Genomic DNA, 55,850 nt, shown 5'->3' with positions numbered 1-55,850 from the left:
AACGCAAACCGGGGTTAGTTGCCCTTGGCACTTAGGGAAAGCTTGTCAGGGGTGTTCGCACAGGGCCACGACGGTCGGCCGGTCGGCAACGGGTAGTGCCCACAGGGGCACCGCCAAGACCGCCACGGCGGCAAGGTCAAGGTCGCCTAGCCCTTCCCCGGTCAGAACCTCCCTGACGCTCTGCGAGGGCGACGACAGGGCCAGTGTCAGCACGGCGGGCAGGTCTACGCCTAGCCGGTGCCCGAAAAGGTGCCGCACGCGCTCCCCAAGCGACGGCAAGCGTTTCTTAAACTTCGGCCATACCGGCGGCGGTTTCGTCATCGGCCCATTTTTTCAACGCGGCGCGAGATTTCTTGATTTCCGAGACGGTCGCTTCTTCAAGCTTGCGGCCCGCGGTGTGTTGCTGCGCCTGGGTGCGGGTTTTGTCCCATTCCAGCACGTCCGCACGTTTCACGGCGTCGGCCATGACGGCATGCCGCGCGACCCTGCCCGCGTTACGCAGACGTTACAAATGTCTCAAACCCACGTCACAAAGCGCCTCTATCCGAGCCCGGTAACATTCCTCAATCTGGGTGGACCAACGGATGGCCTATACGCTTCAACTTCTGCATGCCAACGACCTCGAGGGCGGCGTCGCCGCTCTGGACAACGCGCCGAATTTCGCCGCGATCGTCGACACGCTCGAAGATACGTTCGAGAACACGATCCTGCTGTCCGCAGGGGACAACTACATTCCCGGCCCGTTCTTCTCGACCGCGGCGGACCGCTCGTTCCGCGCCACCCTGACCAACGCTTATGAACGGTTCTACACCGAGGTTCTCGGGCAGGACCTGACCGATGTGACCCTGGACCTGCGCGAAGCGCCCGGTCACGTCGACATCACGATCATGAACGTGTTGGGCTTTGATGCCTCTGCGGTGGGCAACCATGAATTCGATCCCGGCACCAGCGCCTTCGCATCGGTGATCGACGGGGCCGGCGGTAATGGCACGGTCAACTGGGTCGGCGCGCTCTTTCCGTATCTGACCTCCAACATCGACTTTTCCGAGGACGCCAATCTCGGCGATCTTTTCACGACCGAGCTTCTCACCTCCGATGCCTTCGCGGAAACCTTGGCCGACCAGGCCGCCGGCAATTTCGGTCCGGCCATCGCACCCGCCACCCTGATTGAAGAGGGCGGCGAGTTGATCGGTGTGGTCGGTGCCACCACCCAGATCATCGAGAGCATTTCGTCCACGGGCGGCACAAACGAGATCACCGGCGGTGCCACCAGCATGGCAGCCCTCGCCGCCGTCATCCAGCCGCAGATCGACGCCCTGATCGCGGCGGGCGCCAACAAGATCATCCTTACCTCGCATCTCCAACAGATTGCGCTGGAAAAGGAACTGGCGGGCCTGCTCGACGGGGTCGACATCATCATCGCCGGCGGCTCCAACACGCTTCAGGCCGATGCCAATGACCGCCTGCGCGACGGTGACGAGGCCGCCGAGGGCTATCCCTTCCTGACCGTGGATGCGAATGGCAATCCCGTGGCCATCGTCTCGACCGATGGCGAATACAGCTACCTCGGTCGCCTCGTCGTGGAATTCGATGACAATGGCGTGCTTGTCGCCTCCTCCATCGACGCGGATGTCTCGGGCACCTTTGCCACCGATGATCAGGGCGTGCTGGACGTGACCGGCGCCGCCACCCTGCAAGAAGCGCTCGACGGCTCGGCCAAGGCCAGCATCGTGCAGGACCTGACCGACGCGGTGCAGACCATCGTGGACCAGGCCGATACCGTCGCCTTTGGCAACCATGATGTGTTCCTCGACGGCCGCCGCGAAACCGTGCGCACCGAGGAAAGCAATCTCGGCAACCTGACCGCCGATGCCAATCTCGCGGCCGCCCGCAACGCCGATACGACCGTCAATGTCTCGTTCAAGAACGGCGGCGGCATCCGTGCCGAAATCGGCTCTTCCACCAACACTGGCACCGATGCGGGCGACGGCGTGCTCTCGCAGCTCGACCTGCAGAATTCGCTGCGCTTCAACAACGGTCTTGCCGTTGCAACCGTGACCAAGGAAGGCTTTCTCATGCTGCTCGAGCATGGCGTGGCCGATACCAACACCGAGGCGGGGAACACCCCCGGCCGGTTCTTCCAGATCGGCGGCTTCCGTGTCAGCTTTGACGAGAACGGCACCGCTCAGGAACTCGTCACCGATGAGAATGGCGATTATGTGGTCGATCCGGCCACCGACCGCCCGCAAGTGGCCGTGGCTGGCGACCGGATCAAGACCGTAGCACTGATCGACCCGGAAACCGGCGATGACATCGTGATCTTCCGCGATGGTGCCTTCACTGCCGAAGCCCCCGAGACGATCCGCATGGTCACGCTCGACTTCCTGATGCTCACCAATGGCGACGGCTATCCGTTCCAGGAACTGATCTCGGATGTGCAGTTCCTTACGCCCGAGGGGTCCATCACCAGCGACGCAGAGGCGAACCGCCTTGGCGAACAGCAAGCCCTGGGCGATTTCATGACCGAGAACTTCCCGGACGCGGACAACGCCTTTGCCAATGCCGAGACGGATGTCACCAACGACCTGCGCATCGTGCAACTGGCGCGCAATGGCGGTGTCGACCGTATCCTGCTCGACGAAAACACGCCGACCCTCGGCACCTCCATCGCGGCAGAGCTTCTGAGCGGCGAAACCGAACTGTTCACCGGCGGGTCCGAGGTGGTCTCGGTGGACGCAGGCCGCGCCTATGTCACCAACGGCGCGCAGAACCGCATCGACGCGTTCGACGCGGCCACCGGCGAGAAACTGGGTGAATTCGACCTTGGTCAGGTGGCAGGGTTCGCCAGCGTGCAATCGGTTGCGGCCAAGAACGGCCTCGTGGCTGCTGCGCTGTCGGTCACACCCGCAGAGGCCAATGGCGTCGTCGCAATCTTCGATCAGGACGGCAACCTGCTCAACACCGTCGAGGTGGGCAATCTGCCCGATATGGTGACCTTTACCCCCGATGGCACGCGCATCCTCGTGGCCAATGAGGGCGAGCCACTGGACGGCACCGATCCTTTGGGCGGCGTTTCCATCATCGACGTGAGCGGTGGCGCGGCCAATGCCACGGCGGTCACGCTCGATTTCTCGGCCTTCGACGGCCAGGAGGACAGCCTGCGCGAGGCCGGTGTCCTGATCCAGCCGGGCAACTCCGCCTCTCAGGACCTTGAGCCGGAATATATCACCGTCCTGCCGGATGGCGTCACTGCATGGGTGTCCCTGCAAGAGGCCAATGCCTACGCGGTCATCGACCTCACCACCAACACCGTGACCGACATTCGCAGCTTCGGCCTCGTGGACCGCTCGCTTCCGGGCAACGAGATCGACGCGTCGAACCGCGACAATGCAATCAACCTGCAAAACTATGACAACCTTTTCGGCATGCGCCAGCCCGACGCGATCACCTCGATCGAGATTGGCGGCGAGACCTATATCTTCACCGCCAACGAGGGCGACGCGCGCGACGCAACCGAAGCCCGGATCGCCAGCCTGACGCTCGATCCGACCGCCTTCCCGAATGCCGATATCCTGCAACTGAACGAGAACCTTGGCCGCCTCAACGTGCGTACCGATCTGGGCGACACCGATGGGGATGGCGATTACGACCAGTTGTTCCACTACGGCTCGCGCTCCTTCACCATCTACAACACCGCCGGCGAGATCGTCTTTGACAGCGGGTCGCAGTTCTCGCAGCTCATCGCGGAAATCCGGCCCGAGCTGTTCAATCAGGACGAGGGTGAGTTCGACAACCGTTCAGACGACAAAGGGGTCGAACCCGAGGCAATCGCCGTCGGCGTGGTCGAAGGCAAACCCTATGTCTTTATCGGGCTTGAACGCGACAACGGGATCATGGTGTTTGACATCACGGACCCCGCAAACCCGGCGTTCGACCACTATATCGACAGCGAGGCCAACGGCAACATCAGCCCCGAAACCATCGCCTTTATCCCGGCAGATCAAAGCGCCACGGGCTTTGCACAGATCGCCGTGGCCTATGAGGGTGACGGCAACACGGTGATCTACAACCTCGACAACCTCAGCGTGGACAACTCCGCCACCGGCCGCAGCAATGGCGATGACACGCTGATCGGCACGGACGGGGATGACCGGCTTGGGGCCGGTGCGGGCGACGACCTCGTGAACGGCGGCGCAGGCGATGACAACCTCGGCGGTGGCTTTGGCAATGACGACCTGCGCGGCGGTCTTGGCAATGACACCATGGGCGGTGGTCGCGGTGACGATGTGGTCAACGGCGGCGCAGGCAATGACGTGGCCAATGGTGGCGCAGGCAATGACCTTGTGCAGGGCGAGGACGGCAACGACCGCCTCGGCGGCGGTCAGGGTGCCGATACGGTCGAAGGTGGCGCCGGCGATGACCTGATCGGCGGCGGCGCTGGCACCGACCTTCTGGACGGTGGCGAGGGCAACGACAGCCTCGGCGGCGGCCTGGGCGATGACACCGTTCTGGGCGGCGCGGGTAACGACTTTGTCGCAGGCGGCGGGCGCGATGACGTGCTGGATGGCGGCACAGGCAACGACACGCTCAACGGCGGTGAGGGCAATGACCTGATGACCGGCGGCGAGGGCGTGGATACCTTCGTCTTCAACATGCTCAACAGCGGCGAGGCCGACATCATCACCGATTTTGATGCAGCCACCGAAACCGTGATCCTGCGCAGCGTGGCCAATTTCGACGCGCTCGACATCACCGACACGGTCGCTGGTGCGGTTGTCGCGGTGGACGGCCACACCATCACCTTCGAGGCAGTTCTGGCGGCAGACCTCACCGCCGACAACTTCCTCTTCGGGTAAGGCGCGCGCTCAAGGATCGTTCCGGCCCCTGCGGGGGCCGGTCTCTCCGCGACCCGCTCGACCAAAATGAAAACGCCCCCGGTATTGAACCGGGGGCGTTTTGTCATGTCATACGGGCCCTGCGCAGATTAATGCGCCACGGCCCCCCGGCCCTCTTCGCCGGATTTCAACGCGGCCTCGGTGGCGGCGGCCTCTTCTGCCTCTTCGTCCCATTCGACTGGCTCGGGCGCGCGCACCAGCGCCAGCCTGAGCACATCGCGCACGTGATCGACGGGGATAATATCCAGCCCCTCTTTCACATTGTCCGGGATCTCGGCCAGATCCTTTTCGTTCTCACGCGGAATGAGCACCGTCTTGATCCCACCGCGCAACGCCGCCAGCAGCTTTTCCTTGAGCCCACCGATGGGCAGCGCATTTCCGCGCAGCGTCACCTCGCCGGTCATGGCAATATCCTTGCGCACGGGAATCCCCGTCAGAACCGACACGATGGACGTCACCATCGCAAGACCGGCAGAGGGGCCATCCTTGGGCGTGGCCCCTTCCGGAACGTGGACGTGAATATCCCACTTCTCGAACTTGGGCGGCTTGATCCCAAGGTCGGGCGCGACCGAGCGGACGTAACTTGACGCCGCATCGATCGATTCCTTCATCACATCGCCCAACTTGCCGGTGGTCTTCATCCGGCCCTTGCCCGGCAGGCGGAGGGCTTCGATGTTGAGCAGTTCACCGCCCACGGATGTATAGGCCAGCCCGGTAACAACGCCGACCTGATCGCTCTCTTCCGCCAGGCCGAACTTGTATTTGCGTACCCCAAGGAAATCGTCGAGGTTCTCCGGCGTGACCGTGATCGCCTTTTCCGCTCCCTTGATGATCCGCGTCACCGCCTTGCGGGCCAGCTTGGCAATCTCGCGCTCAAGGTTCCGCACCCCCGCCTCGCGGGTGTAATACCGGATCACATCGGTCAGCGCCGCATCGGTCAGGGTAAACTCGCCCTTCTTGAGACCATTGTTCTTGACCTGCTTGTCCACCAGATGCTGTTTCGCGATCTCGCGCTTTTCATCCTCGGTGTAGCCCGCCAGCGGAATGATCTCCATCCGGTCCAAGAGCGGCCCCGGCATGTTGTAGCTGTTGGCCGTGGTCAGGAACATCACGTTCGAGAGGTCATATTCCACCTCAAGATAGTGATCGACAAAGGTCGAGTTCTGCTCGGGATCGAGCACCTCGAGCATCGCCGACGCCGGGTCGCCCCGGAAATCCTGACCCATCTTGTCGATCTCATCGAGCAGGATCAGCGGATTGGTCGTCTTGGCCTTTTTCAGCGCCTGAATGATCTTGCCGGGCATCGAGCCGATATAGGTCCGCCGGTGGCCGCGAATTTCGCTCTCGTCACGCACACCGCCCAGCGAAATCCGGATGAACTCCCGCCCGGTGGCGCGTGCCACAGACTTGCCAAGGCTGGTCTTGCCCACGCCCGGAGGGCCGACAAGGCACATGATCGGGCCTTTCAGCTTTTGGCTGCGCTGCTGCACCGCCAGATACTCGACGATCCGCTCCTTGACCTTTTCCAGCCCATAGTGATCGGCATCGAGGATGTCCTGAGCCTTGTGCAGGTCCTTCTTGGTCCGGCTTTTCACACCCCACGGAATGCTCAGCATCCAGTCGAGATAGTTGCGCACGACCGTTGCTTCAGCACTCATCGGGCTCATGTTCTTGAGCTTTTTCAGCTCGGCTTCGGCCTTTTCCGCAGCTTCCTTGCTCAGCTTGGTCTTGGCGATGCGCTCTTCCAGCTCGGCAATCTCGCCTGCACCATCCTCGCCATCGCCCAACTCCTTCTGAATGGCCTTCATCTGCTCATTCAGGTAATATTCGCGCTGCGTGCGCTCCATCTGCGATTTGACGCGCGTCTTGATCTTCTTCTCGACCTGAAGAACGCTCATCTCGCCCTGCATCAGGCCGTAAACCTTCTCCAACCGCTCGCTCACGCTCAGCGTCTCAAGCAGGTCTTGCTTGCGCGCCACGTCAAGGCCGAGATGCCCCGCCACCAGATCAGCCAGCTTGGCCGGTTCCTCGGACTCGGTCACAGCGGCCATAGCCTCGTCGGGGATGTTCTTTTTCACCTTGGCATAACGCGCGAACTCATCGCCGACCGTGCGCAACAGCGCCGCGATGGTGGTGGCATCGCCGGGAATCTCGCTCAGATATTCGGCCTTGGCCTCGAAAAACTCGGAGTTGGGCAAATACTCGGTGATCCGCACCCGCGCCACGCCCTCGACCAGCACCTTGACGGTGCCATCGGGCAGCTTCAGCAGTTGCAGCACATTCGCCAATACGCCCACGCGATAGATACCGGATTCGGCGGGATCGTCATCGGCAGGGTCAATCTGGCTCGACAGCAGGATCTGCTTGTCATCGGCCATGACCTCTTCCAGCGCGCGCACCGATTTCTCGCGCCCCACGAAAAGCGGCACGATCATATGCGGGAACACCACGATGTCCCGCAGCGGCAGGACCGGATAAGAGGCGTTGAGGGTGTCTTGCATGCTCGTTTTCCTGTTCTTGGCAAGAGGGCACCGGCCCCGCGCGGCGGCAACCACGGCCCTCTCCGTTACGTTAGCCCTAACTTGGGGCGCGCCCCGTCAGGTTTCAACAGATTCGGCAAACATTGCCCGCAGATCAGGTCGGGCACAAGGGGACAGTGCGCCCCTATGCGCCTTTCCCGCCGCCCTCAGGCCGCCAAACCGCGATCGCGCAAAAGCAAAGTCACCGCGTCCTGCACACGCTCGAGCGCGGCACTCACCTCGTCATGGAACCGGTCCAACTGCCCAAGGATGGATTGCAGCCCCGACAGACGCTCGCGCAGGATGCCCGCCTCGACACGCAGCACAACCCGCACCATCGCCAGCCCCGTGACCATACGCCGGATCATTTCGGCATCCGCCGAGAGTTGCCGCACGGCGCGATACCCATCTTCCATGGCGCGATCCGCCTCTTGCCGATAGCGATCCCGCAATGCTGCAACCACCTCCATTTCAGCGCTGGCACGCTCGTCGTCGCCGCGCGCCACTTCCTCGCGAAAGAACGCGACCATCTCCTGCATGAGTTCGGCCACCGCGATCATGAACACCGATCTGGCCTCGTCGTTCACGTCCCAGGTTCCCTGATCACTGCGCAGGGTCTGGACCACGCGGGGATGATTGCGGATATCGCGCATCATCAGTTCGTAATTCTTGGCAATCTCGTTGATCGGCCCACGGTCGGATCGCAGCTTGCAGGCCTGGATCTTCATGTTCGTGGTGATCAGCTCCGCCTCTTTGAGATTGTCGCAGAGCACGCGCAATTCCTGCTCGATCTCGGACTTTACATCAAGAAGATGCCCCGACGCGACCAGCGCAGGCGTCACAGCCCGATTGCGCGCCGCATCCCGCGATGCATGTTCCCGGCGCAATGCCTCGATCTGAAACGCGCCGTAATTGGCAAAGCCGGCGGCGACCAGATCGCCCTCGATGGCATGGGCGCTCTGCTCGGGCGTCATCGCCTGCCCCCGCTCACGCTCGAGCGCGCGGGCGTAAACCTCTTTCACCGTGGCAAAAAGCGGGCTCGACGGTTTCAGCCGCACCGACAGATACCCGTCGTCAACCGGCGAAACCACGGCAAAAACCCAGTAAAAGCGCCCGTCCCTGGCCCGATTCTTGACATAGGCCCCGACCGAGTGACCGCGCTTCAACCCGTCCCACATCAACCAGAACACACCTTTGGGCATGTCCGGATGGCGCACCAGCTTGTGCGGCGCACCGGCCATATCCTCGGCCCCGTAACCCGCAACGCGCAGAAAGACCGGGTTGAACGCCCGGATCACCCCGCGCGTGTCGGTCCGCGAAAAGAACAACTCACCAATTCCAAAGGGAACTTCTTGATCTACCAAAGTCGCATCGGCCCGCAGACCGGATTTGGGGACGCTCGCGTGCATATCCACCTCGTGCAGCATCGTTTCATGGTCCGAAAGCTCAGACATCACCGCCTGCGCCTTCGTATCAACGGTCTTGCACCTTACAACTTTAGGGCCATCGCGACGCTGGATCTATCGCGTCTCTCAGGCCCGTGCCGAAAATGCCCTGCCACACATGTGCATTTATCGCGCCATCTCTGGGCGCGGCCCTCAGGACCGCGCCCAGAGATGATGTCAGACGGTCTCGAGCGTCGGATAATCGGTATAGCCCTCGGCCCCGCCGCCGTAATAGGTCGCCTGATCGCCCTCATTCAGCGGGGCGTTCTGCTCCAACCGCTCGACCAGGTCGGGATTGGCGATATAGGGCCGGCCAAAGGCCACCAGATCGACCGCACCTGTCGCCACCCGTGTCAGCGCCAGGTCGCGGTCATAGCCGTTGTTGGCCATGTAAACGCCCGTCCACTTGGCGCGCAGCGCGTCAAATGCCCCCTCGCGCGCGCCACCAGTGCTGCCCTCGATCAGATGCAGATAGGCCAAGCCGCGGGCGTTCAGGCGCTCGACGACCCAACCGAAATGGGTGTCGGGATCGCTGTCGGTCGCATCGTTGAATCCCGACCAGGGCGAGAGGCGAATACCGATCCGGCCCGGGGCCCAGACCGTTTCCAGCCCGTCCAGCACGTCGAACAGCAAGCGCGCGCGATTGCCCACCGAGCCACCATAGGCATCCTCGCGGGAGTTCGGCCCATCCTTGAGGAACTGATCCAGAAGATAGCCATTGGCGGCATGCAGTTCGATCCCGTCAAACCCGGCCTCCTTGGCCGCCTTGGCGGCATGGACATAATCCGCAACCACGCGCGGCATCTCATCCTCGCGCAGGGCGCGCGGGGTGGATGTGTCCTCGAACCCGGCGGGCGTAAAGGTCTGCGCCTTGGCCGCCACTGCCACCGGGGCGACCGGGGCCTGCCCGTCGGGCTGCAACGACGTGTGGCTGATCCGCCCCACGTGCCAGAGCTGGATCACAATCTTGCCACCCTTGGCGTGGACCGCATCCGTCACCTTCTTCCATGCCGCCACCTGCTCGGGGCTGTAAATGCCCGGCGTGCCGACATAGCCTTTGCCCTCGGGGCTGATCTGTGCGGCCTCGGTGATGATCAACCCGGCCCCCGCACGCTGCGCGTAATAGGTGACCTGAAGGTCCCCGACCTCAGCCGTATCGTTGTCTGCGCGGTTGCGCGTGAGCGGCGCCATGACAACGCGATTGGCAAGTTCGAGATCACCGACCTTGATGGGGGTAAAAAGCTTGTGGCTCATGGGATATGCTCCTTGTGCGGACAGATTGCGCTTGGGCATAAGCTATGCGCGCATACCCCACGCGCAAGGCCGCCGCCTGCGCCCTATCCCACAGCCGCCCCCGCACCACCGCACAGTCGCAGGCCATTGACAGATCCGCACTCAGAGCGGTTCGATGTCGCCCTCGGCACGGCCCGCATGAAACGCCGCCTCCCAGGCATCGAACCGCGCCTCGGCAATCGCCGCGCGCATCTCGCCCATGATCTGCTGAAAATGATGCAGGTTGTGCCATGTCAGCAGCATGGAGCTGATGATTTCCTGCGACCGGAACACATGATGCAGATAGGCCCGGCTATAGTTCCGACAGGCCGGACAGGTGCAGGCCTCATCCAGCGGGCGCGGATCATCCTGATGGCGCGCGTTCTTGATATTGACCACGCCATGTCGTGTGAACACCTGCCCCGTGCGCCCCGACCGGCTGGGCAACACGCAATCCATCATGTCGATACCGCGTTTCACGGCCCCCACGATGTCATCCGGCTTGCCCACCCCCATCAGGTATCGCGGACGATCCTCGGGCAGGAATCCGGTGGCATAATCCAGCACGCCGAACATCGCCTCTTGCCCTTCGCCCACCGCGAGACCGCCCACGGCATAGCCATCGAACCCGATGGCCTTGAGCGCCTCGGCGCTCTCTTCGCGCAATTCGGGCGTCACCCCGCCCTGCATGATGCCAAAGAGCGCATGACCCGGCCGGTCGCCAAACGCCGCCTTCGAACGCTCGGCCCACCGCATGCTCAGCCGCATGCTTTCAGCCACGGCCTTGTCACTCGCGGGCAAGGCGGGGCATTCGTCGAAACACATCACGATGTCCGACCCCAGAAGGCGCTGAATTTCCATCGACCGCTCCGGCGTCAGCTCGTGCTTGGAGCCGTCGATATGGCTCTTGAAGGTCACCCCCTGCTCCGTCAGCTTGCGCAAACCCGCAAGGCTCATCACCTGAAACCCGCCCGAATCCGTCAGGATCGGCCGTTCCCAGTTCATGAAGCGGTGCAAACCGCCCAAGCGGTCAATCCGCTCGGCACCGGGCCGCAGCATCAGGTGATAGGTATTCCCAAGCAGGATATCCGCCCCGGTGGCGCGCACGCTCTCGGGCATCATCGCCTTGACCGTCGCCGCCGTGCCCACCGGCATGAAGGCAGGCGTGCGGATGTCGCCGCGCGGCGTGTGGATCACCCCTGCCCGCGCCGCGCCATCCTGTGCCAGTTTCTCGAAGCCGAACCGCATGCCCTGAATTCCCATCGCATTAGCCCTTTTGCCCCCCTTTAAAGCGGTTTACCCTGCCTTGTAAAACGCCGTCTTGGCTGCCCCTTTGTGAGAGTTCCCATGACCGAAGACTTCATCCTGCAACTGATTTCTGCAAATATCGTCTGGCTTCTGATCACGCTCCTCGTGGTCATCGTCATCTTTCGCGGGGTCAAGATCGTGCCCCAGTCAGAGCAATATGTGGTCGAGCGCTTTGGCAAGCTGCACAAGGTGCTTGGCCCCGGCATCAACCTGATCGTGCCTTTTCTCGATGTGGTGCGGCACAAGATTTCGATCCTCGAACGCCAGTTGCCCAACGCAAGCCAGGATGCCATCACCCGCGACAACGTGCTGTTGCAGGTGGAAACCTCGGTTTTCTACCGCATCCTGTATCCGGAAAAGACCGTCTACCGCATCCGCGAGGTCGATGGCGCGATTGCCACCACCGTGGCCGGCATCGTGCGCGCCGAAATCGGCAAGATGGACCTCGACGAGGTGCAATCCAACCGCTCGCAGCTGATCACCACGATCAAATCGCTGGTCGAGGATGCCGTGGATGACTGGGGCATCGAAGTGACCCGCGCCGAGATTCTCGACGTCAATCTCGATCAGGCGACCCGCGCCGCGATGCTGCAACAGCTCAACGCCGAGCGCGCCCGCCGCGCGCAGGTGACAGAGGCCGAGGGGCATAAACGCGCCGTGGAACTTCAGGCCGACGCCGAGCTTTACGCCGCCGAACAGGCCGCCAAGGCCCGCCGCATCGAGGCCGACGCCGAGGCCTATGCCACCGGCGTCGTCGCCGCGGCCATCGCCGCCAACGGGCTCGAGGCCGCGCAATATCAGGTCGCGCTGAAACAGGTCGAGGCGCTCAATGCCCTTGGCAACAGCCCCTCCTCCAACACCATCCTGGTTCCCGCCAACGCGCTCGAGGCCTTTGGCAACGCCTTCAACATGCTCAGGGGGCGCGGCTGATGGAAACGGTCCTCTGGCATCTCTGGTGGGTCTGGCTCGCGGCGGCCCTTGGGCTGGCCATTCTCGAAATTCTCGTGCCCGGCTTCATTTTTCTCGGATTCGCGGTCGGCGCTGCCCTCGTGGCGCTCCTCGTGCTGCTTCCGCTCAACCTTGGCCTGACGGCCCTGCTCGCCCTTTTCGCCCTCCTCTCTCTGGCCGCATGGGTCATCCTGCGGCGGCTCTTTCGCGCCTCCGATGATCAGAGCCGCGTGATCCGCGAGGATATCAACAAGTAACGCAAAGGAACGCACCGCGCTTTCCTTGCATCCTCACGGCCATCCCAAGTAGAGAGGCGCCACGCGCCGCCCTAGCCGCGCAAAACGCAACAGGATATGCCCGATGACCGATACGCCAGACAGCCCCCAGCCCCTGCAATTCGGCTGGGAGGAATGGGTCGGACTGCCCGATCTTGGCGTGCCCGCGATCAAAGCCAAGGTCGACACCGGCGCGCGCACCTCGGCGCTGCATGCCTTCGACATCGAAACCTTCGGTCCCGCCTCGCGCCCCAAGGTCCGCTTCACCGTGCATCCCATTCCGGGGCGCGATGACCTGATCATCCCCTGTTCCGCGCCGATCATCGACCGGCGCGATGTGACCTCGTCGAATGGCGAGCGGGAATTGCGCTATGTCATCGCCTCGAAACTCTCGGTGGGCGGCGATACATGGCCCATCGAGATCACCCTCACCAACCGCTCCAGCATGACAAGCCGGATGCTCCTGGGCCGGCAGGCGCTCAAGGATCACATCTCGATTGTCGCCACGGACCGGTTTCTGCAACCCGAACTCAGCTATGACGTCTATCACACCGCCCGCGTCCGCACCGCCCAGCCAAAGCGCGCCCTGCGCATCGCCGTGCTCAGCCGCGAGGATAACTATTCCACCCGCCGCATCGTCGAGGAAGGCGAAGCGCGCGGCCACACGGTCGAGGTGATCGACACCACCCGCTGTTACATGGCGATCAACGCGCTCGCCCCCGAGGTGCATTACGACGGCAAGCGCCTGCCCCGCTATGACGCGGTGATCCCCCGCATCGGGGCCTCGATCACCGCCTATGGTGCCGCCGTGATCCGCCAGTTCGAAACCATCGGCACCTTCTGCGTCAACCCGTCGGCGGGCATCATCGCCAGCCGCGACAAACTCTATGCCCATCAGCTCATGGCGCGCGCGCAGGTGGGCATGCCCAACACCGCCTTCGCCGCCTCGCCCAAGGACACCGGCAACCTCATGGCCCTTGTCGGCACAGCCCCCCTGATCGTCAAACTGCTCGAATCGACCCAGGGCAAGGGCGTGGTGCTGGCCGAAACCAAGAAGGCCGCCGAGTCGGTCATCGACGCGTTTCGCGGGCTCAAGGCAAATTTCCTTGTGCAGGATTTCGTCAAGGAAGCGGCAGGCGAAGACATCCGCTGTCTCGTTGTCGGCGGCAAGGTGGTGGCCTCGATGAAACGCACCGGGGCCGAGGGCGATTTCCGCTCCAACCTGCATCGCGGCGGCACCGCCAAGACCATCCGCATCACCAAGGCCGAGCGCGAGACCGCCATCCGCGCCGCCCGCGTTTTTGACCTCAACATGGCGGGCGTGGACCTCTTGCGTTCCGACACCGGCCCCAAGGTGCTCGAGGTCAATTCCTCCCCCGGCTTCGAGGGCATCGAAGGGGCCAGCGGCAAGAACATCACCGGCGCGCTCTACGAGATGATCGAAACCCGCGTGCGCCCGGTGCCTGTGCGGCGGCGCAAATCCGGCGATGACCGAAACGCGTGACAACCCCCGTCGTCAACCTCTGGACGCGCGCGCCGATAAACCCTATATGTTTGCTCAGGATAACCGCAGGATACGATCATGATGAACAGTTCAGAGCCGCTCGAAGGGGCCCCGCTGATCGCGCCTTCCAGCACCGATCACCCGCTCTTCGATCAGGTGGTCGAGGCCTGCCGCACCGTGTATGACCCGGAAATTCCGGTCAATATCTATGATCTCGGCCTGATCTATACGATTGATATCGACGCGGAAAACGCGGTTTCAATCACCATGACCCTGACAGCGCCCGGCTGCCCCGTGGCAGGCGAAATGCCGGGCTGGGTGGCCGACGCGATCGAACCTCTGGCCGGTATCAAGCAGGTCGATGTTCACCTCGTGTGGGAACCGCCCTGGGGGATGGACATGATGAGCGACGAAGCACGCCTTGAACTTGGGTTCATGTAAATAAATCAACGGATTGAGAGGCTGATCTTATGTTTGGCATACCCGGCAAACCGCCCGTCACCATGACGCCCGCCGCCGTGAGCCAGATCACCCGGCTGATGCAGCGCGATGGCCATCAAGGTCTCAGGATCGGCGTCAAGAAAGGCGGCTGCGCGGGCATGGAATATACCATGGACTACGTGACCGAGATTGATCCCCATGACGAGGTGATCGAGCAGGACGGCGCGCGCGTGCTGATCGCCCCCATGGCACAGATGTTCCTTTTCGGCACCGAGATCGATTACAAGACCTCGCTCCTTGAATCCGGGTTTGTCTTCAACAATCCCAACGTGACCGAGGCCTGCGGCTGCGGCGAGTCGATCAAATTCGCCAATATGTGAGCTTTGCCTCACAAGTCTTTTCAAGAACTGGACATTATACGCATGAGACGCAAGCTTGCCGCTGGCAATTGGAAAATGAACGGCACCAATGCCAGCCTGACAGAGCTGCAAACCCTCATCGCCACCCACCCCGCGCCTGGCGTCGATGTCCTGATCTGCCCACCGGCCACCCTGATCGTTCAGGCCGCTGGCCTCAGCGCCGACAGCCCCCTGATGATCGGCGCGCAGGATTGCCATGCCGCCGCCTCCGGGGCGCATACCGGCGACATCTCCGCTCCGATGCTCGCCGATGCCGGGGCCGTGGCGGTCATTCTGGGCCATTCCGAGCGGCGGCAGGATCACGGCGAAGAGAGCGCGCTTGTCGCCTCCAAGGCCGCGGCGGCCCATCACGCCCATCTCACCGCTGTGATCTGCCTCGGCGAATCCGAGGCCGAGCGCGAGGCGGCCCAGACCCTCGATGTCATCGCCGATCAGTTGCGCCATTCCCTGCCCGAGACGGCCACCGGCGCGAATACCGTGATCGCCTACGAACCCATCTGGGCCATCGGTACCGGCCTCACCCCCAGCCCCTCGCAGATTTCCGAAGTGCATCGTTTCCTGCGCAGCGAACTCCGCGCACGCTTTGGTCCAGAGGCCGCGATGGGCTTTCGCCTGCTCTACGGCGGCTCTGTCAAACCGGCAAATGCCTCCGAGATTTTCGCGCTGGACGATGTCGATGGCGCGCTCGTCGGCGGCGCAAGCCTGACCGCTGCGGATTTTTCACCGATCATCACCGCGCTTGAACAGGCCTGACCCCGCTTCTTTATGGCAGAAATACTCCGGGGGAGTCCCGGACAGGGTCCGGGACGGGGGCAGCGCCCCCAAACATCTCAGAGCGGCAACATCGTGGTCGATTTGATCTCTTCCATCGACAAGAGCGCCGTGACGTTATGCACCTTCACCTCTGAAATCAGGGCTTGGTAGAACACGTCATAGGCCCGCGCATTGGCCACCCGCACCTTGAGGATATAGTCGATATCCCCCGCCAGACGGTGCGCCTCCTGCACTTCGGGGCGCGCCTTGAGCGCCTTCAGAAACGCCGCCTGCCAGCCTGCGTCATGCTCTGACGTGCGGATCAGCACGAAAAAACACGCCTCGAAGCCCAACGACTCCGGGTCCAGCAGATAGGTCTGCTGCCGGATCACCCCCGCCTCGCGCATCTTGCGAATCCGGTTCCACACCGGCGTCTTGGAACTGCCCACGTTCTTGGCAATATCGTCCAGAGATTGCCCCCCATCCTCCTGCAACTGCACAAGGATTTTCCGATCCAGATCGTCGAGGCGAACAGCCATTCCAATTTCTTCCTTTTGTCGAAACATTCCAACCAGACCCGACGCAGTTTGGAACAAACTTCCTTATTCCCGTCGACGTATGGCGCTTAACCGGGAATATTTCCTATATTAGGGGCAGAGTCAAACCGTTCCCCGAGGCCCGCCCGATGAAACATTTCCCGATCTTTCTCGCCGTCGAGGGACGCCGCATCGTTCTTTCGGGCGGCGGTGAGGCTGCCTTGGCCAAACTGCGTCTGTTGCTCAAGACCGAGGCACATCTGACCGTTTTCGCCGCCGAACCCGCCCCCGAGATCGCGCAGTGGGCTTCCGAGGGTCGGCTGCATCTCATTCGTCGCGCGATGCAGCCCGGCGACGCCCTCTGCGCCGTGCTCTTCTACGCCGCCGACGAGGATGCCGCCGAGGATGCCCGCACATCGGCCATCGCACGGGCGGACGGGGCGCTTGTGAACATCGTGGACAACCTCGAGGACAGCCAATTCATCACCCCCGCCATCGTCGACCGTGATCCGGTGACCGTGGCCATCGGGACCGAAGGCGCGGCCCCGGTTCTGGCCCGCGCCATCAAGGCCGATCTCGAGGCGCGCCTGCCCGCCACGCTTGGCCCCCTCGCACGTCTTGGCAAGGCCTTTCGCAAGGCGGCCGATGTGCTGCCCATGGGCCGCCGCCGTCGTGATTTCTGGGCCGATTACTATTTCAACGCAGGCCCCCGCGCGATGGATCAGGGCGGCGAAGAGCACGTCAAGGCCGCCTTGCAAACCATTCTTGAAAAACACAGGAACGCGGACGCGCGCGAGGGTCACGTGGCCTTTGTCGGTGCCGGTCCGGGCGATCCAGAGCTTTTGACCCTCAAGGCCCGCAAGGCGCTCGATACCGCCGATGTGGTGATCCACGACCGGCTCGTGACACCCGAAATCCTCGAACTCGCCCGCCGCGAGGCGATCCTGATCGACGCCGGCAAAGAAGGCTTTGGAAAATCCATGTCACAAGAGGCGATCAACGCCCTGATCGTCGAACATGCCGCCACTGGCGCGCAGGTCGTGCGCCTCAAGGGGGGCGATCCCACGGTCTTTGGCCGCCTGGACGAGGAAATCGAGGCTGTCACCGCCGCCGGGATTTCGTGGCATGTGGTGCCGGGCATCACCGCAGCCTCGGCCTCGGTCGCCAGCATCGGTCAGAGCCTCACGCAACGCGGCCGCAACGCCTCGGTGCGTTTCTTGACCGGCCATGACATGAAGGGCTTTGCCGATCACGACTGGTCCGCGCTCGCCCGTCCCGGCGAGGTGGCCGCGATCTACATGGGCAAGAAATCCGCGCGCTTCATCCAGGGCCGGTTGATCATGCACGGGGCCGACCGCGCCACCCCCGTCACCGTGATCGAAAACGCCAGCCGCCCCGATCAGCGTGTCCTTGCCACCACGCTCGACCGTTTGCCCGCCGATCTGGCCGAGGCCGCGATCACCGGTCCCGCGCTCACCTTTCTCGGTCTGGCGCCCCGCGCCGCCGAGGCCCAGATGATCCACTCGAAACAGGAGCTTGCCTGACATGGCCCAAGAATTCACCCCCAAGGTCGTCACCGCCAACGCCCTGATCGAGGGCGATGTCGTCTATCTCACCGCCGCCGACGCATGGTCGCGCGATCTGGCCGAGGCCGAGGTGCTGACCGACGAGGCGGATGCCGATTATCGCCTGCTTCAGGCCCAGGCCCGCGTGGGCGAAATCGTCGGGGCCTATCTCGCCGATGTGCGCCCTGGCGTGAACGGCCCCGAGCCCACCCATTTCCGCGAGGATTTCCGCCGCAAGGGCCCCTCGAACCTCTTTCACGGCAAACAGGCCGACAGCCTGAACCACGCCTGACCCACGCGACACGCGCAGGAGACACCAATGTATCAATACAACGATTTCGACACCGCGTTCATCGCGGAACGCAACCGCCAGTTCCGCGCGCAGGTCGAGCGCCGCATCGCCGGCAACCTGACCGAGGATGAGTTTCGCCCCCTGCGCCTGATGAACGGGCTTTACCTGCAACTGCACGCCTACATGCTGCGCGTGGCCATTCCCTATGGCTCGCTCGATCCCGCCAAGCTGCGCCAACTGGCCTATCTGGCCGAGCGGTGGGACAAGGGTTATGGCCATTTCACCACCCGCACCAATATCCAGTACAACTGGCCGCAACTGCGCGATGTGCCGGATATGCTCGACGCGCTGGCAGAGGTGGGGATGCACGCCATCCAGACCTCCGGCAACACCATCCGCAACGTCACCTCCGATCATTTCGCCGGCGCCGCCGCGGATGAAATCGAGGACCCCCGCCCGGTGGCCGAACTGGTGCGGCAATGGTCCACCGACCACCCCGAATTCCAGTTCCTGCCGCGCAAGTTCAAGATCGCCGTGATCGCTTCTGACTCCGACCGCGCGGTGATGAAGAGCCATGACATCGGCCTCAAGATCGTCGAGCGCGACGGCGCGCGCGGCTTCGAGGTCTGGGTCGGCGGCGGCATGGGCCGCACGCCGATGGTGGCCAAACTCTTGCGCGATTTCCTGCCCCGTGCCGATCTTCTGCCCTACCTCGAGGCGGTGCTCGCCACCTACAACCGCATCGGACGGCGCGACAACAAGTACAAGGCGCGCATCAAGATCACCGTGCATGAGAACGGCCTCGATGAAATCCGCGCGCTGGTCGAGGAGGAATTCCCCCGCCGCCGCGCGGCCTTCTCGGGCGTCGATCAGGAGTGGCTCGCGCGCATCAACGCGGCCTTTGTCACACCCACCTTGTCCGAGCGCGACGCAGCCCCCTATTACGCCGCCCGCGACGCCGATCCGGTGTTCCGTGCCTGGGCCGATACCAATGTGACGGCGCATAAACACGCCGATCACGGCATCGTCACGATCAGCCTCAAGGCCCATGGCGAAACCCCCGGCGATGCCTCTGCCGACCAGATGCGCCTCGTGGCCGATCTGGCCGAGCGGTATGGTCATAACGACATCCGCGCCAGCCACGCGCAGAACCTCGTGCTGCCGCATGTCGCCTTGGCCGACATTCCCGCCGTGCATGCGGCCCTGAAAACCGTTGGCCTGGCCACCGGCAACATCGGCCTCGCCTCGGATATCATCGCCTGCCCCGGCATGGATTACTGCGCCCTCGCCACTGCCCGCTCGATTCCCGTGGCCCAAGGCATCGCCACCCGGCTCGAAGAGCTCAAGATCGAGCATGAGGTGGGCCATCTCCAGATCAAGATTTCGGGTTGCATCAACGCCTGCGGTCATCACCACGTGGGTCATATCGGCATCCTTGGCCTCGACCGTGCGGGGGTGGAGAACTATCAGATCACCCTCGGCGGCGATCCCTCCGAGACCACCGTCATCGGCACCCGCACCGGACCGGGCTTTGCCTATGACGAGATCGTGCCCGCCATCGAGCGTGTGATCTTCGCCTATCTCGACCTGCGCGAAGGACCGGAAGAGACCTTCCTCGAAGCCTACAACCGCCTCGGGATGGCCCCCTTCAAATCCGCGCTCTACGATCAAGAGGCTCGCGCTCATGCCGCAGAGTGACCTGATCACACGGGTTCACGCGCTCAACGACCGGTACCGCCATCACTCGGCGGTGTCGGTGCTTGAACACGCGCTGCGCGATCCTCAGGCGGGCAAGCTTGCGCTTGTCTCGAGCTTTGGCGCGGAATCCGTCGTGCTCTTGCACATGGTCTCTGTCACCCGTCGCGACACGCCGGTGATCTTTATCGACACGGCGATGCTCTTTGCCGAAACGCTGGTCTACCAACAGGAACTGGCCGAGCGGCTCAATCTGAGCGATCTGCGCATCATCCGTGCGGATCAGGCCGACTTGAAGGCCCAGGACCCTGACGCAACCCTGCATCAACGCGATACCGATGCCTGCTGCGCCCTGCGCAAGACCGTGCCCCTGCAAGAGGCGCTCGCGGGCTTTGACGGCTGGATCACCGGGCGCAAACGCTATCAGTCCGGCACCCGCGCCACGCTCGATTTCTTCGAGGTCGAGGAAGAGACAGGCCGGATCAAGGTCAATCCGCTGGCGCATTGGACGCCCGAGGATATCCGTACCTATATGGACGAAAACCGCCTGCCCCGGCACCCGCTGGTGGCGCGCGGCTATCCCTCCATTGGCTGCATGCCCTGCACCACGCCCGTCAAGCCGGGCGAAGACCCCCGATCGGGCCGCTGGCGCGATCAGGACAAAACCGAATGTGGCATCCATTTTGTCAACGGCAAGATGGTGCGAAGAGGAGTTTCCGCATGACCGTACTCGTCACCGACCGGGGCTTTGGCCCCGACGACTGGACCGCCCCCATCACCCCCTTGGCCGAGGCGGGCCCCGAGGCGACCGCCCTCGATCTGCCCAATGATACCAACCCCGCCACGCTGGCCGGGCGGCTGGAGGGTGTCACCTTCATTCGCGTGGATTTCCCCTCTGCCGCCGATGGGCGCGGCTATTCCATCGCGCGGCAATTGCGGCTGATGGGCTATACCGGGCGGCTGCGCGCCCGCGGTCACGTCATTGCCGATCAATACGCGATGGCCCGGCGCTCGGGCTTTGACGAGGTGGAGATTTCCGATGCCCTCGCCGCCCGTCAGCCCGAGGCGGACTGGCTCTTTCGGGCCGATTGGCAGGCGCATGACTACCAGGCGCGGCTGCGCGGCTGATTACCGCCTTCACCTGACCTGAATCAAAGATTAAGAAAGGATGTCGGTTTAATCGACCGGCAGAGCACACCATGAACGAGATGACCGCCGTGACCCAAGCGAGCGCCAAAGCGCCAAAAACCCTTGCGATTCCCGATGCGCAGACCGTGACAGAGGTCAAACACTGGACCGACCGGCTGTTTTCCTTCCGCGTGACCCGGCCCGCGTCCCTGCGCTTTCGCTCCGGCGAATTCGTGATGATTGGTCTCATGCAGACCGACGAGAAAACCGGCAAGGAAAAGCCACTCCTGCGCGCCTATTCCATCGCCTCGCCCTCTTGGGATGACGAGTTGGAATTCTACTCGATCAAGGTGCAGGACGGCCCGCTCACCAGCCGCCTGCAACATATCGAAGTGGGGGATGAAATCATCCTGCGCCCGAAGCCAGTGGGCACGCTGGTGCATGACGCGCTCTTGCCCGGCAAGCGGATCTGGTTCTTTGCCACCGGCACAGGCTTTGCCCCCTTCGCCTCGCTTTTGCGCGACCCGCAAACCTATCACGATTACGATGAGGTGATCATCACCCACACCTGCCGCGAAGTCGGCGAATTGCAATATGGGGCCGAGTTGATCGAGAGCATCCGCAACGACGAGATGCTGGCCGAACTGATCGGTGAAGGTTTCGCCGACAAGCTGCGCTACTACCCGACCACCACACGCGAGGCGAGCCCCAAGATGGGCCGCATCACCGATCTCATGCGCTCGGGCGAAGTCTTTGCCGATCTGGGCGTGGCGCCGCTCAGCCCCGAAACCGACCGTGCCATGGTCTGCGGCAACCTCGCCTTCAACCTTGAAATCAAGGACATGCTCGAAGGCTACGGGCTGCGCGAAGGGGCCAATTCCGACCCCAAGGAATATGTCGTGGAAAAAGCATTCCTCGACTGAGGGCACCATGCACCAGAAATGAAAAACCCGCGCAAGGACAACACCTTGCGCGGGATTATTAATGTAACCCTACGGATCAGTATCCAAGCGCCGCCCGTGCCGCTTCCAGCGCTGCCCTCAGCAACTCGGGATTGTCCTGCGCTGCCTTGACACCTTCCAGCAACATCGTCTTTTGCAGGGGGCTCACATCGGACCCCTCAATCAGCGTCTGAACCTGCGTCAGATCAAAACCCTCGACCGTCAGCGCCTCGGGGGCCACTTCCGCCGCTGTGGCGGGCTGATCGACCGCGGCCGACACCGCATCCGCTGCGGCCTCTGCGGCAGCATCCTGCGCGCTCTCAACCGCTTCTGCCGCGCTCTCTTCTGCGGTGGTCGCCGCGTCGCTTGCGGTTTCGCTGACACCCTCGGCAGCCTCCGTCGCAGCCTCGACCGCCGCAGTCCCGGTCTCCGTGGCTTCGCTCGCCGCCTCGTTCACCGCCTCTTGCGCGGCCTCAACCGTCTCCGCCGCGCTCTCTTGCGCGGCATCGGCTGCCTCGGTCGCGGTATCCGCAGCCCCGGTTGCGACCTCGGTCGCCGCCTCAACCGCCTCTGATGCGGTTTCGCTCACGGCCTCGGCTGCATCGCTTGCCGCCTCGGTCGCGGTATCCGCGGCCCCGGTCGCGACCTCGGTCGCCGCCTCAACCGCCTCTGACGCCGTTTCGCTCACGGCCTCGGCTGCATCGCTTGCCGCCTCGGTGGCAGCTTCCACCGCCTCTGCTGCGGTATCCGCCGCCGCCTCTGCCGCGTCGCCCACTGCTGCCGCTGCATCTTCCAGGGCCGCCGGTGCCTCGACCTCTGTCGCACCGGGGCTGATGCTCTCGACCACCTCATCTACCGACTTGCCGGAAAAGAGCAGGTACCCGCCCCCCAGCACAACCGCCGCCACGAGAATCCAAATCAAGTTTTTCATACTCATCTCCTCAAAACTGTCCGGATCGCGCGCTTGCCGCACGGCCCTTTGCCATCTCCCTTCCAGATGTGGGCATAAATGGAAAGGCGCAAGGGGGAAATGACCCGCTTTCGGCTCAGATCGGCCGATTTGCAGCTTGAAAGCGCGCCGCACCGCGTTTACTTTGCAGCTTCAAATTCACCCGAGCCTCCTAACAATCGAAGGATCAAAGCCATAGCCCGCAGACCCCACAACGCGCCCCCTACGCGCGAAACCGGCCCCCGTATCAATGACCGCATTCGCTGTGACGAAATCCGCCTGATTGGCGCAGACGGCGAAAACGTGGGGCTCATCAGCCCGCAACGCGCGCTCGAAATGGCCGAAGAGGCGGGGCTGGATCTGGTCGAAATCTCACCAAGCGCCACGCCGCCGGTCTGCAAGATCATGGATTTCGGCAAGTACAAGTACGAACAGCAGAAACGCGAAGCCGAAGCGCGCAAGAAACAGAAGGTGATCGAGGTCAAGGAAATCAAGTTCCGCCCCGGCACCGACACGCATGACTACGACGTCAAGATGCGCAGCGTGGTGAAATTCCTGCAAGGCGGTGACAAGGTCAAGATCACCCTGCGCTTTCGTGGCCGCGAAATGGCGCATCAGGATCTGGGTCGCCAGCTTCTCGAACGGATTGCCGAAGACATCAAGGATGTGGGCCGGGTCGAGAACATGCCCAAGATGGAAGGCCGCCAGATGATCATGGTGATCGGACCGGGCCCCAAGTAACGGCTCCCGTTCTGCCCCGATACTCAACCCCGGACCATCGGTCCGGGGTTTCGTGTTTCGCTTGCGCCCCCGGACCAGTCGCGTAAGGTATGGCGCCTGCATCAGACCGGAGCCACCATGCCCCTTTACGAATACAAGGTCCTGCCCGCCCCCACCCGTGGCCGCAAGGCTCCCGGCGTCAAGACCCCCGAGGCGCGCTTTGCCCTCGGTGTCGAGGATTTGCTCAACGACATGGCACGCGCCGGTTGGGAATATCTGCGCACCGATATACTGCCCAGCGAAGAGCGGCAGGGTCTGACCTCCACTCATACCGTCTATCGCTCTGTCGCGGTCTTTCGCCGCGAGGTCATGGTCCCCGGCACGGACCAGACCACCGCCGCCGATACAACCCCCGATGCGGCACCCCTACCGCCGCGATCATCCGATATGATCGAGATCGACTAACCCACGACCGCCGCGCGCAGGGCCCCTCTGTCAAGCCCCGAATGCGCGTCTCGACCGGGAATATTTTACCCCCCGCCCCTTCAATTTCCCGCGTTTTGGCATACACTCTCGTCTCCGACTCGCAAAGGTTAGCCCCATGTCCAAATCAGATCCCTTCGGTTTCGATATGTCCGTCTCCTCGGCCAAGAAGAAGAATCCGCGTGGTCGGAGGGGCATGTCGGGCGCCTCCGAAACATCGACCCGCGTCTGCGATCACGAAGGCTGCGAAGAGGCGGGCAAATTCCGCGCGCCCAAGGCCCCCGATGTGCTCGACGATTACTTCTGGTTCTGCCAGCAGCATGTGCGCGACTATAACCTGAAATGGAATTTCTTTGACGGCACCACCGAGGCCGAATTGAACGCGCAAATGTCCAAGGACAAGGTGTGGGAGCGTGAAACCCGCCGCATCACCGACCCCGAGGCACGCGCCTGGGCACGTCTGGGCATCGAGGACCCGCATCAGGTGCTGGGCGTCAACGCCACCCAGAACCCCGGCAAGAAAAAGGGCGGCACCCGCAAACTGCCCCCCACCGAACGCCGCGCCATCGAAATTCTCGAGGCCGAGGACACCTGGACCAAGGCCGAATTGCGCAAGGCGTATAAATCGCTGATCAAGGTGCTGCATCCTGACATCAACGGCGGCGACCGCAGCCAGGAAGAGCAACTGCAACAGGTCGTCTGGGCCTGGGAGCAGATCAAGGAAAGCCGCAACTTCAAATAAGCGTGCCAAAGCGGGGGCAGCCGCCCTCACCCCGCCTGTCGCGTCACGTCATGGCCATAGAGCCAATCAAACTGCCGCAGCATCCGGTCGGGGGCCAACGCCCCCCCAGCCCGCAGCACACCATGCGCCGCCCAGCGAAGCGGCGGAAAACTCAGGTGGTATTTCCACGCATTGCGATTGGCCGCCTCGACCACCCGCCGCACCCGCGCCTCGCGCCGCCCCTGATAGGCCGCCAGCCCCTCGGCAAACCCGGCTGAAGCACTCAGCGCATCGACCAGCACCCAGGCATCCTCCAGCGCCATCGACGCCCCCTGCGCCATGAAGGGCAAGGTTGGGTGCGCCGCATCCCCCAAGAGCGCGAGACCGTCGCGCTGCCAGACGCGCGCCACCGGATGCCGGAAGAGCCCCCAGAGATGCACCTCCTCGACCGCCGACAGCATCGCCTGCACCTCCGGCCCGAAATCGCCAAAGGCCGCGCGCAGCGCCAGCGGATCATCCCTCTGGCTCCAGCTTTCCTCGGTCCAGGCGGCGCGCTCCTGCACCGCCACCAGATTGAGCAGCGCCCCGCCGCGCAACGGGTAGCTGACCACATGGCGCATTGGCCCCATATGGACCTGTGCCTCGGGGCCACGCGCCCAGAGGTTGGGCACCACCGCCCGCCACGCCACCTGCCGGGTAAAGAACGGCGCCAGCGTGCCGTTGAGCGCGCGCCGCACCACCGAATGCAACCCATCCGCCCCGATCACGAGATCCGCATCAAACCGCGAGTCATTGGCCATCCGCACACAAGGGCGCGCGCCGCTCCCGACCGCGCTCACCTTCTGCATCAGGCGCAGCTTGACGCCCGCATTGCGCGCGCCCTCGGCCAGCACCTCGATCAGGTCCGCCCGGTGGATGAAATGATAGTCGCGGTCCTGCAAACCAGAGAGGTCCAGACGCAGCACCTCACCGCGCCGGTAGTCGCGCAGGCTGACGGCTTGGGCCTGCACCGACCGCGCCGCCAGCGCGTCCCCCAGCCCAAGCGCGCGCAACACGGCAAAGCCATTGGGGCTGATCTGCAACCCCGCGCCCACTTCGGAAATCTCGGGTGCCTGCTCCAACAGCGTCACATCCGCACCGCGCAGGCAGAGCGCGCGCGCCACAGCCAGCCCGCCAATTCCGGCCCCGATGACCGCGATGTTCAGCCCATCCAGTGTCATGGCACCCCTCTTGATACGAAACGCGCCGGGAGGAAAGTCCCGGCGCGCGCTGTCGTGTAAATTTCAGTCTTGGGCCGCGACCTCAATCGTCGCGATGCACCTTTTCACGCCGCTCGTGGCGCTCCTGCGCCTCCAGCGTCATGGTGGCGATGGGCCGTGCATCCAGCCGCTTGAGGCTGATCGGCTCGCCGGTCATTTCGCAATAGCCAAATTCGCCATCCTCAATGCGCCGCAGCGCGGCGTCGATCTTTCCCACCAGCTTGCGCTGACGGTCGCGCGTGCGCAGCTCCAGCGCGCGGTCGGTCTCTTCGCTTGCCCGGTCGGCCACGTCGGGAATCGCCCGCGTGCCATCCTGCAATCCTTCAATCGTCTCCCGGCTGCCCTCCAGCAACTCCAGCCGCCAGGCAATCAGCTTGCGCCGGAAATACTCCAGCTGCCGCTCGTTCATGAACGGCTCATCCTCGGCAGGTTGGTAGTCTTCGGGCAGAAATACTTCCGCTTTCATCTCGATCCCCTCATCAAGGCCAGTGTCTGGCATAATGAACTCCTCAGACAGTCGGCGCCCCATGCGCGGTGATCTACACGGCACTTCCGGGATTGTCACTAGCCAATCACGCGGCATTGATGTGAATTGTCGAACGGTCTAGGTTGCCCGCGAACACAGCGCCGCTGACCCCTGACAGGATTGAAAAACCGATGAAATTCCAAGGCACCGAGGCCTATGTCGCCACCGAAGACCTGACCGTCGCCGTCAATGCCGCCGTCACGCTGGAACGCCCCCTTCTGGTCAAGGGCGAACCGGGCACCGGCAAAACCGAACTGGCCCGGCAGGTGGCGGGTGCGCTCGGGCTGCGCCTCATTGAATGGAACATCAAATCCACAACAAAGGCCCAACAGGGCCTCTATGAATACGATGCCGTCAGCCGTCTGCGCGACAGCCAGTTGGGCGAGGCGCGGGTGCATGACGTGGCCAATTACATCAAACGCGGCAAGCTGTGGGAGGCGTTCGCGTCCGAGGAAAAGGTCGTGCTGCTGATAGACGAGATCGACAAGGCCGACATCGAGTTTCCCAACGATTTGCTGCAAGAACTCGACCGCATGGAATTCCATGTCTACGAAACCGGCGAGACCATTCGCGCGCGCCACCGCCCCGTCATCATCATCACCTCGAATAACGAAAAGGAACTGCCCGACGCCTTTCTGCGCCGCTGCTTCTTTCACTACATCCGCTTTCCCGACCCCGAAACCCTGCGGCGTATCGTCGAGGTGCATCATCCGGGCATCAAGGACGCGCTCCTTTCGACCGCTCTCACCCAGTTCTTCGAGATCCGCGAACAACCCGGCCTCAAGAAAAAGCCCTCCACCTCAGAGGTGCTGGACTGGCTCAAATTGATCCTGGCCGAGGATCTGACCCCCGAGGATCTGCGCCGCGACGGGGCCGATGCCCTGCCGAAACTGCATGGTGCCTTGCTCAAGAACGAGCAGGACGTGCACCTCTTTGAGCGTCTCGCCTTCATGGCGCGCCGTCAGAGATAAATTAACCAAGACTTATGCCATTGTTTTAAAACGTATTTCAACCATGGCATGCGCCCTGTTCCGTGCTAAGATGCATTTGCCACAATTTTGCCGCAAATGCTCCTTACGCGGGACAGGATGAAAATGAATTCTACCCCCGACCCGGCAAAGGCCGTGGCAGGGATACGCTGCGCAGGGCCGATGGGTCTTGTGCGCCCCCGGCCCGCCCCCGTCGGCGACTGGACCCGCGCCACAGCGGCGGCGGGCTCCTTGGTTTAGATTTAGGTTACGGGGGTCTTATGCGTCGTGTCATCCTTCCAATCTGCCTGATGCTGGGGGCCTGTGTGCCCGGCAATTATAGCTATCACGAACCGGCCACCCGCGCCGCCATGCCCGAAGAAGCTGGCATGCCCCCGATGAAGGCGTTTTCCGCGCCCCGTCCCCTGCCGCCGCAACGCGCGAACCGCGATATTCAGCGCGACATCCTCGATCTGGCCTTCCAGCTTGAATCGGGACGCATGTTGCAACATTTCTCGCGATTCGAGGGGCCCATCACCCTGCGCGTCACCGGCGAACCGCCGATCACCCTTATCTCGGACCTCAACCGCCTGCTGCACCGGCTGCAAACCGAGGCGGGGATCAACATCACCCGCGTCTCCGACGGCCCCGCCAACATCACCATCGAGGCGGTCAGCCGCGACGCCATCCAGCGCGCCCTGCCCAAGGCCGCCTGTTTCGTCGTGCCCAATATCTCGCGCCTCTCGCAATACCGCGCCGCCCGCAATACCCGCGCAACGGATTGGAGCCAGATGCGCCAACGCGAGAAAATCGCCATCTTCGTGCCCAATGACACCAGCCCGCAAGAGGTGCGCGATTGCCTGCACGAGGAATTGGCACAGGCGCTCGGGCCCCTCAACGATCTCTACCGCCTCTCCGACAGCGTCTTTAACGACGACAACGTCCACGCCGTGCTGACCGGCTTCGACATGCTGGTGCTCAGGGTGTTCTACGCCCCCGAACTGCGCGCCGGCATGACCCGCCGCGAGGTGGAAGAGCGCCTGCCCGCCATCCTGTCGCGCCTCAACCCCGCCGGGGATGGCCTTGCCCCCCGCTTTGCCGGCTCTACCCCTCGGGCCTGGATCGACGCCGTTCAGACCGCGCTCGGGCCGGGTGCCCGCCCGTTAGAGCGGCGCGCCGCCGCCGCAGACGCGGTGCGCATCGCACAGGCCGTGGGCTGGAGCGATCATCGCCGCGCCTTCAGCCATTTCGCGCTTGGCCGGATCACCCAGGCCTCCGATCCCGATTTCGCGCAGGAACAATTCGTCCTCGCCGAACGCTTCTACGAGGCCAACCCCGGCACCGAACTGCACCGCGCCTTTGCCGCCGCACAACTGGCCGCCTATGCCATCGCGCAGGGCCGCGGCGAAGATGCGCTCATGCTCATCGGTCCGCATCTGGCCACGGCTGAGCGCGCCGAGAACGCGGCCCTCCTGGCCACGCTGATGATGCTGCGCGCAGAGGCGCTCGATCTCTCGGGCCGCGTCTCCGAGGCGCAGGCCGTCAGGCTGGACAGTCTGGGCTGGGCGCGTTACGGGTATGGCGCGGATTGGGCCGTGCGTGCCAAACTGCGCGAAGTTGGCGCGCTCAGCCCGCTCAAAGGACCGAACGGGTAAGGCATGATCGTAATCATCGGGGCACTATTGGGCGCGCTCACCGGCGCGCTCCTGGCACGGCGGCGCAAGGGCAAGCTGGCGGATATTCTGCAATATGCCTTTGTCTACGCGCTGATCTTCTCCCTTGTCGGCCTCTTTGCAACGCTGATCATCCACCGCAACGCGCTCTGATCCGCGATGTTTCTGCCGTTCTTCGAGAACCTCAGACGCGCGGGCCTGCCGGTCTCCTTGCGCGAATACCTGACCTTTCTCGAGGCGATGGGCCGTGGCCTTGTCACCTATGATGTCGAGGGATTCTATTACCTCGCCCGCAGCGCCATGGTCAAAGACGAACGCCATATCGACCGCTTCGATCAGGCCTTTTCCGCCAGCTTTTCCGGGCTCGAGGCAATCACCGCCCAGGACGTGCTCGATGCCGTCGACCTGCCCGCCGAATGGCTGCAGAAACTGGCCGAAAAGCACCTGACGCCCGAAGAGCGCGCCGAAATCGAGGCACTCGGCGGGTTCGAGAAACTGATGGATACCCTGCGCGAGCGCCTCAAAGAGCAGCAGGGCCGCCATCAGGGCGGCTCCAAATGGATCGGCACGGCGGGCACCTCACCCTTCGGGGCCTATGGCTACAACCCCGAAGGCGTGCGCATCGGTCAGGACCAAAGCCGCCACCGCCGCGCGGTCAAGGTCTGGGACAAGCGCGAGTTCCGCAATCTCGACGATTCGGTCGAACTGGGCACCCGCAACATCAAGGTGGCGCTCAAACGCCTGCGCAAATGGGCGCGCGACGGGGCAGCCGAAGAGCTTGATCTCGACGGCACCATCCGCGCCACCGCCGAACATGGCTATCTCGACGTGCAGACCCGGCCAGAGCGGCGCAATGCGGTCAAGGTGCTGCTCTTTCTCGATGTCGGCGGCTCGATGGACCCACATATCAAGGTGGTGGAGGAGCTGTTCAGCGCCGCCCGCGCCGAATTCAAACACCTTGAATATTACTATTTCCACAACTGCCTGTATGAGGGTGTCTGGCGCGACAATGCCCGCCGCTGGAACGCGCAAACCCCGACCCAGGACGTGCTGCGTACCTATGGCCCGGATTACAAATGCATCTTCGTGGGCGATGCCAGCATGTCCCCCTATGAAATCGCCTATCCCGGCGGGGCCAATGAACATTGGAACGCCGAAGCGGGGCAGGTCTGGCTCTCCCGCGCGCGCAGCCAATGGCCGGATCATCTCTGGATCAACCCCGTGCCGCGCGCCGAGTGGGACTACACCCAGTCCATCGCCATGATCCGCGAGATTTTCGAGGATCGCATGGTCCCCATGACCCTCGAAGGGCTCGATCAGGGCATGCGCAGCTTGGTCCGCTGATGCTGCCTGGATCAGGCCGCAAGCGCCTTGGCCAGACGCGGTAACTTGGCCTTTTTCAACAGTGCGCGCAGCTGCCAATCGCCTGTCGACAGCGCCCGCGCCTTCTCCAGCACCTCCTCGGCCACCTTTGCCACCAGCGCCGGTTGCGCCTGCCATATGCCGTGCAGAAAGCCATCGGGATCCGCCCGCCACACCCCCTCTTCGGCCAGGGTGTGACGCGGAAAATCGCGGGCGTTCAGGGTAAGGATACCGTCGGCAGACCCCGCAATCGCTGCCGCCAGCACATGCCGGTCCGCCGGATCAGGCAACCACAGCCGCGCCTCCAGAGAAGGCGGATAACTCACACGCGCACGCGGCCAGCGTGCCGCCATGAGCGCCGCCTCACCCGCCGCCTGCGCCTCGGCCCCCGGCCCGAGTTTGACCACGGCGCGCAGCCATTCGCCGATGATCCGCTCCGACCAGAGCGGCTCGAATGCACCACCTGCCGCGACCCCCAGGATCATTTCCCGCATCACCGTGGGATAGATCACGCAGGTATCCAGCAGCACCTTCATAGCCGATAGAACAGCGCCTTGAGATACCCCGATTCCGCCAGATTGGGATGCAACGGATGATCCGGCCCGGCAAATCCGGTGTGGATGAGCGGCCCCGACCGCCCGGCGCGCCCGATCCCGCGCGTGCAGGCAGACCGAAACTTGGACAGATCCGCCGCATGCGAACAGGAACACAGCCCCAGGTATCCACCCGGCGCCACCAATGGCGTCGCCAGCCGCGCCACACGCTCATAGGCGCGCAGCCCCTTTTCCAGCGCCTGCTTGCTGGGCGCAAAGGCGGGTGGATCGCAGATCACAACGTCGAACTGCGCGCCCTCGGTGGCCAGCGCCTCCATCACGTCAAAGGCATCGCCGCGCCGCGTCTGCAACCGCTCGGCCAGCCCCATGCGCGCCGCGCCCTGCGCCGCAAGGCCCAACGCCGGCTCCGATCCATCGACCGCCAGCGCATGTTCCGCCCCCGCCGCCAGGGCCGCCAGGGAAAACCCGCCAACATGGCTAAAGACGTCGAGCACCCGCGCACCGCGCGCCAACCTCGCCGCAAAGGCGTGATTGGGGCGTTGGTCATAGAACAAACCCGTCTTTTGCCCGCCCAGAAGATCGGCCATGTAAATGGCACCGTTCATCGGCACCGGCAACGGCCCCTCGGGCGCCGCCCCCGCCAGAACCGCGCTCTGATCGTCAAGCCCTTCCAGGCCCCGCGCCCGGCCCCCGGCGTTCTTGAGCACGGTTCCGACGCCTGTCACCTCTTGGACCGCCGATACCAGATCCTCCAGCATCGCCTCGGCCCAGGCCGCGTTTGGCTGAATGACGGCAATATCGTCAAAGCGGTCGATGACCACACCGGGCAACCCGTCCGCCTCGGCATGCACCAGCCGGTAATAGGGCGCCTCATGCAACCGCGCGCGCATCTCAAAGGCACGGGTCAGACGCGCCACCAGCCAGGCGCGGTCGATGGCCACGCTCACATCGCGCTCCATCATCCGGGCCATGATCTTCGAGGCCATGTTGACCGCGACCAAACCCAGAGGCGCGCGGTCGGCATCTTCCAGAAGGGCAATTGTGCCCGCCGCCAGCGCCTTGGTGCGCCGATCGGTCACGATTTCATTATCGAATACCCAAGGCGCACCATGACGGATGGCGCGCGGCTCGACATTCGGGCGAAGGCGGATCACAGGATAAGGGGGCGGTGTCATACCGCCCCCTTACGCCGTTTGCAGCTCTTGGAAAAGATCAGATTTACTGGCCGACGCTCAGCGCCGCAACGAGATCGCTCTCGGGGTGCGCCGGCAGCCCCAGTTCGCCCCGGATCACCTTCACCAGATGATCGGTGATCCGCACCTTCTGAGTCTGACCACGCCGCTCCGCGTCAATCGCCACCTGCCCGCCATAGGCCTTGAAACTGGCCTTGACCGGCTTGGCCGGGCCATAGGGCACCCCGGTTTCCGGATTGCGCAGAGTCACGGTAAACTGGATCGTATGCATGCCGCCGATGGTATAGCGCGCCTTCTCGCTCAGCGCATGAAACCGCGTCACCTGAACATCGAGCACCGCGGGAATCCCGCCCGGGACGCCGCCGCCGACACCGCGCGTCAACGCCGCCTCGAAAATCGCCTTGACCTGCGCATGGCGATCCCCCGGCGCGTCCTCGCGCCAGACGATATCACCCATGGGGTAATAGCTGTTGGCCTCCGAGACCTTGAGCGACTTGGGCACGTTGACCCGAATTTGCTGAATATCCAACGGCACCGCCGCCGCCTGTAGCGAGGGCCCCTCCAAGGGAGCATTCCGGGTTGCCGTATCGACGCTGCCGCAGGCCGACAGGCCCAATCCCATGATCGCCACAGCGATAAATCTCAAATAGCTCATGTGTTCCTCCATGGGCTGTGCCTAAATTCGCAACCTATGGATGACGCCGAATTAGGGCGCATTTTAGACAAACTCGGTGTTTTACAGTGTCAGACGCCACCGGGGCGAGAGCATTTCCTTGCAAGAACACGCAAGATCAGCTTTGCCCTTCGCCCTCGCGCGGACGCGAACGCCATCCCCCCCGCCTGCGCGCCGGGGCGGCGCTGACCAACCCCTCCCGCAAGACACGGGTCATCGGGTGGTCCGGATGCTCGCCGCCATAGTGCGCGACCATCTCGGCAATCGCGCCCTGTACCTCCTGCCCCACCGGCAGCGACAGCGCCCAATCAAGGAACACCGACCGGCACTCCGGCTCGGTAATCCCCTCGATCCGGTAGGATTCGTAGATCAACCCCTTGGGGTCCATCGGATCACGCGTCATCTCTCATCGTCCCTTGGGCAGGCGCATCAGCGCCGCATCCATCACCTGCGCCGCGCGTTGGCACAGCGTTTCCAGACGCTCCTGCAACATCGCCAGCCCCTCTTGCTCGGTCTCGCGCAGCAGGAACGCCGCCCCGCCTTCGCCCATACGCTCGGGCTCGAGCGGCTTGTCGCTGATCAACCGCGCCACCATCTGCACGCGCCAGCAAAGCGCATAAGCCGCGCCAAGCGCTGCGCCATCCCCGTCACTCAGCCAGCCGATTGCGACACCACCGGCAAAGCCGGAGGTCACATCGCGCGCCGCCTGCCCGGCCATCAGATTGCCCGCCTGCGACACCAGCTCCAATTCCAAGAGCCGCCCCGCCCCCAGCTTGGCATCCCATGGCCCGGCAGGCGCCTTGGCGCTCGCCACGCGCGCGCGCATTTCGGCCACCGCCTCGAGCACCGCCTCGGGGTCACCCTTCTCGGCAATCAACCGCTCGCGGAATGCCTCGACATCCCGCGCCAGCCCTGCCTCGCCCGTGATCACCCGCGCCCGTGTCAGCGCCAGATGCTCCCAGGTCCAGGCCTCCTCCTGCTGATAGCTCTGGAAACTCGGCCAACTCGTCGCCACCGGCCCCTGATTGCCCGATGGGCGCAGCCGCATATCCACCTCGTAGAGCCGCCCCTCGGCCATGGGTGCCGTCAGCGCCGTGATCATCGCCTGTGTGAGGCGCGCATAATAGGGCCGTGCGGCCAAGGGTCTGCGCCCATCCGAGCTTTCAGCCTCGCCCGCGTCATAGATCACGATGAGATCAAGATCCGACCCGGCATTGAGCCGCGCCGCGCCCAGCGATCCCATGCCCAGCACCACGGCACCACGCCCCGGGGGCGCACCATGCTTCTCCGCGAATTGCGCCAGAACCATCGGCCAGATGCCCGTAATCGCAGCACCCGCCAGATCGGCATATTGCGCCGCCGCCCGGTCGGCCCCCGTCAACCCGCGCAGATGATGCACCCCGATCCGGAAATGCCACTCCTTGCGCCAGCGCCGCGCCGCATCGAGCGCGCGCTCGTAATCGGTCTCCGCCGCCATCCGCGCCACGAGATCCGCCTCAAGCGCCGCCTGCCCCGGCCAATCGGCAAAGAAATCCCCCGCGATCACAGCGTCGAACACCCCCGCATTGCGCGACAGATGCGCGGCCAGCGCGGGCGCCGTGCCGACAATATCGACCAGCAGATCAATCAACTGCGGATTGGCCTCGAACAGCGAAAACACCTGCACCCCGGCGGGCAACCCTGCCAGAAACCCGTCAAACGCCAACAGCGCCTCGTTGGGATGCGCGGTGCGCGCCAGCCGCCCCAGAATATCAGGCTTCAACCGCTTGAAGATCTGCACCGCCCGATCCGACCGCAGCGCCGGGTAACTCGGCCAGCGGGCAATCACATCGCCATTCAGCGCCTCGGCCGCCTCTGGTGTCGCCGGTGCCTCTTCGGGGCGGAAAAACCCTTCGATCAGATCATGCACCTCGGTCAGCCGCGCCACGATCTCGGCGCGCAACTCGGACGTGTCACGGCCCATGAAGGCCGCCAGCCGGTCAAACTCCTCTGCCGAATTGGGCAGCAAATGGGTCTGCGCATCGCGCAACATCTGCACCCGGTGTTCGACCTCGCGGTGAAAACGATAATGCCCGGTCAGCGTTTCTGCCGCCGCCTCGGGCACCCACCCCTTTTCCGCCAGCCGTGCCAACCCCGCGACCGTGCCACGCACCCGCAGATCGGCATCGCGCCCGCCCGCGATCAACTGCCGGGTCTGGGTAAAGAACTCGATCTCGCGGATCCCGCCGCGCCCCAGCTTCATGTTGTGCCCCTCAAGGCAGAGCGATCCGCCCAGACCCTTGTGCTCGCGAATGGCGAGCCGCATGTTATGGGCATCCTCGATGGCGGCAAAATCCAGATGCTTGCGCCAGACAAAGGGCTTGAGCGTGGCCAAGAACCGCTCGCCCGCCGCCAGATCCCCCGCGCAGGGCCGCGCCTTGATATAGGCCGCGCGTTCCCATGTGCGCCCCAGGCTCTCGTAATAGGTCTCGGCGGCGGCCATCGCCATACAGACGGGTGTCACCCCCGAATCCGGGCGCAACCGCAGATCGGTGCGAAACACATAGCCCTCGGCGGTGCGATCATTCAGCATCGCCGACATCTTGCGCGTGGCCCGCACATAGGCGGCGCGCGCCTCGTGGAAATCCTCGCGCGCCAGCCGCGTTTCGTCAAAGAGGCAGATAAGGTCGATGTCAGAGCTGTAATTCAGCTCATGCGCGCCCATCTTGCCCATGGCCAGCACCACCATGCCGGCCCCCGTGGCGATTTCCGCCTCGGTCATCCCCGGCAGCTTGCCGCGCTTGATCTCTGCCGCCAGCGCCGCTTTCAGCGCCAGATCACAGGCCAGATCGGCAAACTCCGTCAGATGCCCCGTAACCTCTTCCAGCGGCCAGACGCCGCCCAGATCGGCCAGCCCGGCAATCAACGCCACGCGCCGCTTGCCCTCGCGCAGCGCAGAGCCCAGACGCTCGGCCGGGGTCTCCTTCAACGCCTCGACGAGATCGGCCAAGGCCGCCTCGGGATCGTCAAACGCCCCCCCCAGCCACGCCGCCTCTTGCAGGATCAGCGATTTCAGAAACGGGCTGCACCCTGCCGCCCCCGCCAGCAGATCCGACAGCCTGGGGTCAAGACCGGGCAAGACAGCACGCGCCTCCTCTCCCTCGGCTGGATCAAAGGCGCGCGGCAAGCGGGTGAGGCGATCAAGAAAATTCATGTCCCGAGTGATACAAGCCGCGCGAGGCTGGTCAATGCCCCACGCGCCTGAAATACTGTGAAAAAATCGGAGAAGATCATGAGCAAGAGCCTCAGACGTGTGACCTTGGCCCTGCAAACAGCGGGGCTCGACATCACCCCACAAGAGATCGGGGATGCCACCACGGCGCAAATGGCGGCCGACCTCGTGGGCTGCACCATCGCGCAAATCGCCAAATCCATCATGTTTCGCGGCGAAACCAGCGGCGCGGCGCTGCTCTTTGTGACCTCCGGCGCAAACCGTGTCGATGATACCCGCGCCTCGGCGCTGGCAGGGGAACCGCTGGGCAAGGCCGATGCCGCCCTCATCCGCGCGCAGACCGGCTTTGCCATCGGCGGCGTGGCCCCCTTGGGCCATCTCACCCCGCCGCGCGCTTTCTTCGATCCGCACCTTCTGACCTTTCCGACGGTCTGGGCCGCCGCAGGCACGCCCCGGCATCTCTTCGGCATTGATCCCGCGCGCCTCCTCGAGATTTCCGGCGCGACCCTTGCGGAATTCACCGCCTGACCCTTGCAATGCCCGCCCGCGCCCCCAACCTTGAGGGCGCAACAAGGACAAAGACCATGACCGACACAAGCTGGCGCCTGCCCAATCCCGACACCCAGCCGGAGTTCTATGCCGATGTGCCGCTCAAGCGGCTCCTGGCCTTTGTCGTCGATACGGTCGTGATCATCGGTCTCAGCCTTCTCATCGTGCCCTTGACCGCCTTCACCGGGATTTTCTTCTTTCCCATCCTGATGACCGTGGTGGGGTTTGCCTACCGGGTCGTGACCCTCGCCAACGGCTCGGCCACCTGGGGCATGCGGCTTGCGGCCATCGAATTCCGCGATGCGACCGGCGTGCGGTTTGATTTGTCTCAGGCTTTCCTGCACACGCTGGGCTTTACCGTGTCGCTGGCCATCCCGATCCTTCAGGTCATCTCGATCGTGCTCATGCTCACGGGCGAACGTGCGCAGGGCCTGACCGACCGGGTGATGGGCTGCGTTGCGATCAACCGCCGCGCCGCCATGTAACGCCCCCATGACAAGCCTCTTGGCGGGGCGCTTTATCGTTGTTATCGTCCGCCCAAGAGAGAGTTCGGATCAACCATGCGGCATACCCTTCCCATCGCGCCCCAGTTCTATGTGACGGCGCCGCAACCCTGCCCCTATCTGCCGGGCCGTATGGAGCGCAAGCTCTTTACCGCGCTGCAAGGCGAAGGTGCGCAGCGCCTCAATGACGGGCTGTCGAAACAGGGCTTTCGCCGCTCGCAGAACGTGCTCTACCGCCCCTCCTGCGCCGATTGCGCCGCCTGTCTCTCGGCGCGCATCAACGTGGCCGAATTCACCCCCTCCAAGAGCCAGCGCCGCACCCTGCGCCGCAACGCGGGCCTCAAGCGGCGGGCCACCTCGCCCTGGGCGACCGAGGAACAATACAGCCTGTTTCGCCGCTATCTCGAATGCCGCCACGCGACCGGCGGCATGGCCGATATGGACACGTTCGAATTCGCCGCCATGGTCGAGGAAACCCCCATCCGCACCCGCGTCGTGGAATATGCCGACGCCGAAAGCGGCGCGCTGACCGCCGTCTGCCTGACCGATATCCTCGATGACGGGGTCAGCATGGTCTATTCCTTTTACGACCCCGACCGGATCAGCGCCTCGCTCGGCACCTATGTGATCCTCGATCACATCGACATCGCCCGCGAGAATGACCTGCCTTACGTCTACCTCGGCTATTGGGTGCCCGGCAGCCCCAAGATGGGCTACAAGGCCGCCTTTTCCGGGCTCGAGGTCTATGTCGGCAACCGCTGGCAGAAAATGCGCAACCCCGAGGATTTCCGCGCCCAGGCGCATCCCCTCGTCAATGATCCGATTTCCGAACAGGTGGCCAATATCTCGCTGCCCGATGGCCGACCGCTGCGCGCCCGCTCGGTCTAGCGCATGGTGCGTCCTATCTGAAATACACCTGTCCCGGGCTTGACCCCGGCCCTCGCCAAGACAGCGCCGGGCCTCGGGCCGATGTGACCCCAATCAGGAGCAACGGATACTCTAAGATGCCTGCGCAGGTCTACCTGACAGGCACGCACGGCCCCTCACCCGCCAAAGGCCCGCGCTACCCCGCCGGACAACCCCGGATATCAACCGCATCGCCAGTGCTCAGGATCGTCAGCCGCAGCCCGCCACGATCAAGCATGAAGCCCCGCCCCTCGGCATGAAAGATCTCGGCTTCGGCACGCAGACGGTTGCCCTGCCGCACGCTCTCGGCTTGCGTAACCCAGAGCGCGGGATTGCCGGTCTCGACCACAACCATCTCCTGCGCCCCCATCGCCGCGACATCGACCTCCGCCACCAGATGCACGCCGCCACCCTCGATGGGCGAGACCTTGCACGCCACCCGCCCGACACCGGCCTCTGCCTGGGTATAGGGGCGCGCGGCCAGTGCGGCGGCAATCTGCGGATCAGGCCGCCGCTGCCCGCCATCCAGCGGTTGCGTCACCGTCAGTGACACCGGCACGCAAATATCGCTGCATACCCCGATTTCCATATCGACGCTCAGCGTGATCGGCTGGCCCACGCGCTCCGGCGTCAGACGCAGCGGCAGGACCAGCACATGCTCATAACCGATCGTGCGCATGCCATTGGTCATGGTCTGTTTCGGCGTTGGCCATTCGATCTCGGCCCGTGCCAGGTTTCGCGATCCGCGCCAAACGAACTGCGGCGGAATCCCCGCCTCACCCGGCGCACGCCAATAGGTTTTCCACCCGTCCGCCAGCACGAATTTCAACGCCGCCACATGGCTGCCATCGGCCATCTGCCAGCCGTTGACGATGCTGACCGCGACCATATCCTCTTGCGCCCGCGCGCCCGTGACGGGCACCAGAACCGAGAGAGCGGCCAGAAAAATCGTGCGCAAAACCTGTATCATGCCGCTGACATGGGCCATTCCGCGGCGAATGCCAACTCACAATCCGGCGAGAATTCTTGCCAAAGGTTGAAGAGACCGCTTGCACCCCCGGCCCGCGCCCCCCATTTTCAAGAGAGAACAGCACAGGGACCACCCGTGACCGAAATCAGCCAAGATATGGATCTGACAGGCAAATTGCTCATAGCCATGCCCGGCATGGGGGATCCGCGCTTTGCCCATTCGGTCGTGCTTCTCTGCGCTCATTCGGCCGATGGCGCGATGGGGCTGATCATCAACAAGCCCACCAGCGATCTTCGGCTGCGCGACCTGCTTGAACAACTCTCGATTGCAGCAACCGGCCAAACCCGCAATTTACCGGTGCATTTCGGCGGCCCGGTCGAACATGGGCGCGGATTCGTGCTCCATGACAGGAACTATCAGTCCACCCTGACCTCGCTCAAGGTGAACGACGACTTCGCCATGACCGCCACGCTCGACATTCTGGAGGACCTGGCGCGCGGCACTGGCCCCGAGCGCGCGCTTCTGGCGCTTGGCTATGCGGGATGGGGGCCGGGACAGCTCGAATCCGAATTGGCGCAAAACGGCTGGCTGACCTGCAACGCCGATGTATCGGTGGTGTTCGACACGCCCAACCCCGCCAAGTGGGAAACCGCGCTGACCCGCCTTGGCATCTCACCGATCATGCTGTCCTCGGATGCGGGCCGCGCCTGACCTCTGGCTTTGCCACTGGCCAAGGGCGCGAAGGCGCTGATAGATTGACACCATGTTGCCCAAGTCTCCTCTTTTCGTGATCATCACCCCCTTTCTGCTGGCCGTGGGGCTGATCACCGGCGCGCTCTGGCACTATGGCTACCGCGCGGCGCTTTCGGATCTCGAGCGGCGCGGCAGTGCCGATATGGCGCTGGTGCTGGGCGGCCTCGTGTCGGACCTGCAACGCTACCGCGATCAGGCGGTGGCGCTGGCCGATCATCCCACCTTGACCGCCCTCAATCGCCCCGACACCCGGCATCAGGATTCCGCCGCCCGCCGGCTTTTGACCGCCTCCGCCGACCGCACCGGCGCGACAGGGCTCTATTACGTCGACCGGCGCGGCAACCTGCTCGCGGGCACCGGCGCGCGCCTGCCCGAGGGCCTCGTCAATTCCGCCCCGTTCCTGCGCGCCATGGACGGCGCGCTTGGCACCGGTCACAGCATGAGCGCCGACGCCTCCGAACGGCGCTTTCAATTTGCTGCGCCCTCCTTTGGCCCCGATGGCAAGGTGCGCGGCGCGCTCATCGCCATTGCCGATGCCGAAGCGGTCGAATTCGGCTGGCGCGGGCTGCAAACGGCGGTGTTCCTGATGGATGATCAGGGGCGCGTCTTTCTCTCCAACCGCTCCGAACTCCTGGGCTGGCGCAAGGTGCCGCAAGACACGGTGCTCATTCCGCCGGGGGGCACGCCCATCCCCTTTGGCCTCAGCCAGACAGCCGGGTACGACATCTGGCAGATTGACCTCGGCCCCTACCTGCCCCGCCGCGCGCTGCAAATCAGCCAGAGCCTGCCGCGCATCGGCATGACGGGCGCGGCGCTCGTCAACGTGGCCCCCGCCCGCCGCATCGCCGGGCTTCAGGCAGGCGCCGTGGCGGGCGTGCTGCTCTTTTTTGGCACGTTGCTCTTTCTCGCACAGGAACGCCGCCGCACGCTGGCGCGCGCCAATGCCCTGCTCGAGAGCCGCGTCGCCGACCGCACCGCCACCCTCACCCGCACCAACCTCGCCCTGCGCCACGAGATTCGCGAGCGCAAAGAGGCCGAGGCCGCGCTCAAGCGCGCACAGGCCGAACTCGTGCAGGCGGGCAAACTCAGCGCGCTTGGCAAGATGAGTGCCGGCATCAGCCACGAACTCAACCAACCCCTCATGGCAATTCGTCAATTCGCCGCCAATGGCGGCGCGTTCCTGCAACGTGGCGAGCCTGAGCGCGCCGCCGAGAACCTCAGCCGCATCGACGAGATGGCCCACCGCATGAGCCGCATCATCCGCAACCTGCGCGCCTTTGTGCGCAATGAAAACGAACCGATGGGACGGGTCGACATGGCCCGCGTGACCGACACGGCGCTCGAAATGACCGGCGCACGCCTTGCCAACGATTCCATCACCCTCGACTGGCAACCGCCCCCCGGCCCCGTCTGGGTGCGCGGCGGCGAGGTGCGTCTGGGTCAGGTCATGGTCAATCTCATCACCAATGCCGCCGATGCCATGGCCAAAAGCACCGACAAACGCCTCACCATCAGCCTCACGCCCGGTTCCCCCGTCACGCTCTGCCTGCGCGACACTGGCCCCGGCATCGAAGAGCCCGAAAAGATCTTCGATCCCTTCTATTCCACCAAACTCGTGGGCGACGGCGAGGGCATGGGCCTTGGCCTCTCGATCTCCTACGGTCTCGTCCAGAGCTTTGGTGGCAAGATCACAGGCCGCAACACCGGCACCGGGGCCGAATTCACCGTGGCGCTGGAACCATGGCAAGATCCGGACGCTCAGGAAAAAGGTGCCGCATGATCCGCAATGTCCTCGTGGTCGATGATGACAGGCCCGTGCGCGAGGCGCTCAGCCAGACGCTGGAACTGGCCGAATACACCGTGCGCGCCGCTGGCTCCTTTATCGAGGCCAAGGATCACATCAGCCGCGATTTCGCGGGCGTGATCCTGTCGGACATCCGCATGCCGGGGCGCGACGGCTTTCACCTTCTGGCCCATACCCGCGCGCTTGACGATGAATTGCCGGTGATCCTCCTGACCGGCGAAGGCGATATTCCCATGGCGGTCAAGGCGATGGGGCAAGGGGCCTTCGATTTCCTCGAAAAGCCCTGCGCGCCCGATGCCCTGATCCCGGTCCTCGACCGGGCGCTGAAAAACCGCGCGCTGGTGCTCGAAAACCGCCGCCTCAAGGCCCAGCTCGAAACCGGCGATCCGGCGGCGCGGATGCTGTTTGGCACCTCGCGCGTGGCCGAGGACATGCGCCAGACCGTGCGCCAGGCGGCCCGCGCGGGCACCGAAACGCTGGTGATCGGCCCCCCCGGCGCGGGCGTGTCCAAGGTGGCAGAGGTCATTCACCTCATGTCGCCCCGCGCCAGTGGCCCCTTTGTCAAACGCGCCGCCGCCCGGCTCGATCCTCCGGCGCTGGACGCGGCCCTCCTGGCCGCGCATGGCGGCTCGCTCTTTCTCGATGAAATCCTCGCCTTGCCGATGGACAGCCAATACGCCCTTCTCGACCGCATCGAATCCGGCTCCGAAACCCGGCTCATCGCCGGCAGCACCGCCGATCTCGAAGAGGCGGCGCGCACGGGCCGCTTCAACGCCGATCTCTACTACCGGCTCGAAGTCATGCGCGTGCGCATCCCCGCCCTCTCCGAGCGTCCCGAGGATATTCCCGTCCTGTTTCGCCACTACGTCGCGCAGGCCGCCGAACAGGCCGGGCTGTCCGCGCCCGAGATCGGCCCCGACCATCTCGCCGCCCTCATGGCGCAGGATTGGCCCGGCAATGCCCGCTCGCTCATGTCGGCGGCCATGCGCTTCGTGCTGGGGATGCCCGACAGCGCCGCCGAAGCGGCGGAACTGGGCCTTGCCGAACAGATGGCGCGGGTCGAGCGCTCGCTCCTGATCGCGGCCCTGGGGCGGCAGAACGGGCGCGCGGCACAGGCCGCCGAGGCGCTCAAACTCCCGCGCAAGACCTTCTACGACAAGCTCGCCCGCTACGGGATTCGCCCCGAGGATTACCGGCGCTAGGCGCACGCCGGTTTGTGCGAATTTCCGCACAAGCCCGCCAAAGCCCGTGCGGGATTTCGCACAAGCCATGCAGCAGGCGCAAACCCGCTATCCTGAAAACGCCGCGCAAGCCTCTGTAAATCCGTCACAAATCAGGCATCCCGCACAGAGATTGCACAAAGTCTTGAGCGGAACTCCGCTTTCTCTCACTTTGTCAGCACCGCGCCCGCTCCGGGCGCAGTCCAAAACAGTTTGACTTGGGAGGAGACCCACATGAAATTCCTGACCGCTGCCGTCTCGGCACTGGCTCTGACCGTTGGCGCGGGCGCCGCAATGGCCGCATGCGACGACGGCGAAATCGTCGTCAAGTTCAGCCACGTCACCAACACCGACAAACACCCCAAGGGCATCGCCGCCTCCTTGCTGCAAACGCGCGTCAACGAGGAGATGAACGGCAAGATGTGCATGGAGGTGTTCCCCAACTCCACCCTCTATGACGATGACAAGGTGCTTGAGGCGATGCTTCAGGGCGATGTGCAACTGGCCGCGCCCTCTCTCTCGAAATTCGAGAAGTTCACGAAGCAGTTCCGCCTCTTCGACCTGCCCTTCCTCTTCACCGATGTCGCGGCGGTTGACCGCTTCCAGGCCTCCGAAACCGGCCAGGCCATGCTCGATTCGATGCAGCGTCGCGGCCTCCAGGGTCTCGCCTACTGGCACAACGGCATGAAGCAGATGTCGGCCAACAAACCCCTCCTCGATCCGTCGGACGCCAATGGCCTCAAGTTCCGCGTGCAATCCTCTGACGTGCTCGTGGCCCAGATGGAAGCCATCGGCGGCAGCCCGCAGAAAATGGCCTTCTCCGAGGTCTACGGCGCGCTGCAACAGGGCGTTGTGGATGGTCAGGAAAACACCTGGTCCAATATCTACGGGCAAAAGTTCTTCGAGGTGCAGGACGGCACCACCGAGACCAACCACGGCATCATCGACTATCTCGTCGTGACCAGCGTCGATTTCCTCGACAGCCTTGACGCCGATGTGCGCGACCAGTTCCTGACCATCGTCAAGGAAGTGACCGAAGTCCGCAACGCCGAATCCACCAAGGTCGACGAAGAGGCCAAACAAGCCATCATCGACGCCGGTGGCGTTGTGCGCCAATTGACCCCCGAACAGCGCGCCAAGTGGGTCGAGGCGATGAACCCCGTCTGGGACAAGTTCAAAGAAGACGTGGGTCAGGAAAACATCGACGCTGCCGTAGCGGCAAACTCCAGCAGCTGATCCGGCTTTAACGGTGCGGCCCGCCCCTGTTCGGGCGGGCCATTGGGTGCAGCGGGCGGATTTCCACGGAAACCGCCCGTCCTGCAGCCCGCAATCAATCACAAAATCTGGGAATGGGACGATGCAGCACAAGACTGGGCTAATCGACCATATCGAGGAGACGGTGATCGCCGCTCTCCTGGGGATGATGACATTGCTGACCTTCGCCAATGTCATCGCCCGATATGTGTTCAACACGAATATCCTCTGGGCGCTCGAACTGACCGTGTTCATGTTCGGCTGGCTGGTTCTTCTGGGCGCCTCCTACGCGGTCAAGAAACACGCGCATCTGGGCGTGGACGCAGTCATCAACCTGCTCTCCGCCCCCGCGCGCCGGCTCGTGGGGCTGCTGGCGGTCGGGGCCTGCCTCTTCTTCTCGCTGCTCTTGCTCAAGGGGTGCTACGATTACTGGGCCGTCTTTGCCGATCTGCCCCCCACCTCCGGCCGCTGGTTCCCGACCGGGTTCGACACCTCCGCCCGCTCCCAGAGCTTTTACGAGGTGCAGGACGTGCCCATGCTGGCCGTGTTGCGCTTTCTCGAAGACCTGATCAACTACGGCGACCCTTACGAGAAATTGCCCAAGGTGGTGCCCTATCTCGTTCTGCCGCTCTCGGCTTTCCTTCTGGTGCTGCGCTTTACCCAGGTCGCCCTCGCCATCTGGAGCGGCAAGAGCGATCGCCTGATCGCCAGCCACGAGGTCGAGGACGAGATCGAACAACTGCGCGCGGCCGAAGCCCGTAACGCCCAAGGGGGACAAAACTGATGGACGTCGTCCTGCTCTTTTCCATGGTCGTGGGCCTCATGCTGATCGGCGTGCCGATCGCCATCTCGCTCGGGCTCAGTTCCACGATCTTCATGCTGATATATTCCGACACGTCGCTGGCCTCCATCGCGGGCACGCTGCTCAACGCGTTCGTCGGGCATTTCACGCTGCTGGCCATTCCCTTCTTCGTGCTGGCCTCGTCCTTCATGTCGACCGGCGGCGTGGCGCAACGCATCATCCGCTTTGCCATCGCCTGCGTGGGGCACCTGCCCGGCGGCATGGCCATCGCAGGCGTGCTGGCCTGCATGATGTTCGCGGCCCTCTCGGGCTCGTCCCCCGCCACGGTGGTGGCCATCGGCACCATCGTCATCGCGGCGATGCGCCAGTTGGGCTATACCAAGGAATTCGCGGCCGGTGTGATCTGTAACGCAGGCACGCTCGGCATCCTCATTCCCCCGTCCATCGTGATGGTGGTCTATGCCAGCGCCACCGATGTTTCCGTGGGACGAATGTTCCTGGCGGGCGTCCTGCCGGGCCTGCTCGCGGGCACGATGCTGATGGTCACCATCTATGTCATCGCCAAGTTCAAGAACATGCCCAAGGGCGAATGGCGCGGCGTCGGAGAAATGCTCGACAGCTTCCGCGAGGCGTTCTGGGGCCTCTTCCTGATCGTCATCATCATGGTCGGGATCTACGGCATCCCCGGCGTCACGGGCGCCATCTTCACCCCGACCGAGGCAGCAGCCGTGGCCGCGGTCTATGCCTTCCTCGTGGCCTCCTTCGTCTATCGTGACATGGGGCCGCTGGCACGCGGCGACGGCCAGGCCCCGCTGGCGCTCTATCAGCGCCCCACGGCGCTCATCACGGCCTTTTTCCACCGCGACACCCGCAAGACGCTGCTCGACGCGGGCAAACTGACCGTGATGCTGATGTTCGTGATCGCCAACGCGCTCATCCTCAAGCATGTGCTGACCGAGGAACAGATCCCCCAGCATATCGCCAACGCCATGCTCGGCGCGGGGCTCGGGCCCGTGACCTTCCTCATCGTGGTGAACGTGATCCTGCTCATCGGCGGACAGTTCATGGAACCGTCGGGCCTTCTTGTGATCGTCGCGCCGCTGGTCTTCCCCATCGCCATCGAACTGGGCATCGACCCCATTCATCTTGGCATCATCATGGTGGTGAACATGGAAATCGGCATGATCACGCCCCCCGTCGGCCTCAATCTCTTCGTGACCTCCGGTGTGGCGGGCATGCCGATGATGGCGGTGGTGCGTGCGGCCCTGCCCTTCCTCGCCGTGCTCTTCGTGTTCCTGATCATCGTCACCTATGTGCCATGGATCTCGACCGCGCTGCCCAATGCGGTGATGGGACCAGAGATCATCACGAAATAGACCACAAGGACGGATCAACCGTCCCCCTGACCACGCAGGCCCGGCCTGCGTGGTTTTTTCTTCTCCACCACGTTTGAAACGCCCGGGAACCAAGCTACCTGCGCGCTCGGATCGGGATTTCCTTTACCCCGCCACAATTCGGGGCTACCCAAAGGGTCCGCCCCCAGCAGGAGCAGCACCCGTGACCTCAGACACACGCAGCGTAGACCGCGACGCCTTTCTAGCCGCCATGCGGCAGGTCGCGGCCACCGTGACGGTTGTCACCACCGACGGGCTGGCCGGCCGCGCCGGGGCCACGGTCAGCGCCTTTTCCTCGCTCTCTGCCGATCCACCCTCGGTGCTGGTGTGCCTGCGCACCGACAGCCGCATCGCCCGCGCGGTGATCGAGAATGGCGCTTTCTGCGTCAATGTCTTGGCCGAGGATGCCGTCGAGGTGGCACGCGCCTTTGCCGGCCCCTCGCCGGACAATCCCGCCGCCAGGTTTGATGGTCTGCCAATCACGCCCCGCCCCGAAGGCCCGGTACTGCCGCGTGCGACCGCCTTTTCCTGCCAGCTCACCGACCGGATCATCCACGGCAGCCACGCCATCTGCATTGGCACCGTGACGGCGCTTACCAATGCCGGGCAAAAACCGCTGACCTATCTCAGCGGCGATTACCACATCGTGCGTCCGCACGGCCACTGAACCACGCCCGCTTCTTCTTGGCCCAAATACTCGATTCCGCCGCTGGCCAAACGGCGGCACCCCTGCCATATCTGCGCCAAAGCCAGTACAGGAGCCGCAAATGACCCGCCTCATCACCGCCCTCGCCGACATTTCCGACAAGTATGACGCGCTCTTTGTCGATCTCTGGGGCTGTGTGCATGACGGCGTGCGCGCCCTGCCCGATGCGGTGGCCGCCCTTAAATCCTATCGCGCGCAGGGCGGCACCGTGGTGCTTGTCACCAATTCGCCCCGCGCGCGCGGCGGCGTGGAAAAGCAGCTCGACGGCTTTGGCGTGCCCCGCGACGCCTGGGATACCATCGCCACCTCTGGCGACAGCGCCCGCGCCGCGATGTTTCAGGGCGTCGTCGGTGAAAAGGTCTGGTTCATTGGCCAACCCTTCGATGACCGCTTTTTCGATCCGCTTCACCTGATCGAGAACCCCGTGCCGATCACCCGCGTTCCGCTGGAAGAGGCCGAAGGCATTGTTTGCATCGGCCCTTTCGATCCCCATTCCGATCCCGCCGACCTGCGTCCACAGTTTCTCTATGCCAAGCAAAAGGGCCTGAAACTCCTCTGCGCCAATCCCGACATCGTGGTGGATCGCGGCGAGGTGCGGGAATGGTGCGCGGGCGCGCTCGCGCGCCTCTACACCGAAATGGGCGGGGAAAGCCTCTATTTCGGCAAACCGCATCCGCCCATCTACGACCTCGCCCGCCGCCGCCTGCTGTCGCTTGGCCGCGATGTCGACAAGACCCGCATCCTCGCCATCGGTGACGGGGTGCATACCGATGTGGCGGGCGCCATGGGCGAGGATATCGATTCCCTCTTCATCTCGGGCGGGCTTGCAGCCAATGAGACCAAAACGTCGCACCAACCCGACGAGGCGGCACTAACTGCTTATCTTTCAAAGGAAAACGCCTCTCCCACCTACACGATCGGTTTCCTCCGATGACAGAAAGCGCTTGATTTTTCTGCAACCGCAAAGTAATAAAATTCCAACATGGGCCAAAATATCGCCCGATAATTACCCACCAAACCCACCGGAGGGGCGAATGTTGGACAATATGCCGCGCGGCACGATCTGCATCGAAGACATCGAGATGGGCATGACCCGCCATCTGCGCAAAGTCGTGACCGACCGCGACATCGAGCTGTTTGCCGAGGTCTCGACCGACCGCAACCCGGTGCATCTCGATGACGACTACGCGCAGGACACCATTTTCGAGGGGCGCATCGCCCACGGCATGCTGACTGCGGGCCTCATCTCTGCCGTGATCGGCGAGCAACTGCCGGGGCATGGCACCGTCTACATGGGCCAGACCCTCAAGTTCCTCGCCCCTGTCCGCCCCGGCGACATGGTCCATGCCGAGGTCGAAGTGATCGGCATCGACCATGGCAAGCGCCGCGTGCAACTCGATTGCCGGTGCCTGGTGAATGGCAAGAAGGTTCTGATCGGCGAAGCCACCGTTCTGGCCCCCTCGCGCAAGTTCGACTGACGCCCCTTGCGCGCCCTGCGGCTTGACCGCATCCTGCGCCCATGAACGCATCACCCACCTGGGGCGTGGTCGCCACGATCAAGGCCCCCACCCGCGACACGCTCAACTTTGCCGCCCATCATCTCGATCTGGGCGCCCACCGCGTGCATGTCTATCTTGATGCCCCCGACCCGCAGGCCGAAGCCGCCCTGCGCGCCCACCCCAAATGCCGCGTCATCCTCTGTGACGAGGACTATTGGCGGCGACGGTCACGCAAGGGACGCCCTGACAAGCATCAGTCCCGCCAGACCCTCAACGCCACCCATTGCCTCAACCGGCGGGCCCAGGTCGATTGGCTCGCGCATATCGACGTGGACGAATTCCTCTGGTCCGAAATGACCGTCGCCGACCGCCTGTCACAGGTCGCGCCGAACCGCATCAGCGCCCGCGTCCGCCCGATCGAGGCACTGGCCGCCGAACCTTACAAAACCTGCGCCGAACCTTACAGAGCTTACAAGTCCTGCGCCCTCTCTCAGGCCGAAAGGCGGGCGCAAACCAACGCCATTTATCCCAGCTACGGCCCCTATCTGAATGGCGGGTTTCTCAGCCATGTGGCGGGCAAGGTCTTTGTCCGCACCGGCCTTCCCGACATCACTCTACGCATCCACAATGCCTTTATAAACAAACAGATGGACGACAAAGCTGAGGAATTACATGAACTATACCTCTGCCATCACCACGCCGATACATGGGAGCATTGGCTCGCCGCCTATCGCTACCGGCTCAGCATGGGCTCCTATCGTGCCGAGCTGAAACCCGCGCCCCATTCCGACGGCTATGCCTTTAATATGCATGAGTTTTTTCAAATGCTCGAAGAGGACGGCGGGGAAACCGCCCTGCACCGCTTCTTCACCGAGGTCTGCACCGCCACCCCGGAGTTGCAGGAACGGCTGGCCTCTTTCGGGCATCTGCACCGCATCTCTCTCGACCTTGAGGCCAAGCGCCTGCGCCACTTTCCGAAACACACGTAAGTGGCTCCAAACGCAGCATAATCCTGGCGCGCACCCTTGGCATTGTTACCAAGAATCCGCTGTGCATTGACGCTGACCGCGTTCTCAGGTAAACGCTGCGCAGCGGGTCATCCATGTGGAGAACCACAGGCCCATGAGGGGCCCGAACCCGCATTAGACGTACGGGCCAGGATTGTGTCCGTAAACTACGGATACACATGACAAAATTTTCCGATCTGAACCTGAATCCCAAGGTGTTGAAAGCCATAGAAGAGGCCGGCTACGAAACGCCAACCCCCATTCAGGCCGAAGCCATCCCCCACGCCCTCGAAGGGCGCGACGTTCTCGGGATCGCTCAAACCGGCACTGGCAAGACCGCCAGTTTCACCCTTCCGATGCTCTCGCTTCTCTCGCGCGGCCGCGCCCGCGCCCGGATGCCACGCAGCCTCGTTCTGTGCCCCACGCGCGAACTGGCCGCTCAGGTAGCCGAGAATTTTGATACATATTCCAAGCACTTGAAGCTCACAAAGGCATTGCTCATCGGCGGCGTCAGCTTCAAGGAGCAGGACAAGCTGATCGACAAGGGCGTTGACGTTCTGATTGCCACCCCGGGTCGTCTGCTCGACCATTTCGAGCGCGGCAAGCTCTTGCTGACCGGCGTGCAGATCATGGTCGTGGACGAGGCCGATCGCATGCTCGACATGGGCTTTATCCCTGATATTGAACGGATTTTCAGCCTGACCCCGTTCACCCGCCAGACGCTTTTCTTCTCGGCCACCATGGCCCCCGAGATCGAGCGCGTGACCAATACCTTCCTGTCCAACCCTGCCCGGGTCGAAGTTGCCCGTCAGGCCACCGCCTCCGAGAACATCGAGCAGGGCGTGGTGATGTTCAAACCGTCCCGCCGCGACAAGGCCGATAGCGAAAAGCGCAGATTGCTGCGCGCCCTGATCGACCGCGAAGGCGACACGTGCAGCAATGCGATCATCTTCTGCAATCGCAAGATTGATGTAGATGTGGTCGCCAAGTCCTTGATAAAATACGGTTATGATGCGGCGCCCATTCACGGCGACCTCGATCAGAGCCAGCGCACGCGCACACTCGACGGCTTTCGCGCAGGCACCCTGCGCTTTCTGATCGCCTCCGACGTGGCCGCGCGTGGCCTTGATGTGCCTGCGGTCAGCCATGTGTTCAATTTCGACGTACCCAGCCATGCCGAAGATTACGTCCATCGCATCGGCCGCACCGGTCGCGCCGGTCGCAGCGGCAAGGCTCTGATGATCTGCAATCCGCGCGACGAAAAGAATCTCGCCGGTGTAGAGGCATTGATTCAAAAGGAAATTCCGCGCGTCGAAAGCCCCGTGACCTTCACCCCGCCGACGACGGAAACAGAAGAACCGCAAGCCACAGACGAGCGCCCGACCAAGTCTCGCCGCACGCGGAATGTCAGCCGTGGCAAATCCGAAGAGCGCCCCGCCAATGCTCGCAAGGCCCCCGAGGCACCTGCCGAGCAGGCCGTTGAAGCGAGCCCTCAGGCAGAACGCCCACAGGAACGCCGGTCCGAGCGCTCGCCCGAACCTCGGCAAGAGCGAAATGAAGCCCGCCCGGACAGAACTCGCGACCGCAATGACGAAAATGCGCCGCGCCAAAGAGAAGGACGTGGGCGCCAGGATCATGGCGGCGGGCCGCGTGTCGTGGGGCTTGGGGATCATCTTCCCAGCTTCATCGCACTCAGCTTTGACGAGAGACGCGCCGGATAAGCACCTGATTTATTTTAATTTCCAAGTGCCTCAGCGCGCGATGACGATATCCGCGCTGAGCCCGCCCAGACGGGCGCTCTCTCCCAATCGTAATGTGCCGCCATGCGCCCGCGCCACATCGAGCACAATCGACAGGCCCAATCCCACGCCCATGCCGCGATTCTGATTGCGCGCCGGCTCGAGCCGCGTAAAGGGCTTGATGGCGTCACCCCGACTATCGGGAGGGATCCCCGGCCCGTCATCCTCAACCCTAATTCTCAAGGATTTTTCGGTCATCACGACCGAAACTTCTGCCTGCGTGCCATAACGCACAGCATTGTTGATCAGGTTTTCTACGGCCCGTCGAATATTCTCGGCGCGCAAGGCCACGGTTCCTTCGCCCCGCGCTTCGATCAAGGTCACGGGGTTCTGCGCCCGTTGCGCGTCTTCGACAATCTGACGCACGAGGCCAATCGGATCAACCGGCTCCGGCTCGCCCTCATGCGCACCTCGCGCAAAGGCCAGAAAGCCGTCCAGCAAGCGCTCCATTTCAACCACGTCACGCAGCATCGGTGCCGCTTCCTCGTCCTCCAGCATGGCAAGGCTCAGCCGCAGCCGGGTCAGTGGCGTCCTGAGATCATGACTTACCCCCGAAAGCATCAGCGTGCGCTGCTCCATCTGCCGTTCCAATCGGGCCCGCATATCGAGAAAGGCATTGCCCGCCGCCCGCACCTCTAGCGCGCCCGACGCACGATAAGGCACATGCCGCCCGCGCCCAAAGGCCTCTGCGGCCTCTGCAAGGCGGGTAATCGGCTTGAGCTGCTTTCGCATGTAGACATAAGAGACAACGGTCATCAGGATGCCATAGAAGGCCAGATTGAGCAGCACTTGGTAGGGTCGGCGCGCCGAGACCCTGCGGCGGTCGAATACAAGCTCGGTGACCGCGCCATCCTTTTGAAAATAAAGCATGACATACTGATTGTCGGTCAGCGAAACGCGCTCGAGATCCTCGAAATAGCTGCGCAGTTCGCGGACCACCACGCTGCCCGAAATGTCGAACCAATCATAGTCATCGGCCTCTGGCATCTGGGATGCGGGCACACGCCGCCGGTCGATTTCCAGCATTGCGGCCACCGGACTGCCCTCGGGTTCGTCCAGAACCAGCCGCACCTCGCGCGCCACGGTCTTGACCATCTGCTGCGTAACGTCGTCAAACAGCCTCTGGGCAAACACGAGCGATACGACCAACAGCAGCGTGATCACCGGCAACAGCAGGATCAAGACCGCCCGAGCATAGAGGCTTCGCGGAAGATAGGGTTTGAGCCAACGCAGCGACATGGCTAAACCTAGCTGCGCGTGCTGCCAGAAGGAAGAGCCATGCAAGCGACCCAGGAAAAAAGCCCGCCCACCGGCATCGCCGAGGACCTCGGGCAGGATATTCGCCGCATTCTGGCGCCAAACCCGTCCCCCATGACGTTTTGGGGCACCTACACCTATCTCGTCGGCACAGGGCGCCTTGCAGTGATTGACCCGGGCCCCGATAATCCGGCCCATCTTGCGGCGATCATGGATGCCATAGCTCCAGGCCAGAGCGTGAGCCACATTTTCGTCACCCACGCGCATCTCGATCATTCGCCGCTCGCCGCACGCCTCTCGGCCGAAACTGGCGCGCCAGTGCTCGCCTATGGCGATGCCCGGGCCGGGCGCAGCGCGATGATGCAGCACCTTGCCCAGAGCGGGCTGATGGGCGGTGGCGAAGGGGTGGATGCGGATTTTACCCCTGATTTGGTGCTCTGTGACGGCGAGCGGATAACAGGTGACGGTTGGCAGATCACCGCGCATTGGACACCGGGACATTTCGGCAATCACATGAGCTTCGAGATCGCCGACAGCGTGTTGACCGGTGATCTGGTGATGGGCTGGGCCAGCTCGCTGGTCTCGCCGCCAGATGGCGACCTGACCGACTTTCTGCGTTCCTGCGAACGGCTCGGCAGACTGTCGGCGCGGCGCTTCCTGCCCGGTCATGGGGCCGCGATCGAGCAACCCAAAGCCCGGCTTGACTGGCTGGTGGCGCATCGCAAGGCACGCGAGACGGCAATCCTAGAGACCCTCTCCCACGCGCCTCTTGACACAACGGAAATCACGGCCCGCGTCTATGCCGACACTCCCCAGAACCTTCTTCCCGCCGCCCGCCGCAACGTGCTCGCGCATCTTATCGACTTGATGCAGAAATCCCAAGTCGCGCCGGTGGGTAGATTGCATGCGGACGCAAAATTCGCACGCTCCTAAACGACATGCTCTTCTCCCTAAATTTTTGTCACAAAGCCTCTGGACCTCTCCGAATCCGGTTGCTATACGGCCCCCATGTTCCGGCGTAGCTCAGCGGTAGAGCAGTTGACTGTTAATCAATTGGTCGTAGGTTCGATCCCTACCGCCGGAGCCAATCACAAAAAAGCCCAGCAAAGTCAGTGACTTAGCTGGGCTTTTTGCTTAGAAACGTCATTCTCAACCCTCTGTGCCCCAAAGTGCGGTTTTTACTGCGCCCAAAGAGTCGGAGCCAAAGATGGGACGCATTGCTTACCTGACGAAACGCGGTGCCGTGTGGTGGTATCGCCGCCGCTATCCGGTTATTGTCATACATCCATCACAAAATAACCAAATATCAGTGCCTTGTTGCGACAATGGTACCAGCCTGCAAGCGCGCGGCCATTTGGCGGTCAGCTTGCGCACCCGTTCCAAGAGAGAGGCCCGCATTCTCGGTGCCTTCATCTCTGCGGATTTTGAGCGTGCGTGGGCGATGATCGAGGCAGTGATGAACGAACACGAATTTGATACCGACATGATGGACGCCATAGCGATGACTATGGCCAAGCATTTCCGTTCTCTAATCGAGAAAATCGCCCACGGGCCAGCGTCCAGCTTCCCCGATGGGGTCAAGCTGCGCGCCTATCGCATCTTGGAACAGGACTTGCGCAAGGCGCTCGGTGTCGAAGGTAAGGTGATCTTTGCGGACGCGCAGCCAGCCCCACAAGTCGAAGATGGCCCACAGGCGGAAGCAATGTGCCAAGCAGAACGCGATGCCCTCGCCTGTGAGGAGGATCGCGGCGATGACTACTGGGCAAAATGTGGTGAACTTTTCGACCCAGAAAACGAGCCGGAACACCCGCGCCTTGCCCATATCGGTGACGGCGCACGAACCAACGATGACTATTATGCCGACTATGTGGTGGCTGATTTCGGTCTGCACACACATGCCTTCCGTGCGACATTGTCGGAATATTTGGCCGCTTGCGAACGGCTGAACCTTGACCCGTCCGATGCCAACGCCGCTTTCCCGCTTGCGTTGAAAGAAGCAATGGACGCGGCGCAAAAAATCGGAATGGTGCCCGCGCTGGAACCAAAGTCATCGCCTGCGCCAGCGCCGCGAAAGAACAGCACCCAGAAGTTTGCCGACTTTGCCGATAAGTACCTGGCCCTTCGCTGCCAAGGCTACACGCTCGCGCGCGAAGATGAGACAGCCGATGCCGCGACGGGCCGGAACTTCGAACGGACCTCGCTGCGCAACTGGCAATCGTCGGTTCGATTGTTCGTTGAGATCGTCGGTGATCTGCCGCTGTGCGATATCGGCAAAGAGGAAATCATCGAATTCAACGATTGGCTTCAAAGACTTCCGAAGAACTTCGGAAAATCGTCCAAGGACAAGCGCACCGCGCGCCAGTTTATCGAAGACGCCGACGAGCACGACACAATCGGGATCAATGAGCTGATTGAAAAGCTGCGACGCGAGGGCAAGCCGCCCGGTGAGATCGAAGAAGCCGCAGCCGCAGCCCGTGTCGTGCGGCTGTCCGCGACAACGATGAAGCGCCATCAGCAAGCATTGCACGCAATCCTCGCCTATGCGCACGAAAGCGGCGCGATTGACGGGAACCCGTTCAAAGGGCGGACGCTGACCACATCCGAGATCAAACGGCGCAAGCGAAGCGAACGGCGCGTGGAACGGGTTGGTTGGGGCGAAGACATTTACGCCCTACTCGGCTCGGAAATCTTCCAAAACGAGCTGGCAGAACAAGACGAGCCGCTTTTCTGGTGCCCGCTTATCGCAATGTACGCGGGCTTGCGGCTGGAAGAAATTTTGCAACTGAGGGTGAACGACTTCTACTCGGACGCCGGGATCATGGCGGTGCGGGTCCAGAACGAGATTGGTTCGCAGGAAGTGAAGTCAGACAACGGTTTTCGGAGCGTTCCACTGCATCGGGCCTTGACTGACATTGGCCTGCCAGAACTCGTTACCCTTCGCCGCCAACAGGGCCTGAGTCGCCTGTTTCCTCATATTGAGCGCTCAAAGTCCAAAGGGACGCTCAGCGCGATCATGTCGAAGAGGTTCGGATACTACACCGAAAGCCGGGGCATCAAAAAGCCCGGGTAATCCCCCCCGCATTTAAGGGGCTGCAAAAGTAGAATTTTCTCGGCAAGATGAACGAGGAGATTTCGAATGAAGACAAGCAGATACACTGAGGCGCAGATCATCGCGATCCTGCGGCGAGCCGAAGGCGGT

53 protein-coding genes and 1 tRNA gene are annotated in these 55,850 nt (G+C 63.4%); 37 read left to right on the top strand and 17 right to left on the bottom strand.

Going from position 1 to position 55,850, the window contains the following annotated elements; genetic code table 11:
• Positions 1–45 precede the first annotated feature (45 nt).
• Positions 46–258: a hypothetical protein gene (locus MVC20_RS05785; protein WP_297539348.1), complete on the bottom strand. Its 213-nt coding sequence runs from the start codon at positions 256–258 to the stop codon at positions 46–48.
• Positions 259–286: 28 nt separating this feature from the next.
• Positions 287–466 carry a hypothetical protein gene (locus tag MVC20_RS05780; protein WP_297539346.1) on the bottom strand — a complete coding sequence of 60 codons (180 nt, stop codon included), beginning with the start codon at positions 464–466 and terminating at the stop codon, positions 287–289.
• A gap of 118 nt (positions 467–584) precedes the next feature.
• On the opposite strand from MVC20_RS05780, the gene MVC20_RS05775 reads away from it, so the two are divergent.
• Positions 585–4,856, top strand: coding sequence for a choice-of-anchor I family protein (locus tag MVC20_RS05775; protein ID WP_297539344.1), 4,272 nt, complete (start codon positions 585–587; stop codon positions 4,854–4,856).
• A gap of 128 nt (positions 4,857–4,984) precedes the next feature.
• Here MVC20_RS05775 and lon read toward each other — a convergent pair whose 3' ends face one another.
• From lon to tgt, 4 genes are all read right to left on the bottom strand, one after another.
• Positions 4,985–7,396 carry an endopeptidase La gene (gene lon / locus MVC20_RS05770; protein ID WP_297539342.1) on the bottom strand — a complete coding sequence of 804 codons (2,412 nt, stop codon included), beginning with the start codon at positions 7,394–7,396 and terminating at the stop codon, positions 4,985–4,987.
• A gap of 185 nt (positions 7,397–7,581) precedes the next feature.
• Positions 7,582–8,868: a PAS domain-containing protein gene (locus tag MVC20_RS05765; protein WP_297539340.1), complete on the bottom strand. Its 1,287-nt coding sequence runs from the start codon at positions 8,866–8,868 to the stop codon at positions 7,582–7,584.
• A gap of 168 nt (positions 8,869–9,036) precedes the next feature.
• Positions 9,037–10,113, bottom strand: a complete 1,077-nt coding sequence (locus tag MVC20_RS05760) for an alkene reductase (RefSeq protein WP_297539338.1) — start codon at positions 10,111–10,113, stop codon at positions 9,037–9,039.
• Positions 10,114–10,254: 141 nt separating this feature from the next.
• A complete protein-coding gene (gene tgt, locus MVC20_RS05755) occupies positions 10,255–11,379 on the bottom strand; it encodes a tRNA guanosine(34) transglycosylase Tgt (RefSeq protein WP_297539359.1) in 1,125 nt (374 codons plus the stop codon).
• A gap of 99 nt (positions 11,380–11,478) precedes the next feature.
• On the opposite strand from tgt, the gene MVC20_RS05750 reads away from it, so the two are divergent.
• The 6 genes from MVC20_RS05750 (at position 11,479) to tpiA (ending at position 15,779) form a co-directional block, all read left to right on the top strand.
• A complete protein-coding gene (locus tag MVC20_RS05750; protein ID WP_297539337.1) occupies positions 11,479–12,369 on the top strand; it encodes an SPFH domain-containing protein in 891 nt (296 codons plus the stop codon).
• Positions 12,369–12,644, top strand: a complete 276-nt coding sequence (locus MVC20_RS05745) for a hypothetical protein (protein ID WP_297539335.1) — start codon at positions 12,369–12,371, stop codon at positions 12,642–12,644. Before MVC20_RS05750 ends, MVC20_RS05745 begins: the two co-directional genes overlap by 1 nt.
• A 103-nt stretch (positions 12,645–12,747) precedes the next feature.
• Positions 12,748–14,166 (top strand): 30S ribosomal protein S6--L-glutamate ligase, encoded by a 1,419-nt coding sequence (rimK, locus tag MVC20_RS05740; protein WP_297539333.1) that lies wholly within the window; start codon positions 12,748–12,750, stop codon positions 14,164–14,166.
• A gap of 78 nt (positions 14,167–14,244) precedes the next feature.
• Positions 14,245–14,607, top strand: a complete 363-nt coding sequence (locus MVC20_RS05735) for an SUF system Fe-S cluster assembly protein (protein ID WP_297539331.1) — start codon at positions 14,245–14,247, stop codon at positions 14,605–14,607.
• Between the two features lie 29 nt (positions 14,608–14,636).
• Positions 14,637–14,987, top strand: a complete 351-nt coding sequence (locus tag MVC20_RS05730) for an iron-sulfur cluster assembly accessory protein (RefSeq protein WP_297539329.1) — start codon at positions 14,637–14,639, stop codon at positions 14,985–14,987.
• Positions 14,988–15,029: 42 nt separating this feature from the next.
• The gene (gene tpiA, locus MVC20_RS05725; RefSeq protein ID WP_297539327.1) at positions 15,030–15,779 is read left to right on the top strand and encodes a triose-phosphate isomerase; all 750 of its coding nucleotides are present in this window, start codon (positions 15,030–15,032) and stop codon (positions 15,777–15,779) included.
• Positions 15,780–15,856: 77 nt separating this feature from the next.
• On the opposite strand, the gene MVC20_RS05720 is transcribed toward tpiA, so the two are convergent.
• Positions 15,857–16,318, bottom strand: a complete 462-nt coding sequence (locus MVC20_RS05720) for an Lrp/AsnC family transcriptional regulator (protein ID WP_037271969.1) — start codon at positions 16,316–16,318, stop codon at positions 15,857–15,859.
• Between the two features lie 146 nt (positions 16,319–16,464).
• On the opposite strand from MVC20_RS05720, the gene cysG reads away from it, so the two are divergent.
• The 6 genes from cysG to MVC20_RS05690 all read left to right on the top strand — a co-directional run bounded on the left by cysG (position 16,465) and on the right by MVC20_RS05690 (position 21,918).
• Positions 16,465–17,859, top strand: a complete 1,395-nt coding sequence (gene cysG / locus MVC20_RS05715) for a siroheme synthase CysG (protein ID WP_297539325.1) — start codon at positions 16,465–16,467, stop codon at positions 17,857–17,859.
• A gap of 1 nt (position 17,860) precedes the next feature.
• Positions 17,861–18,172, top strand: coding sequence for a DUF2849 domain-containing protein (locus tag MVC20_RS05710; RefSeq protein WP_297539323.1), 312 nt, complete (start codon positions 17,861–17,863; stop codon positions 18,170–18,172).
• A 27-nt stretch (positions 18,173–18,199) separates the two neighbouring features.
• Positions 18,200–19,870, top strand: coding sequence for a nitrite/sulfite reductase (locus MVC20_RS05705; RefSeq protein WP_297539321.1), 1,671 nt, complete (start codon positions 18,200–18,202; stop codon positions 19,868–19,870).
• Positions 19,857–20,591 (top strand): phosphoadenylyl-sulfate reductase, encoded by a 735-nt coding sequence (locus tag MVC20_RS05700; protein WP_037271304.1) that lies wholly within the window; start codon positions 19,857–19,859, stop codon positions 20,589–20,591. The genes MVC20_RS05705 and MVC20_RS05700 overlap by 14 nt, the downstream gene beginning before the upstream one ends.
• Complete coding sequence (locus tag MVC20_RS05695) at positions 20,588–20,995, top strand: DUF934 domain-containing protein (protein ID WP_297539319.1); 408 nt, start codon at positions 20,588–20,590, stop codon at positions 20,993–20,995. The genes MVC20_RS05700 and MVC20_RS05695 overlap by 4 nt, the downstream gene beginning before the upstream one ends.
• Positions 20,996–21,066: 71 nt before the next feature.
• Positions 21,067–21,918 (top strand): ferredoxin--NADP reductase, encoded by an 852-nt coding sequence (locus MVC20_RS05690; protein WP_297539317.1) that lies wholly within the window; start codon positions 21,067–21,069, stop codon positions 21,916–21,918.
• 76 nt (positions 21,919–21,994) lie between these two features.
• Here MVC20_RS05690 and MVC20_RS05685 read toward each other — a convergent pair whose 3' ends face one another.
• Positions 21,995–22,867: a translation initiation factor 3 gene (locus tag MVC20_RS05685; RefSeq protein ID WP_297539316.1), complete on the bottom strand. Its 873-nt coding sequence runs from the start codon at positions 22,865–22,867 to the stop codon at positions 21,995–21,997.
• Positions 22,868–23,080: 213 nt separating this feature from the next.
• On the opposite strand from MVC20_RS05685, the gene infC reads away from it, so the two are divergent.
• From infC to MVC20_RS05670, 3 genes are all read left to right on the top strand, one after another.
• Positions 23,081–23,626: a translation initiation factor IF-3 gene (infC, locus tag MVC20_RS05680; protein ID WP_075571719.1), complete on the top strand. Its 546-nt coding sequence runs from the start codon at positions 23,081–23,083 to the stop codon at positions 23,624–23,626.
• Positions 23,627–23,743: 117 nt separating this feature from the next.
• Positions 23,744–24,070 carry a hypothetical protein gene (locus MVC20_RS05675; RefSeq protein WP_037271298.1) on the top strand — a complete coding sequence of 109 codons (327 nt, stop codon included), beginning with the start codon at positions 23,744–23,746 and terminating at the stop codon, positions 24,068–24,070.
• Positions 24,071–24,206: 136 nt separating this feature from the next.
• Positions 24,207–24,830, top strand: coding sequence for a J domain-containing protein (locus MVC20_RS05670; RefSeq protein ID WP_037271297.1), 624 nt, complete (start codon positions 24,207–24,209; stop codon positions 24,828–24,830).
• 26 nt (positions 24,831–24,856) lie between these two features.
• On the opposite strand, the gene MVC20_RS05665 is transcribed toward MVC20_RS05670, so the two are convergent.
• Both MVC20_RS05665 and dksA read right to left on the bottom strand, forming a co-directional pair.
• Positions 24,857–26,029, bottom strand: a complete 1,173-nt coding sequence (locus MVC20_RS05665; RefSeq protein WP_297539312.1) for an FAD-dependent monooxygenase — start codon at positions 26,027–26,029, stop codon at positions 24,857–24,859.
• A gap of 82 nt (positions 26,030–26,111) precedes the next feature.
• Positions 26,112–26,567, bottom strand: a complete 456-nt coding sequence (gene dksA / locus MVC20_RS05660; RefSeq protein ID WP_245875140.1) for an RNA polymerase-binding protein DksA — start codon at positions 26,565–26,567, stop codon at positions 26,112–26,114.
• Positions 26,568–26,725: 158 nt separating this feature from the next.
• On the opposite strand from dksA, the gene MVC20_RS05655 reads away from it, so the two are divergent.
• The 4 genes from MVC20_RS05655 (at position 26,726) to MVC20_RS05640 (ending at position 30,579) form a co-directional block, all read left to right on the top strand.
• Positions 26,726–27,565, top strand: a complete 840-nt coding sequence (locus MVC20_RS05655; RefSeq protein ID WP_297539310.1) for a MoxR family ATPase — start codon at positions 26,726–26,728, stop codon at positions 27,563–27,565.
• Between the two features lie 278 nt (positions 27,566–27,843).
• Complete coding sequence (locus tag MVC20_RS05650) at positions 27,844–29,217, top strand: DUF2927 domain-containing protein (RefSeq protein ID WP_297539307.1); 1,374 nt, start codon at positions 27,844–27,846, stop codon at positions 29,215–29,217.
• Positions 29,218–29,220: 3 nt separating this feature from the next.
• Positions 29,221–29,388 carry a hypothetical protein gene (locus MVC20_RS05645; RefSeq protein ID WP_297539305.1) on the top strand — a complete coding sequence of 56 codons (168 nt, stop codon included), beginning with the start codon at positions 29,221–29,223 and terminating at the stop codon, positions 29,386–29,388.
• Between the two features lie 6 nt (positions 29,389–29,394).
• A complete protein-coding gene (locus MVC20_RS05640; protein WP_297539303.1) occupies positions 29,395–30,579 on the top strand; it encodes a VWA domain-containing protein in 1,185 nt (394 codons plus the stop codon).
• Between the two features lie 11 nt (positions 30,580–30,590).
• Here MVC20_RS05640 and MVC20_RS05635 read toward each other — a convergent pair whose 3' ends face one another.
• The 5 genes from MVC20_RS05635 to MVC20_RS05615 all read right to left on the bottom strand — a co-directional run bounded on the left by MVC20_RS05635 (position 30,591) and on the right by MVC20_RS05615 (position 36,210).
• Positions 30,591–31,133 carry an RSP_2648 family PIN domain-containing protein gene (locus MVC20_RS05635; protein WP_297539301.1) on the bottom strand — a complete coding sequence of 181 codons (543 nt, stop codon included), beginning with the start codon at positions 31,131–31,133 and terminating at the stop codon, positions 30,591–30,593.
• On the bottom strand, positions 31,130–32,326 hold the full coding sequence (locus tag MVC20_RS05630) for an RSP_2647 family RNA methyltransferase (RefSeq protein WP_297539299.1): 1,197 nt from the start codon (positions 32,324–32,326) through the stop codon (positions 31,130–31,132). The genes MVC20_RS05635 and MVC20_RS05630 overlap by 4 nt, the downstream gene beginning before the upstream one ends.
• Before the next feature lie 43 nt (positions 32,327–32,369).
• Complete coding sequence (locus MVC20_RS05625; RefSeq protein WP_297539297.1) at positions 32,370–32,999, bottom strand: DUF6778 family protein; 630 nt, start codon at positions 32,997–32,999, stop codon at positions 32,370–32,372.
• A 136-nt stretch (positions 33,000–33,135) separates the two neighbouring features.
• Positions 33,136–33,420, bottom strand: coding sequence for a hypothetical protein (locus MVC20_RS05620; protein WP_297539295.1), 285 nt, complete (start codon positions 33,418–33,420; stop codon positions 33,136–33,138).
• A gap of 3 nt (positions 33,421–33,423) precedes the next feature.
• Positions 33,424–36,210, bottom strand: a complete 2,787-nt coding sequence (locus MVC20_RS05615; RefSeq protein ID WP_297539293.1) for a glutamine-synthetase adenylyltransferase — start codon at positions 36,208–36,210, stop codon at positions 33,424–33,426.
• Positions 36,211–36,288: 78 nt separating this feature from the next.
• Here MVC20_RS05615 and MVC20_RS05610 point away from each other — a divergent pair, with 78 nt between their 5' ends.
• The 3 genes from MVC20_RS05610 to MVC20_RS05600 all read left to right on the top strand — a co-directional run bounded on the left by MVC20_RS05610 (position 36,289) and on the right by MVC20_RS05600 (position 38,168).
• Positions 36,289–36,756 (top strand): YbaK/EbsC family protein, encoded by a 468-nt coding sequence (locus MVC20_RS05610; protein WP_297539291.1) that lies wholly within the window; start codon positions 36,289–36,291, stop codon positions 36,754–36,756.
• A 56-nt stretch (positions 36,757–36,812) separates the two neighbouring features.
• Positions 36,813–37,262, top strand: a complete 450-nt coding sequence (locus MVC20_RS05605) for an RDD family protein (protein WP_297539289.1) — start codon at positions 36,813–36,815, stop codon at positions 37,260–37,262.
• A gap of 75 nt (positions 37,263–37,337) precedes the next feature.
• The gene (locus MVC20_RS05600) at positions 37,338–38,168 is read left to right on the top strand and encodes an arginyltransferase (protein ID WP_297539287.1); all 831 of its coding nucleotides are present in this window, start codon (positions 37,338–37,340) and stop codon (positions 38,166–38,168) included.
• A 175-nt stretch (positions 38,169–38,343) separates the two neighbouring features.
• Here the strand turns inward: MVC20_RS05600 and MVC20_RS05595 are convergent, their stop codons facing one another.
• The gene (locus MVC20_RS05595; protein ID WP_297539285.1) at positions 38,344–39,156 is read right to left on the bottom strand and encodes a protein-disulfide reductase DsbD domain-containing protein; all 813 of its coding nucleotides are present in this window, start codon (positions 39,154–39,156) and stop codon (positions 38,344–38,346) included.
• 156 nt (positions 39,157–39,312) lie between these two features.
• Here MVC20_RS05595 and MVC20_RS05590 point away from each other — a divergent pair, with 156 nt between their 5' ends.
• The 11 genes from MVC20_RS05590 to MVC20_RS05540 all read left to right on the top strand — a co-directional run bounded on the left by MVC20_RS05590 (position 39,313) and on the right by MVC20_RS05540 (position 51,316).
• Positions 39,313–39,867: a YqgE/AlgH family protein gene (locus tag MVC20_RS05590; RefSeq protein WP_297539356.1), complete on the top strand. Its 555-nt coding sequence runs from the start codon at positions 39,313–39,315 to the stop codon at positions 39,865–39,867.
• 76 nt (positions 39,868–39,943) lie between these two features.
• Positions 39,944–41,689: an ATP-binding protein gene (locus MVC20_RS05585; protein ID WP_363320705.1), complete on the top strand. Its 1,746-nt coding sequence runs from the start codon at positions 39,944–39,946 to the stop codon at positions 41,687–41,689.
• A complete protein-coding gene (locus tag MVC20_RS05580; RefSeq protein ID WP_297539281.1) occupies positions 41,686–42,915 on the top strand; it encodes a sigma-54 dependent transcriptional regulator in 1,230 nt (409 codons plus the stop codon). The genes MVC20_RS05585 and MVC20_RS05580 overlap by 4 nt, the downstream gene beginning before the upstream one ends.
• Positions 42,916–43,167: 252 nt before the next feature.
• Positions 43,168–44,169: a DctP family TRAP transporter solute-binding subunit gene (locus MVC20_RS05575; RefSeq protein ID WP_297539279.1), complete on the top strand. Its 1,002-nt coding sequence runs from the start codon at positions 43,168–43,170 to the stop codon at positions 44,167–44,169.
• 121 nt (positions 44,170–44,290) lie between these two features.
• Positions 44,291–44,971, top strand: a complete 681-nt coding sequence (locus MVC20_RS05570; protein WP_297539277.1) for a TRAP transporter small permease — start codon at positions 44,291–44,293, stop codon at positions 44,969–44,971.
• Positions 44,971–46,365 carry a TRAP transporter large permease gene (locus MVC20_RS05565; protein ID WP_297539276.1) on the top strand — a complete coding sequence of 465 codons (1,395 nt, stop codon included), beginning with the start codon at positions 44,971–44,973 and terminating at the stop codon, positions 46,363–46,365. The genes MVC20_RS05570 and MVC20_RS05565 overlap by 1 nt, the downstream gene beginning before the upstream one ends.
• 181 nt (positions 46,366–46,546) lie before the next feature.
• Positions 46,547–47,050, top strand: a complete 504-nt coding sequence (locus MVC20_RS05560; protein ID WP_297539274.1) for a flavin reductase family protein — start codon at positions 46,547–46,549, stop codon at positions 47,048–47,050.
• 100 nt (positions 47,051–47,150) lie between these two features.
• Entirely contained in the window at positions 47,151–48,023 is an 873-nt protein-coding gene (locus MVC20_RS05555; protein WP_297539272.1) for a TIGR01459 family HAD-type hydrolase, read from the top strand.
• Positions 48,024–48,123: 100 nt separating this feature from the next.
• Complete coding sequence (locus MVC20_RS05550; RefSeq protein WP_008282995.1) at positions 48,124–48,567, top strand: MaoC family dehydratase; 444 nt, start codon at positions 48,124–48,126, stop codon at positions 48,565–48,567.
• 41 nt (positions 48,568–48,608) lie between these two features.
• Positions 48,609–49,577, top strand: coding sequence for a glycosyltransferase family 2 protein (locus MVC20_RS05545; RefSeq protein WP_297539269.1), 969 nt, complete (start codon positions 48,609–48,611; stop codon positions 49,575–49,577).
• A gap of 197 nt (positions 49,578–49,774) precedes the next feature.
• On the top strand, positions 49,775–51,316 hold the full coding sequence (locus MVC20_RS05540; protein ID WP_297539267.1) for a DEAD/DEAH box helicase: 1,542 nt from the start codon (positions 49,775–49,777) through the stop codon (positions 51,314–51,316).
• A gap of 30 nt (positions 51,317–51,346) precedes the next feature.
• Here MVC20_RS05540 and MVC20_RS05535 read toward each other — a convergent pair whose 3' ends face one another.
• Positions 51,347–52,633 carry an ATP-binding protein gene (locus tag MVC20_RS05535; protein WP_297539265.1) on the bottom strand — a complete coding sequence of 429 codons (1,287 nt, stop codon included), beginning with the start codon at positions 52,631–52,633 and terminating at the stop codon, positions 51,347–51,349.
• Between the two features lie 39 nt (positions 52,634–52,672).
• Between MVC20_RS05535 and MVC20_RS05530 the strand changes: the two genes are divergently transcribed.
• From MVC20_RS05530 to MVC20_RS05520, 3 genes are all read left to right on the top strand, one after another.
• Positions 52,673–53,584, top strand: coding sequence for an MBL fold metallo-hydrolase (locus MVC20_RS05530; RefSeq protein ID WP_297539263.1), 912 nt, complete (start codon positions 52,673–52,675; stop codon positions 53,582–53,584).
• 79 nt (positions 53,585–53,663) lie between these two features.
• Positions 53,664–53,738 (top strand) — tRNA-Asn (locus tag MVC20_RS05525).
• Positions 53,739–53,858: 120 nt separating this feature from the next.
• On the top strand, positions 53,859–55,721 hold the full coding sequence (locus MVC20_RS05520; RefSeq protein ID WP_297539261.1) for a hypothetical protein: 1,863 nt from the start codon (positions 53,859–53,861) through the stop codon (positions 55,719–55,721).
• The last annotated feature ends 129 nt before the right edge of the window (positions 55,722–55,850 follow it).

Source organism: Roseovarius sp. (genome assembly GCF_027019125.1).
In the GTDB taxonomy this organism is placed as follows: domain Bacteria; phylum Pseudomonadota; class Alphaproteobacteria; order Rhodobacterales; family Rhodobacteraceae; genus Roseovarius.
This window is presented reverse-complemented; position numbering and strand designations above follow the sequence as displayed.

What these genes read in the sequence shown, in the direction of transcription:
- MVC20_RS05575 (WP_297539279.1), top strand. Translation starts at nt 43,168, where the DNA reads ATGAAATTCCTGACCGCTGCCGTCTCGGCACTGGCTCTGACCGTTGGC.
- MVC20_RS05520 (WP_297539261.1), top strand. Translation starts at nt 53,859, where the DNA reads ATGGGACGCATTGCTTACCTGACGAAACGCGGTGCCGTGTGGTGGTAT.
- MVC20_RS05555 (WP_297539272.1), top strand. Translation starts at nt 47,151, where the DNA reads ATGACCCGCCTCATCACCGCCCTCGCCGACATTTCCGACAAGTATGAC.
- MVC20_RS05620 (WP_297539295.1), bottom strand. Translation starts at nt 33,420, where the DNA reads ATGACGCGTGATCCGATGGACCCCAAGGGGTTGATCTACGAATCCTAC.
- MVC20_RS05765 (WP_297539340.1), bottom strand. Translation starts at nt 8,868, where the DNA reads ATGTCTGAGCTTTCGGACCATGAAACGATGCTGCACGAGGTGGATATG.
- MVC20_RS05685 (WP_297539316.1), bottom strand. Translation starts at nt 22,867, where the DNA reads ATGAAAAACTTGATTTGGATTCTCGTGGCGGCGGTTGTGCTGGGGGGC.
- MVC20_RS05605 (WP_297539289.1), top strand. Translation starts at nt 36,813, where the DNA reads ATGACCGACACAAGCTGGCGCCTGCCCAATCCCGACACCCAGCCGGAG.
- tgt (WP_297539359.1), bottom strand. Translation starts at nt 11,379, where the DNA reads ATGCGGTTCGGCTTCGAGAAACTGGCACAGGATGGCGCGGCGCGGGCA.
- MVC20_RS05745 (WP_297539335.1), top strand. Translation starts at nt 12,369, where the DNA reads ATGGAAACGGTCCTCTGGCATCTCTGGTGGGTCTGGCTCGCGGCGGCC.
- MVC20_RS05565 (WP_297539276.1), top strand. Translation starts at nt 44,971, where the DNA reads ATGGACGTCGTCCTGCTCTTTTCCATGGTCGTGGGCCTCATGCTGATC.
- dksA (WP_245875140.1), bottom strand. Translation starts at nt 26,567, where the DNA reads ATGCCAGACACTGGCCTTGATGAGGGGATCGAGATGAAAGCGGAAGTA.
- MVC20_RS05530 (WP_297539263.1), top strand. Translation starts at nt 52,673, where the DNA reads ATGCAAGCGACCCAGGAAAAAAGCCCGCCCACCGGCATCGCCGAGGAC.
- MVC20_RS05570 (WP_297539277.1), top strand. Translation starts at nt 44,291, where the DNA reads ATGCAGCACAAGACTGGGCTAATCGACCATATCGAGGAGACGGTGATC.
- MVC20_RS05540 (WP_297539267.1), top strand. Translation starts at nt 49,775, where the DNA reads ATGACAAAATTTTCCGATCTGAACCTGAATCCCAAGGTGTTGAAAGCC.
- MVC20_RS05595 (WP_297539285.1), bottom strand. Translation starts at nt 39,156, where the DNA reads ATGATACAGGTTTTGCGCACGATTTTTCTGGCCGCTCTCTCGGTTCTG.
- MVC20_RS05700 (WP_037271304.1), top strand. Translation starts at nt 19,857, where the DNA reads ATGCCGCAGAGTGACCTGATCACACGGGTTCACGCGCTCAACGACCGG.
- MVC20_RS05655 (WP_297539310.1), top strand. Translation starts at nt 26,726, where the DNA reads ATGAAATTCCAAGGCACCGAGGCCTATGTCGCCACCGAAGACCTGACC.
- MVC20_RS05630 (WP_297539299.1), bottom strand. Translation starts at nt 32,326, where the DNA reads ATGACACCGCCCCCTTATCCTGTGATCCGCCTTCGCCCGAATGTCGAG.
- MVC20_RS05675 (WP_037271298.1), top strand. Translation starts at nt 23,744, where the DNA reads ATGCCCCTTTACGAATACAAGGTCCTGCCCGCCCCCACCCGTGGCCGC.
- MVC20_RS05650 (WP_297539307.1), top strand. Translation starts at nt 27,844, where the DNA reads ATGCGTCGTGTCATCCTTCCAATCTGCCTGATGCTGGGGGCCTGTGTG.
- MVC20_RS05625 (WP_297539297.1), bottom strand. Translation starts at nt 32,999, where the DNA reads ATGAGCTATTTGAGATTTATCGCTGTGGCGATCATGGGATTGGGCCTG.
- MVC20_RS05550 (WP_008282995.1), top strand. Translation starts at nt 48,124, where the DNA reads ATGTTGGACAATATGCCGCGCGGCACGATCTGCATCGAAGACATCGAG.
- rimK (WP_297539333.1), top strand. Translation starts at nt 12,748, where the DNA reads ATGACCGATACGCCAGACAGCCCCCAGCCCCTGCAATTCGGCTGGGAG.
- MVC20_RS05735 (WP_297539331.1), top strand. Translation starts at nt 14,245, where the DNA reads ATGATGAACAGTTCAGAGCCGCTCGAAGGGGCCCCGCTGATCGCGCCT.
- MVC20_RS05640 (WP_297539303.1), top strand. Translation starts at nt 29,395, where the DNA reads ATGTTTCTGCCGTTCTTCGAGAACCTCAGACGCGCGGGCCTGCCGGTC.
- MVC20_RS05730 (WP_297539329.1), top strand. Translation starts at nt 14,637, where the DNA reads ATGTTTGGCATACCCGGCAAACCGCCCGTCACCATGACGCCCGCCGCC.
- MVC20_RS05775 (WP_297539344.1), top strand. Translation starts at nt 585, where the DNA reads ATGGCCTATACGCTTCAACTTCTGCATGCCAACGACCTCGAGGGCGGC.
- tpiA (WP_297539327.1), top strand. Translation starts at nt 15,030, where the DNA reads ATGAGACGCAAGCTTGCCGCTGGCAATTGGAAAATGAACGGCACCAAT.
- MVC20_RS05750 (WP_297539337.1), top strand. Translation starts at nt 11,479, where the DNA reads ATGACCGAAGACTTCATCCTGCAACTGATTTCTGCAAATATCGTCTGG.
- MVC20_RS05580 (WP_297539281.1), top strand. Translation starts at nt 41,686, where the DNA reads ATGATCCGCAATGTCCTCGTGGTCGATGATGACAGGCCCGTGCGCGAG.
- MVC20_RS05610 (WP_297539291.1), top strand. Translation starts at nt 36,289, where the DNA reads ATGAGCAAGAGCCTCAGACGTGTGACCTTGGCCCTGCAAACAGCGGGG.
- MVC20_RS05645 (WP_297539305.1), top strand. Translation starts at nt 29,221, where the DNA reads ATGATCGTAATCATCGGGGCACTATTGGGCGCGCTCACCGGCGCGCTC.
- MVC20_RS05535 (WP_297539265.1), bottom strand. Translation starts at nt 52,633, where the DNA reads ATGTCGCTGCGTTGGCTCAAACCCTATCTTCCGCGAAGCCTCTATGCT.
- MVC20_RS05615 (WP_297539293.1), bottom strand. Translation starts at nt 36,210, where the DNA reads ATGAATTTTCTTGATCGCCTCACCCGCTTGCCGCGCGCCTTTGATCCA.
- MVC20_RS05710 (WP_297539323.1), top strand. Translation starts at nt 17,861, where the DNA reads ATGGCCCAAGAATTCACCCCCAAGGTCGTCACCGCCAACGCCCTGATC.
- MVC20_RS05720 (WP_037271969.1), bottom strand. Translation starts at nt 16,318, where the DNA reads ATGGCTGTTCGCCTCGACGATCTGGATCGGAAAATCCTTGTGCAGTTG.
- MVC20_RS05690 (WP_297539317.1), top strand. Translation starts at nt 21,067, where the DNA reads ATGAACGAGATGACCGCCGTGACCCAAGCGAGCGCCAAAGCGCCAAAA.
- MVC20_RS05545 (WP_297539269.1), top strand. Translation starts at nt 48,609, where the DNA reads ATGAACGCATCACCCACCTGGGGCGTGGTCGCCACGATCAAGGCCCCC.
- cysG (WP_297539325.1), top strand. Translation starts at nt 16,465, where the DNA reads ATGAAACATTTCCCGATCTTTCTCGCCGTCGAGGGACGCCGCATCGTT.
- MVC20_RS05695 (WP_297539319.1), top strand. Translation starts at nt 20,588, where the DNA reads ATGACCGTACTCGTCACCGACCGGGGCTTTGGCCCCGACGACTGGACC.
- MVC20_RS05635 (WP_297539301.1), bottom strand. Translation starts at nt 31,133, where the DNA reads ATGAAGGTGCTGCTGGATACCTGCGTGATCTATCCCACGGTGATGCGG.
- MVC20_RS05760 (WP_297539338.1), bottom strand. Translation starts at nt 10,113, where the DNA reads ATGAGCCACAAGCTTTTTACCCCCATCAAGGTCGGTGATCTCGAACTT.
- MVC20_RS05665 (WP_297539312.1), bottom strand. Translation starts at nt 26,029, where the DNA reads ATGACACTGGATGGGCTGAACATCGCGGTCATCGGGGCCGGAATTGGC.
- MVC20_RS05780 (WP_297539346.1), bottom strand. Translation starts at nt 466, where the DNA reads ATGGCCGACGCCGTGAAACGTGCGGACGTGCTGGAATGGGACAAAACC.
- MVC20_RS05600 (WP_297539287.1), top strand. Translation starts at nt 37,338, where the DNA reads ATGCGGCATACCCTTCCCATCGCGCCCCAGTTCTATGTGACGGCGCCG.
- lon (WP_297539342.1), bottom strand. Translation starts at nt 7,396, where the DNA reads ATGCAAGACACCCTCAACGCCTCTTATCCGGTCCTGCCGCTGCGGGAC.
- MVC20_RS05590 (WP_297539356.1), top strand. Translation starts at nt 39,313, where the DNA reads ATGGATCTGACAGGCAAATTGCTCATAGCCATGCCCGGCATGGGGGAT.
- MVC20_RS05705 (WP_297539321.1), top strand. Translation starts at nt 18,200, where the DNA reads ATGTATCAATACAACGATTTCGACACCGCGTTCATCGCGGAACGCAAC.
- MVC20_RS05670 (WP_037271297.1), top strand. Translation starts at nt 24,207, where the DNA reads ATGTCCAAATCAGATCCCTTCGGTTTCGATATGTCCGTCTCCTCGGCC.